Origin of the sequence: Micromonospora arborensis (assembly GCF_003205615.1) — a bacterium.
In the GTDB taxonomy this organism is placed as follows: domain Bacteria; phylum Actinomycetota; class Actinomycetes; order Mycobacteriales; family Micromonosporaceae; genus Micromonospora; species Micromonospora arborensis.
In genome coordinates, this window is sequence record NZ_PYBV01000002.1 from 56,864 (window position 1) to 114,534 (window position 57,671).

Below are 57,671 nucleotides of genomic sequence, written 5' to 3' on the forward strand. Positions count from 1 at the left end.
CCGACGAGGAGGTCCGCGAGGCCGCGAAGACCGAACCGGCGCTGCGGGACGCGGCCGCCCTTCGTGGCCAGGTCCCGCTGATCAGCAACGACAAGGCTCGCAATGTCCTCGGCTGGCGGCCTCGCCCGGTGGAGACGACCATCACCGACACCGCCGACAGCCTGATCAAGTTCGGCCTCGTCACCGGCTGAGGGCCCTGCCGGCCGCGTGATCGCGCTCGATCCAGGATCGAGTGGCCTCCCAGTGCCAGGGACACCACTACAACATGGATCGAGCGCGATCATGCCGGAGGCGGCCCCGCAGGCAGGACGTCAGCGGCGCAGGGTCAGGATCAGGTCGGCGACCAGGGCTGTCCAGCCGGTCTGGTGCCAGGCACCCAGGCCGGCCCCGTTGTCGCCGTGGAAGTACTCGGGGAACGCGATCAGGTCCCGCCAGTCCGGATGGGTCTGGAACATCTGAGCGGCACCGTAGATCGGCCGTCGACCCCAGTCGTCCTGGGTGAAGAGTGAGATCAGCCGAGCGGAGAGGTCGTCGGCGATCTCGTCCAGCGAACGCTTCACCCCGGAGCGGGTCGGATACTCCACCTGAAGGTCGTCGCCGAAGAACGCCGCGTAGTCCCGCAACGCACTGATCAGCAGGAAGTTCGTCGGCATCCAGATCGGACCCCGCCAGTTGGAGTTGCCGCCGAACAGTCCGCTCGTCGACTCGGCCGGCTCGTAGCCGACGGAGAACTCCTGCCCGCCGAGGGTGACGGAGAACGGCTTGTCGAGGTGCGCGCGGGACAACGTCCGCAGGCCGAAGTCGGAGAGGAACTCGTCGGGGTCCACCATCCGGGCGAGCAGTCGGACCACCTGCTCCGGGCCGACCATGGACAGCAGCCGCTGCTGCCGGCCGTCGGGGCCCAGCCGGCGGGTGCCGATCACCTGGGCGTACTCCGGGCGGTTGGTGAGGAACCAGCGCAACCGCGCGCCCAACTCCGGCAGGCGGTGCAGGGTCTTCGCGGTGAGCCGGGTGGTCGCGGCCAACGGCAGCAGACCAACGACGGAACGGACCTTCAGCGGCACCTTCGTGCCGTCGGCGAGACGCAGCACGTCGTAGAAGAAGGCGTCCTCGTCGTCCCACAACCCCTGCTCGTACGCGGCGGCGGCGATGTAGGCGAAATGCTCGAAGAACTTGGTGGCGGTGTCCACCCAGGTCCGGTCGTGCTCGGCGAGCACGATCGCCATGTCCAGCATGTTCAGCGCGTACATGGCCATCCAGCCGGTGCCGTCGGACTGCTCCAGCACACCAGCCACCGGCAGCGCCGCCGAGCGGTCGAACGGCCCGACGTTGTCCAGCCCGAGGAAACCGCCCTCGAAGACGTTGTTGCCGCCGGTGTCCTTGCGGTTGACCCACCAGGTGAAGTTGAGCAGCAACTTGTGCATCACCCGAGCCAGGAACTCGTAGTCCCGGCCGCCGTCGATCTCGAACACCTTCAGCGCCGCCCACGCGTGCACCGGCGGGTTCACGTCGCCGAACGCCCACTCGTACGCCGGGATCTGCCCGTTGGGGTGCAGGTACCACTCGCGCAGCAGGAGCAGGAGCTGCTCCTTGGCGAAGCCGGGGTCGACCCGGGCGATGCTCACGCAGTGGAAGGCCAGGTCCCAGGCCGCGTACCAGGGATATTCCCAGGGGTCGGGCATGGAGATGACGTCGAAGCTGGTCATGTGCCACCAGGCGCTGTTGCGCCCGTGCCGGCGCCCGGCCGGCGGTGGTGTCGAGCCCGGGTCGCCTTCGAGCCAGCGCTTGACGTCGAAGTGGTAGAACTGCTTGCCCCACATCAACCCGGCGATGGCCTGCCGTGCCACCAGCGCCTCGTCCTGGGTGGCGGCCGGCGGGATCACCCCGGCGAAGAACCGGTTCGCCTCGGCCCGCCGCGCCCACACCACCGCCTCGAAGCCGTCGCTGAGGTCCGCCGGTGGCGGTGGCGCGGCGGCCGGCGGTGACGCGGTACGGGTCAGCCGCAGCCGGATCTGGCGCTGCCCACCGGCCGGTACGTCGAGCACGTAGTGCAGCGCGCCCTTGGTGCCCTCCCGCGCCGGGTTGACCGTGGCCGCGCCGTTGACCACGTGGTCGTTGATGCCGTCCTTCGGGTAGGGCGAGCGGCCGGGCAGGCCCCAGAGCCGCTCGGCGTTGGTGTCGTTGTCACAGAGCAGCGGCACCGGCCCGCCGTCGCCCTCCAGCAGCAGTTGGCCGAGCACCCGGTGCTCGCCGACGAGGCGGGTGCCCTGGCCGGTCAGCCGGGGGATCCGGTCGCCGCCGGGCAGGCCCCAGGCCCAGGTGTTGCGGAACCACAGGGTGGGCAGCACGTGCAGGGTCTCCGCCCGGTCGGCCCGGTTGGTGACGGTCACCACGATGCAGAGGTCGGTCGGGGACGCCTTGGCGTAGTCGACGGTCACCGCCCAGTACCGGTCGTCGTCGAAGATTCCGGTGTCCACCAGCTCGTACTCGGTGTCGTCACGGCCGCGCAGCGCGTTCACCGCGACGAGTTCGTCGTACGGGAAGGCGGCCTGCGGGTAGTGGTAGCGCCACCGCATCCAGGAGTGGGTGGGCGTGGAGTCCTCGTACCACCAGTACTCCTTGACATCCTCGCCGTGGTTGCCGCTGTCTCCGCCGAGACCGAACATCCTCTCCTTGAGGATCGGGTCCCTGCCGTTCCACAGCGCGAGAGCGAAGGCGAACGTCTGTCGTTCGTCGCAGACGCCCGCCATCCCGTCTTCATTCCACCGGTAGGCTCTGGACCGCGCGTGGTCGTGCGGGAAGTAGTCCCAGGCCGTACCGTGCTCGCTGTAGTCCTCCCGTACCGTCCCCCACGCCCGTTCGGACAGATAGGGACCCCATGCGCGCCAGTCCTGCTCCCCCGAGTCAGCCTGGGCGAGCCGGAGCCGCTCAGCGTCGGGTGGCGAGTCGTCGGAGGACGATCGGTCAGTGATCACGTGCACATCTTTGACGCCGCCGCGGTACTTGACCACAGCGGCCATTCTCGTCGTGGCGTGTTACACCTCGCCGCCGGTGGAGGAAAGTTGATTGACATTCGCTTCGGCCCGCAGGTCTGCGGCGACCTGACCAGTGCGGCAAGCCGGGAGTGGCTGGTCCCCGATGGCCTCGGCGGCTATGCGATGGGCACCGTCGGCGGACTGCGGACGCGTCGCTACCACGGTCTGTTGGTGGTCCCGGGTGAAACCCCGGCGTCCCGGCAGGTGGGACTGGTCAGTCTGGACCCGACGGTCACCCTGCCGTCCGGTGCCCGGGTGCGGCTCGGCGCGCACGAGTGGTCCTCCGGCGACGTGGACCCGCGCGGCTTCGAGCTGTTGGAGCGCTTCGACCTGGTCGACGGGCTGCCCCGGTGGCGGTGGCGGATCGGCGCGGTGGTGATCGAACGGGAGCTGGCCATGCTGCGCGGCCGTTCCTGCGTGGCGGTGGTGCACCGGCTGGTCGCCGGCGGGCCCGTCCGGCTGGAGCTCTCCGCCGCCTGCACCTGGCGCGACGCGCACGGCGAGCGGCGTGCCGACGGCCCGATCCCGCAGGTCGAGGCGGTGGCCGACGGCGCGGTGGTCGAGGGTTCGTACCGGCTGGCCGGCCCGGGTTGGACGCCCGAGGGGCAGTGGTGGCTGGGCGTGCACCACCGGGAGGAGGCGAACCGGGGTCTGCAGGCGGACGAGGATCTCTGGTACGCGGGCCGCTTCGCCGGCGAGTTGGAACGCCCCGGCGACACGGTGTCGGTGCGGGCCTGGGCCGGTCAGCTCGACCTGGAACCAGGGCCGGCGGAGGGCATCGTGGCGGCGGCCCGGCGGCGCAACCGGCACGTCGTGGCGACGGCGAAGCCGGCCGACGACGTGGAGGCCACCCTGGTGCTGGCCGCCGACGCGTTCGTGGTGCGCACCAACGACGCCGCGGCGGACGTGGTCGCCGGCTACCCGTGGTTCGGGGCCTGGTCCCGGGACACGATGATCTCCTACGAGGGGTTGTTCCTCTGCACCGGTCAGGCCGACCTGGGCAGGGCGCTGCTGCGGTCGTACGCGGCGACGCTGTCCGAGGGGATGCTGGCGAACACGGCCGACACCGGTCGGGTCGAGTACAACACGGTCGACGGCACGCTGTGGTTCCTGCACGCGGTGAGTCGGCACGTCACCGTCACCGGTGACACCGATCTCGGCGACGAGTTGCTGCCCGCGCTGCGTGCGGTGATCGACGCCCACGTGGCCGGCACCCGGTACGGGATCCGCGTCGACCCGACCGACGGGCTGCTCACCCAGGGCGCCCCCGGCACCGCGCTGACCTGGATGGACGCCCGGGTGTACGGCGTACCGGTCACCCCGCGTACCGGCAAGCCGGTCGAGGTCAACGCGTTGTGGATCAACGGGCTGGCCGGGCTCGCCGAGCTGGCGGAGTTGGCCGGGCAGGACGCGGACGAGCTGTGGCGACGCCACCGGCAGGCCACCACCTCGTTCCGGGCGCGCTTCCCAGCACCGACCGGCTGGCTGCACGACGTGCTGGACGCGCCCGCGCCGGCGTACCCCCTGGGTGGGGCCGCCCTGCACGACGACGACGCGCTGCGCCCCAACCAGTTGCTGGCCTGGTCGTTGCCGTTCGCGCCGATGGAGCCGGACGAGGCGACGCTCCGCCGCATCGCGGGCGGCCTGCTCACCCCGCTCGGACCGCGCAGCCTGGCCCTGGACGCTCCGGAGTTCGTGGGCCGGCACCGGGGTGGCCCGGCCGACCGGGACGGCGGCTACCACCAGGGCACGGTCTGGCCGTGGCTGCTCGGCCCGTACGTCGATGCCGCCCGCCGGGGCAAGATGTCGGTCGATGATGCGTTCGTCGGCATTGAGGCCCATCTGACCGAATATGGGCTAGGCTCGGTAAGTGAGACGGCCGACGGCGTCGCGCCGCACGCCGCGACCGGCTGCCCATTCCAGGCGTGGTCGGTGGCGGAGCTGCTGCGGGTGCGCCGAAAGGGCCAGTAGCGCTTTACACGACCGCAACGGTGGTGTCGCCGCTGGTTATCTCGATCCCGGCAAGATTGGCCCCGATCCAGACGCGACGGCGACATCGACTTCCGGTGTCGGTCGGCGCGCGCCCGGGGACAACTCAAAGGGGGCCGCATGTCACCCGATGCCCACGTGATCGACATCCACCCCGCCCGGCAGCTGCGGGTGCTGATGCTCTCCTGGGAGTACCCGCCGGTGCTCGTCGGCGGCCTCGGCCGACACGTGCACGCCCTCTCCGTCGCCCTCGCCGCCGCCGGCCACGAGGTCACCGTCGTCACCCGCCACAGCGACGGCGCACCCCACGAGGAGTACGCCGAGGGCGTCCGCATCCTGCGCGCCCCCGAGGACCCGGTCGCCTTCCCCCTCGCCACCAGCTCCCTGCTGGCCTGGACCATGGCCTTCAACCACACCCTCACCCGCACCGCCCTGCGCGCCACCGAAGCCGGCACCTACGACGTCATCCACGCCCACGACTGGCTCGTCGCGCACACCGCCATCACCCTGGCCGAGCACCTGGACCTGCCCCTGGTCACCACCATGCACGCCACCGAGGCGGGTCGGCACCAGGGCTGGCTGCCGGAGGAGATGAACCGCACCATCCACGGCGTCGAGCACTGGCTCAGCAGTTCCTCCGTTCGAGTGATCGCCTGCTCCGGCTACATGCGGGACCAGGTGACCGCACTGTTCGACGTACCGACCGCCCAGGTCGACGTGGTGCCCAACGGGGTCGACGGACGGGCCTGGCGGGCCCGGCCGCGGGCGGTCGCGTCGGCCCGAGCGCGGTTCGCCGGGGACGGCCCGCTGGTCGGGTACGCCGGACGGCTGGTCTACGAGAAGGGCGTCCAGCACCTCGTGCACGCGGTGCCCCGGCTGCGTGAGCGGCACCCGGGGCTCCGGGTGGTGATCGCCGGCGACGGCCCGTACCGCTCCGAGTTGGAGGCCCAGGCCCGGCGGCTGGCACTCGGCTCGACCGTCCGGTTCACCGGCTTCCTCGACTCCACCCAACTGCCGGCGATGCTCGGCGCCACCGACGCGACAGTGGTGCCCAGCCTCTACGAGCCGTTCGGCATGGTGGCGCTGGAGGCGGCGGCCGCCGGAGCGCCCCTCGCCGTGGCCCGCACCGGCGGCCTCGCCGAGATCGTCGAGCCCGGGGTGACCGGGGTGACGTTCCCGCACAGCGACCCGGACGCGCTCGCCGGCGCGGTCGGACAACTACTCGGCGACGAGGTCTTCGCCCGCAGGGTGGCCCGCCGGGCCCGCACCATGGTCGGCGAACAGTACGGGTGGGCCACCATCGCGGCCCGCACCGCTGCCAGCTACACCGCCGCACGTCGGGAGCACGGCCCGCTGCAGGCCCGACGCGCCGCCGCCCAACTGGCCGGTGGACGTGCCCGGATCGCCATCCCGGAGGGGAATCTGCTGGCCCCCGCCGACCACGCCGCCTGCTGACCGGGTCGGACGACCGATAGGTGACTTCCGATCCGCTGGTTAGGGTGTAGCCCGGACAGCGGCTGAGGAGGAGCGTGCCTAGGTGCTGATCGCCGGTCGATACCGGCTGCTCGACCTGGTGGGCCGCGGGGGCATGGGTCGGGTGTGGCGGGCCCGCGACGAGATGCTGCACCGCGAGGTCGCGGTGAAGGAGATCGTGCCGCCGAGTTGGCTGGCCGATCCGGAACGGGCCGAGCTGCGCTCACGCACCCTGCGCGAGGCGCGCGCCGCGGCCCGTCTCAACCATCCCGCCGTGGTCCGGCTCTACGACGTCATCCCGGTCGACGGCAGCCCGTGGATCGTGATGGAGTACGTGCCGTCGCGCACCCTGCAGGACGTGGTGGACGACGAAGGGCCACTGGAGCCGGACCGCGCGGCCCGGATCGGCCTGGCCGTGCTCGACGCGCTGCAGGCCGCGCACACCGCCGGGGTGCTGCACCGCGACATCAAACCGCAGAACGTGCTCGTGGCGCACGACGGGCGGGTGATGCTCACCGACTTCGGGCTCGCCACCTTCGACGGCGGCGACGGCACGATGACCCGCCCCGGCATGGTCCTCGGCTCCCCGCAGTACGTCGCCCCCGAGCGCGCCGCCGAGGGGGTCTCCACGGTGGCCGCCGACCTGTGGTCGCTCGGGGCAACCCTGCACGCCGCCGTGGAGGGCCGTTCCCCGTACGCCCGCAGCACTGCGATGGCCACCCTGAGCGCGCTGGCCGCCGGGCCGCCGGATCCGGCCCCGCACGCCGGGCCACTCGCGCCGGTGCTCGCCGGGCTGCTGCGCCGCGACCCGCACGACCGCCTCGACCACGAGACGGCCCGCCGGTTGCTCACCACGGCCGCGACCGGCCGCACCGCGCCGCCGCCGACGACCGGCCACTTCGATTCGCCGTCGGCGACCGACCACCTCGACGCGGCGGCGGCCGACCGGCCCACCATGGCCGACGACCAGGACCTCACCATCCCGCTGCCCGAGCCCAGCCAGGCCGCCGAACCGGGCGAACCGGCGCCGGCGCTCCCGCGACCGGGCGCACCGCGCCCGCCACGGCGGACGGCGCTGGTCGCCGTGGCGCTACTGGTGGCCGCCGTCGCCGGCGTGGGCACCGCGCTGGCCGTCACCGCCGACCAGCCCACCGGCACCACCTCCCGGCCCACCGGGTCGCCGCCGTACGGCCCGCCATACGGCGGCGGCCCGGATGGCCCGTTCGGTCCGGGCCCCGACCGGCCCCGCCCCCCGCCGGGTGGGCGCGGAGTGCCCCCGCCACCGTTCCCCTGCGTCCGCCCGGACATCGTCGGTGTGCCGGTGTCGGCCGGTACGCCGGTCCTCGGCGAAAAGCTCCACCCGCCGCCCGGCTGGGTCTGGCACGCCGACACCTCCGGCTTCCGGGTCTCCGTTCCGGCGACCTGGCGATACTCCCGCGACGGCACCGCGGCCTGCTTCCAGGACCCGGCGACCGGCCGGGCCTTCAGCGTCGCCGAGGGACGCCCGGCCGATCCCCTGGTCCGGCTGCGGACCGCCCGTGACGCGACAGCCGGGGCCGGGGCTCTGCCTGGGTACGACGAGATCCTGCTCGCCGCGAGCGACCGCGGTGCGGACTGGGAGTGCCGCTGGAGGGCACCGGACGGGCCCTGGCTGCACGCCCGGCAACACGTCGTCGGGGCCGGCCGCTGGACGCTGGGTTGGATCACCGACGACGCGGACTGGGCCTCCGCCGGCACCGACTGGGCGAAAGTGCGAGATAGTTTCCGAGCACCCCACTGACCTGCACCGTATGGCCATGATCCAGGCCACCGTCCGGCGTGGATCGAGGCCGCTCAGTGGATGAGAATGCCGGTATCCGTGGCTATCGTGTAACCCGGGGTGACCGAGGGGGAGCGACCGTGCATCAGTTGCTGATCGCGGGTCGGTACCGGCTACTCGACCTGGTCGGCACCGGCGGGATGGGCCGGGTGTGGCTTGCCCGCGACGAGATGCTGCACCGCGACGTCGCGGTGAAGGAGGTCGTGCCGCCGTCCTTCCTGGCCGAGGCCGAGCGCGAGGAGTTGCGGCTGCGGACGTTGCGCGAGGCACGCACCGCTGCCCGACTCAACCACCCCAACGTGGTCCGCATCTACGACGTGGTGCACGACCGGGAGAACCCCTGGATCGTGATGGAGTACGTGCAGTCCCGATCGGTGCAGCAGATCATCAGCGCCGAGGGGCCACTGAGCCCGCAGCGCACCGCCCGGATCGGGCTGGCGGTGCTCGCCGCGTTGCGGGCCGCGCACACGGCCGGGGTGCTGCACCGCGATGTGAAGCCGCACAACGTGCTGGTCGCCGACGACGGGCGCGTGGTGCTCACCGACTTCGGGCTGGCCACCTTCGACGGCGGCGAAGGTGCGATGACCGGGCCCGGGATGGTGCTCGGTTCCCCGCAGTTCGTCGCGCCGGAACGGGCCCGCGAAGGGGTGTCCGATCCGCGTACCGACATGTGGTCGCTGGGCGCGACGCTCTTCGCGACGGTCGAGGGCCAGTCGCCGTACGCCCGGTCGAGCGCGATGGCGACACTGAGCGCGCTGGCAACCGAACCACCGGACCCGATGCGCCGTGCCGGTCCGTTGCGTCCCGCCCTGAGCGGCCTGCTGGAGCGCGACCCCAGGCGGCGGTTGACCGCCACCGAAGTGAAGCCGCTGCTGCGAAACGCCGCGGCGGACGACAACCAGACCGCCGGTCCGGCCCGGTCCTCGGCAGTGGCCGCGGTACGCAGCGCGGGCCGTGCCGTCGTGCCCGACCGGGTCGACCCGCTCGACCCGCTCGACCCGCTCGGGCCGGTCGGGCCGGTCGGGCCGGTCGGGCCGCTCGATCCGGTCGGGCCCGCGCACCTAGTCGGCCCCGCGCACCCGTCCGGTGGCCCGGCGGACTCCGGCGGCCCGGCGGACCCCGGTGGCTCGGCGGACCCCGGTGGCTCGGCGTATCCCGACCCGGCACACCCCGGCAGCCCCGCACACCCCGGTGGCTCGGCGTATCCCGAGGGCCCGGCACACCCCGGCGGCCCCGCACACCCTGGCGGCCCAGCGGCGGCCCGGCGGCCAGCGGGCCGCCTCCGCAAACGGCGGCAGCGCCTGATCGCCCTGGTGGCGACGGCCACCGCCCTGCTCGTCGCCACAGGTGTCAGGTTGGCGGTCGTCGACCGGAACAATGAGCGGACGCCACCATCCGGTTCCGGCGGCGGGGCACCGTCCCCCCGGCCGGCCGCGTTCGCCTGCGCGAAGCCACCGCCACCGACGGCCACCCCGGTGGCAAAGGTGCCCCGGCCGGCTGACGCGCGATACCGACTGCGCGACGGCTGGACCTGGCACGACGACCCGGCCGGGTTTCGGATCGCCGTGCCGGTGGGCTGGACGCGCTGGACCGAGGGGGCCGTGACCTGCTTCCGGGAGCCCGACGGCGCCCGGGTGCTCAGTGTCGAGGCGGGGCCGGCGCGGCCCGACCCGGTGGCGTACTGGCAGGCCGAGGAGGTACGACTCACCACCGGCGACCCACTGCTGACCGACTACCGCAAGGTGGACATCTCCGCGATGGACATCTTCGAGGGTGGCGCGGTCTGGGAGTGCGGCTGGGAGAACGCCGCCGGCGAGCAGGTTCACAGCTTCCGGTTGCTGGCCAACACCTCGGCCCGGCGTTCCTTCATCGTCTCGTGGTTGACAAAAGAGTTCGACTGGCAGGTCAACGCGGCATACTTGCCGATGATTCGGCAGAGCTTCACCCCCGCCATGTGACCGTGTCCGATGTGGACCATCCGGGTGATGCCCCTGCGGCGCCGACGCTGACTACAGTGGCGTAGTTTTGGGCGCTCAAGATCCCTGGGGAGGGTGAGCCGAGATGATGGGACCGCAACACGCGCTGTCCGGCGCGGCGGTGTGGCTGGCTGGCTCCTGGGCACTGGAGCAGTTCGCCGACTACCACCAGTCGCCGCTCGCGTTGGCGGTGGGCACCGCGGTGTGCGCCGGCGGCGCGCTCTTTCCCGACCTCGACATGTCGGGCAAGGTGACCAAGAACCAGGGTGGGGCGACCGTGGCCCGTACCTTCGGGGTCTTCTCGCTGTTTGCCGCCGAGGTGATGGAGAAGATCTCACTTGGGGTCTACTACGCCACGAAGCTCAGCAAGGACCCGCGCCGCAACAACGGGCACCGGACGCTGACGCACACGCTTCCGTTCACCGTGCTGGTCGGCTGGGGCACCACCGCGCTCTGCGCCGCGTACGGCAAGTGGGCGGTGATCACCATCCTGTTCTTCATGTTCGGCCTGGCGCTGCGCGGGCTGTTCGACGAGTGGGCCGAGCGGGCCGGGTGGGTGATCATCACTCTCGCGTCGGCCGGAGCGGCCTGGTTCACCTTCGCCAACCTCCCGGGCGGGCGAGGCTATCCCCTGATCGGCACCGCGCTGGGCGTGGGCTGCTTCGTGCACATCCTCGGCGACATGATCACCCGAGCTGGCGTGCCGATCCTCTGGCCGATCCCGATCAAGCGGCGCATGTGGATGATGATCGGTCTGCCGAACCGCATCGCCCTGCGCGTCGGCAGCAAGGCCGAGGTGGTCGGGATGCGAATCGCCCTGACCATCGTCTCGGTACTCGCGACCGTAGGCCTGATCGCGCCCTCGGTGCTGAGCCGGTTCGACATCGACATATGACAGACGCGGCGCCAGAACGACCGCCAGCCGCCGATACGCGGGTGCCGGAGTTCTGGCGTTCGCTGGGGCTGCCCGGTCTGGCCGACGTCCACGTGCACTTCCTGCCGCCGCGCCTGCTCCGCCGTGTGTGGGCCTACTTCGACGCGGCGGGGCCACTGGTCGGCACCGAATGGCCGATCCGCTACCGGTGGAGCGACGCCGACCGGGTCGCTCACCTGCGTCGGCTCGGGGTGCGGGCGTTCAGCGCGTTGGCGTACGCGCACAGGCCGGGAATGGCGGCCGACCTCAACCGCTGGACACTGGAGTTCGCCCGCGACACCCCCGGTTGCCTGGCCTCGGCCACGTTCTTCCCCGAGCCGAATGCCCCCGGGTACGTCGCGGCGGCGCTCGCGGGTGGCGCCAAGCTGTTCAAGGTGCACCTGCAGGTCGGGGGCTTCGCGCCGACCGACCCGATGCTGGACCAGGTCTGGGGGATGCTGGCCGATGCGGCGGTGCCGGTGGTGGTGCACGCCGGACACGCCCCGGTGGGCACCCCGCACACCGGTCCCGGCCCGTTCGCCGACCTGCTCGCCCGCCACCCCCGGCTGACCGCGGTGGTGGCGCACCTCGGCGCACCGGACTACCGCGCCTTCCTCGACCTGGCGGAGGCGTACGAGCAGGTCCGGCTGGACACCACGATGGCATTCACGCCGTTCTTCGACCAGTTCGTGCCCTTCCCCGCCGACGAGTTGCCCCGGCTGCGCGAGTTGGGGCTGGCCGGCAAAGTGCTGCTGGGCAGCGACTTCCCGAACATCCCGTACCCGTACGCCGACCAACTGACCGGGCTGGCCCGACTGGACCTGGGCGACGACTGGCTCCGCGCGGTCTGCTGGGGCAACGCCGCCGCCCTGTTCGACCTGCCCTGAACCCGTCCGGCAGACGACCCGCCCCACCCACCGCCGCGCCCTGCCCACTTCCGCATCCTGCCCACGCCGCGCCCTCCTAAGGTCGCTGCCTGCCAAGATCGTGCCCGATCCTGGAAGTAGTTGCCTCCACCGCAACCCGAAGCAACTACATCCAGGATCAAGCACGATCTTGCGGATTGCCCCGACTCCGGAAGGGCCGACGAGACCCGATGCCCGACGGTCACGGGGGCCGGCACGGGGCCCGGTCGGGGGGGCCGGCACGGGGTCCGGTCGGGGGGGGCCGGCACGGGGTCCGGTCGGGGGGGCCGGCACGGGGTCCGGTCGGGGGGTCCGGCCGGGGTCCGGCCGGGGGGGCCCAGGCAGGGCCGACGCAGACCGGCCGACGCGGGGGCATGGCGGCCACCCGACGGGCTGGACTTCTTTTCGACATCACCTATTGACGTCGCCGTAACAGGTGGCCTAGCGTCTGTCGAACCGCTTCGTCGAAGCGTTTCGACGATCATGCGGGAGCGATCCCACGCAGGCCAGAGGAGGTGCGCGGTGGCCACCATGCATGACGTCGCCCGCCTCGCACGAGTCTCGGTCAGCACCGTCTCGTACGTACTCACCGGCACCCGGCCGATCTCGCAGGCCACCCGGGACAAGGTGCTCGCCGCGATGGCCGAGCTCGACTACCAGCCCAACGCGATGGCCCGGGGCCTGGCCAGTCGGCGCAGCCGAATCCTCGGCCTGCTGATGCCGATGGACGAGCGTGGCCTCGGCGCCACCGAAACCGCGTTCGTCACCGGCGCCGCCGCGGCGGCCAGCGCCGCCGGCTACCACCTGGTGCTCTCGCCGGTCGGCGGCGGCGACCTCGACGACCTGCGGCGGCTGGCCAGCCAGCGGATGCTCGACGGTGTCGTGCTGATGGAGGTTCAGCTGGCCGACGAACGGGTCACCGTCCTGCAGGAGGCCGGCGTGCCACTGGTGCTGATCGGCCGCACCGGCGACACCAGCACGCTCTCCTACGTCGACATCGACTTCGACCAGACCGTCCGGGATGCTGTCGCGCACCTGGTCGGTCTCGGGCACCGGCGGATCGTCTACGTCAACCACTCGGCCGCCACCCTGGCCAGCGGTTACGGGCCCGCGCTGCGTACCCGTGATGCTTTTGTCGCGGCGATGACCGGGCACGGTCTCGAGCCGGTGATGATCCCGGCCGAGGACAGCGCCGCCGGCGGGCGGGCGGCCCTGGCCGCCGCTTTCGCGCGGGCCCCGGAGCTGACCGCCGTGCTGGCCATGAACGAGACCGCGATCTTCGGCATCCTCGGCGAGTTGACCGGCCGTGGGTTGTCGGTGCCCGACGACGTCTCGGTCGTCTCGATGGTCACCTCGACGCAGGTGGCCGAACTGGCGACCCCGGCGCTGACCGCGATGACGTCACCCGGTTCGGCCCTCGGTCGGATCGCCATCGAGGCGCTACTGCGCCACCTGGATGGCCCTGGCGACCAACGTCACCAGCAACTGCTGCCGTGTGCGTTGGAGATCCGGGGATCGACCGCCGCGCCCCGGCGGCCGACATTGGTCACCTCTCGCCCATCGTCGATCGACGGGGGCTGACCAGCGACAACGGCCCGCCGCCGCGCGGCAACGCGACGACGGGCCCAGTGCAGTACCGGCTAGATACTCAACGAGGAGGATAGCAATGCAGCGATTCCGCCGGCTCGTCGCCGCGCTCGCCCTGGCGGCGACCGCGACGACCACCGTGGCCGCCTGCGGTGGTGGTGACAACGGGGACGACAGCGACGCCAAGGTGCTCAAGCTCTGGCACTACGAGAGCGAAACCAGCGCCATGGGGGTCGGCTGGAACCGGGCGATCGAGATCTTCAAGACTGAGCACCCGGGCGTCGAGGTGCGCTTCGAGCGCAAGGCGTTCGAGCAGATCCAGCAGAACGCCGGCATGATCATCAACTCGGCCGAGGGCCCGGACATCATGGAGTACAACAAGGGCAACGCCACCGCCGGCCTGCTCTCCTCCCAGGGTCTGCTCTCCGACCTGAGCGCCGAGGCCGACAAGCGCGGCTGGGCCGGCAAGCTCAGCCCCAGCCTGCAGACCACCGCCCGGTACAGCGACAAGGGCGTGATGGGCTCGGGCAAGTGGTTCGGCGTGCCGAACTACGGCGAGTACGTGACGGTCTACTACAACAAGGACCTCTTCGAGCGTAACGGCGTCAAGGTTCCGACCACGATGGCCGACATGACCGCCGCGATGGACACCTTCGTCAGCAAGGGCATCACCCCGCTGGGCATGGCCGGCGCGGAGTACCCGGCCGGTCAACTCTTCTACCAGTTGGCCCTGTCCAAGGCGGACCGGCAGTTCGTCGACAACTACCAGCTCTACAAGAACCCGGTGGACTTCAAGGCCGACCCGCTGAAGTACGGCGCGGCGACCTTCGCCGACTGGGTGAAGAAGGGCTACGTCGCCAAGGACTCGGCCAGCCTGAAGGCCGAGGACATGGGCACCGCGTTCATCGGCGGCAAGGTTCCGATGATCGTCTCGGGTAGCTGGTGGTACGGCCGGTTCAAGACCGAGATGAAGGCCAACTGGGACACCTTCCTCTTCCCCGGCAACACCCTGCAGGCCGGCTCCTCCGGCAACCTCTGGGTGGTCCCGGAGAACAGCAAGGCCAAGAGCCTGGCGTACGACTTCATCGACATCACCCTGCGTCCGGAGATCCAGGACCTGATCGGCAACAACGGTGGCGTTCCGGTCGCCGCTGACGCGTCGAAGATCAGCGACCCGAAGGACCGCAAGCTGATCGAGGACTTCAACACGGTCAGCAAGTCCGACGGGCTCGCCTTCTACCCGGACTGGCCGGTCCCCGGCTACTACGACGTGCTGGTGGGCGGCTTCCAGGGCCTGATCAACGGCTCCAAGTCACCCGACCAGGTCCTCGACTCGATCGCCAAGCCGTACGCGGATGGCGTCAAGGAGATCACCGGCAAGTGACACGGCGAGCGGCGGGCGCGATCGGCACGACCGGCGCGCCCGCCCGCCCCGCCGGGAAGGATCTTCCATGGCAGTCTCCGAGACGGTCGCCGCCACACCGCCGGCCGTGACCCCCACCCCGCCCGTGCCCAGCCGCCGACGTCGCGGCCGCAACGCGGCGTACTGGCTCTACCTGCTCCCCGGAGCGGTGCTGTTCATCCTGGTCATCGGCGCACCGCTGATCGGCACCCTCTACCTGTCGCTGACCAAGTGGTCCGGCATCGGTGACCCCAGGTGGGTCGGCCTGGACAACTACCAGCAGTTGTTGCACGACGACGTGTTCTGGGCGTCGTTCCGCAACACCGTCTGGATGCTCGTCGCAATGGTGGTGGTGCCCACCCTGCTCGGGCTGCTGCTCGCCGCAGTGCTCTTCGACGTCATCGGCCGCCGGTTCAAGCCCCGCACCGCCGCCGCGCTGCGGGCCGCGTTCTACCTTCCGCAGGTGCTGCCCGTCGTGGTGGCCGGCATCGTCTGGGGCTGGATCCTGCGCCCCGACGGCGCGTTCAACAGCCTCCTCGACGCGGTCGGTCTCGGCGCGCTACGCCACGACTGGCTCGGCGACCCGGACACTGCCCTGCCGGCCGTGATGGCGGTGATGATCTGGGTGCAGATCGGCTACCCGGTGGTCGTCTTCATGGCGGCGCTGCAGCGGGTCGACCCCGAGTTGTACGAGGCGGCCGAGGTCGACGGCGCGAACTGGGTCCACCGGTTCCGGGCGATCACTCTCCCGCAGATCCGGCCGGAAACCTTCGTGGTGGCCCTGACCTGCACCATCGCCGCACTGAAGGTGTTCGGGCCGATCTTCGCCCTGACCCGGGGCGGCCCGGAGAACTCCACGAACGTGCCGTCCTACTTCGCCTACTACACGTTCTTCAAGAAGCTGCAGGTCGGCTACGGTTCCGCGATCTCCACCGTGCTGACTCTGATCATCGTTGTGGTGGCCGTGCTCTTCATCTGGCTGCAGGCTCGCAGCGAGCGCCGGGACCGGGGGTTCTGAGATGGCCGTCATCACTCCGACCGCCGCGCCGGTGACGCCACGCCGGCCCGTACCCGATCGGCACCACCGTGGCGTCAGCCGCTGGGTCGTGCTCGCCCTGGTCGTCGTCGGCGCGCTGGTCATGTTGGTGCCGTTCGCGTTCATGCTGCTCAACGCGTTCAAGTCGCCCGGTGACTACTCGTCGGCTGGCCCGCTGAGCTGGCCGACGGAGTTCTACACCTTGGGTCTGCGGACGTACTGGACCGAGGTGAACTTCCCGCTCAAGCTCTGGAACTCGGCGCTCATCGCCGGCTCCGTTGCCGTGCTCGGCGTCGCCGTGTCGCTGCTCAACGCGTACGCCCTGGGTATCGGTCGGGTCCGCGGCCGGCTCTGGATCGTCGGTCTCTTCCTGCTGGCCAACATGCTGCCGCAGGAGGCGCTGATCTACCCGCTGTACTACGTGGCGAAGCAGGTCGGTCTCTACAACACCCAGCTCTCGGTGATCATCATCTTCACCGTGATCCAGAGCGCGTTCGGCACCTACCTGCTCGCCTCGGTGATGAGCACGTTCCCGCGTTCACTGCTGGAGGCCGCGGCGCTGGACGGCGCCGGCAAGTGGACGGTGTTGTGGCGGGTGGTCTTCCCGAACCTGCGGCCCACCCTCGCGGTGCTGCTCATCTTCTTCTTCATCTGGACCTGGAACGAGTTCCTCATCCCGCTGGTCATGCTGATCGACAACCAGACGCAGACCATTCCGGTCGCGCTGGCGTCGCTGCAGGGCGACCGGTTGATGGATGCTCCGACCACCAACGCCGGCGCGTTGATCAGTCTGGTGCCGGCCATCCTCTTCTTCCTCATCTTCCAGCGCACCCTGGCGCGCGGCATCACGGCAGGAGCCGAGAAGTGAAGTTCACCGACGGGTACTGGCAGCTACGCCCCGGCGTCAGCGTCCTGCGGCCCGGCATCGTGGAATCGGTCGAGCCGGACGATCGCGGCTTCACCGTCTTCGCGCCGACCGGTCAGATCACCGGACGCGGCGGCACCCTCAACCGGCCCCTCGTCACCGTCCGGTTCTTCTCCCCCGCCCCCGGCGTCATCGGGGTGACCATCGCCCACCACACCGGCGGGCTGCCCCGCGAGCCGCACTTCGGGCTGAACACCGACGAGACGCACCCGGTCACCGTCGACGTCACCGGCATCAGCGCGACGCTGACCACCGGCGAGCTGACCGCGCGGGTCGCGCTCGTCGACGGGTGGCGGGTCGACTTCCTGCACGGCGACCGACTGGTCACCGCGTCCACCGAGCGCAGCATCGGCGTCGTCACCGACGCCGAGGGCCGTCCGCACGTGCACGAGCGGCTCGCCCTGGGTGTCGGTGAGACGGTGTACGGGTTGGGCGAGCGCTTCGGCCCGTTCGTCAAGAACGGGCAGACGGTCGACATCTGGAACGCCGACGGCGGCACCGCCAGCGAGCAGGCGTACAAGAACGTGCCGTTCTACCTCAGCAGCGCCGGCTACGGGGTGTTCGTGGACCACCCCGAGCACGTGTCGTTCGAGGTCGGCTCCGAGGTCGTCACGCAGACCCAGTTCAGCGTCGAAGGGCAGTCGCTCACCTACTACGTCATCGACGGGCCGAACCCGAAGGACGTGCTGCGCCGCTACACCGCGCTCACCGGCCGGCCGGCCCGGATCCCCGCCTGGTCGTACGGGCTGTGGCTGTCCACCTCGTTCACCACCTCGTACGACGAGAAGACGGTGACCGAGTTCGTCGACGGGATGGCCGAGCGCGGGCTGCCGCTGTCGGTGTTCCACTTCGACTGCTTCTGGATGCGGCAGTTCCACTGGGTCGACTTCGTCTGGGACCCGGCGACCTTCGGAGACCCGGAGGGGATGCTGCGCCGGCTGCACGAGCGTGACCTGAAGGTGTGCGTCTGGATCAACCCGTACATCGCGCAGCGCTCGTACCTGTTCGAGGAGGGCCGCGAGGCCGGCTACCTGGTCCGCAAGCCGGACGGGTCGGTCTGGCAGTGGGACAAGTGGCAGGCCGGCATGGCGCTTGTCGACTTCACCAACCCGGATGCGGTCCGCTGGTTCACCGGCAAGCTCAAGGCGTTGCTCGACATGGGCGTCGACTGCTTCAAGACCGACTTCGGCGAGCGCATCCCGACCGACGTGGTGTGGCACGACGGCTCGGACCCGCAGCGGATGCACAACTACTACTCCTACCTGTACAACAAGGCTGTCTTCGAGTTGCTGGAGGCGGAGCGCGGGAAGGGCGAGGCGGTGCTGTTCGCCCGCTCGGCCACCGCCGGGGGGCAGCAGTTCCCGGTGCACTGGGGCGGCGACTGCGAGTCGACCTTCGTCGCGATGGCCGAGTCGCTGCGCGGCGGCTTGTCGCTGGCCGCGTCCGGCTTCGGCTACTGGAGCCACGACATCGGTGGCTTCGAGGGCACCCCCGACCCGGCCGTGTTCAAGCGGTGGGTCGCCTTCGGGTTGCTCTCGTCGCACTCCCGGCTGCACGGTTCCGGCTCGTACCGGGTGCCGTGGGCGTTCGACGACGAGGCCGTCGACGTGCTGCGGCACTTCACCCGACTCAAGCTCGGCCTGATGCCGTACCTGGCGGCCGCCGCGCAGGAGGCCCACCGCGACGGTACGCCGGTGATGCGGCCGATGTTCCTGGAGTTCCCGGACGACCCGGCGACGGCGTACCTGGACCGGCAGTACATGCTCGGCCCCGACGTGCTGGTCGCTCCGGTGCTCAACGCCGACGGCGACGTCACCTACTACGTGCCCGCCGGCACCTGGACGCACCTGGTCACCGGCGCTCAGGTCACCGGCCCGGCGTGGGTCACCGAGAAGCACGGGTTCGACAGCCTGCCGGTGCTGGCCCGGCCCGGTGCGGTCATCCCGTTCGGCTCCCGCAACGACCGACCGGACTACGAGTGGGCCGACGATGTGCGGCTGCGGCTGTACGCACCGGCCGAGGGGCAGCGGATCCGGGTACGGGTACCGTCACCCGGGGACGGGCCGGGCGCCGAGTTCGACGTGCGCTACGAGGATGGGACTGCCAGTGCCGAATTGGTCGCTGGCACCTCGACGGGCCACATCTGCGAGATCCAGGGGATTGAACGATGACGCAACACCACTTCCCGGAAAGCTTCGTCTGGGGGTCGGCGACGGCGGCGTACCAGATCGAGGGTGCGGTCACCGAGGACGGGCGCGGACCGTCCATCTGGGACACCTACAGCCACACACCCGGTCGGACGCTGAACGGCGACACCGGCGACGTGGCCGCCGACCACTACCACCGGTGGGCTGAAGACCTCGGGCACATCACCGACCTCGGGCTCAGCGCGTACCGATTCTCGATCGCCTGGCCGCGGGTGCAGCCGGGCGGCTCGGGCCGGTTCAACCAGGCTGGCATCGACTTCTATTCGCGGCTGGTGGACGGGCTGCTGGAGCGGGGCGTCCGCCCGGTGGCCACCATGTACCACTGGGACCTGCCGCAGGAGTTGGAAGATGCCGGCGGCTGGGCGGCGCGGGAGACCGCGCTGCGCTTCCAGGAGTACGCGGCGGGCATCGTCGGCGCGCTGGGCGACCGGGTGCACACCTGGACGACGCTCAACGAGCCGTGGTGTTCGGCGTACCTGGGTTACGCCTCCGGTGTGCACGCGCCGGGTCGGACGGAGCCGGCGGCGGCGCTGGCCGCGGTGCACCACCTCAACCTGGCGCACGGGCTGGCCGGCCGGGTGGTCCGGGAGCTGGCCCCGACCGCCGAACTGTCGGTGACGCTGAACCTGCACGTCATCCGCCCAGCGTCGGACTCGGAGGCGGACCGGGACGCGGTACGGCGGATCGACGCGTTGGCCAACCGCGCGTTCCTCGGCCCGATGCTGGACGGCGAATACCCGGCCGATCTGCTGGCCGACACCGCGTCCGTCACCGACTGGTCGTTCGTCCGGGAGGGCGACGAGAAGCTGATCGCGGTGCCGCTGGACGTGCTGGGGGTCAACTACTACTCGAGCACCCTGGTCCGGGCCTGGGACGGGGTGTCGCCCCGCTCGGACGCCGACGGGCACGGCGCTTCGACCTCGACGCCCTGGGTCGCCGCCGACAACGTCGACTTCCTGCCGCAGCCCGGCCCGTACACGGCGATGGGTTGGAACATCGACCCGCCGGCCCTGACCGAGCTGCTGCTGCGCCTGCGGCGCGAGTACCCGAGCCAGCCAATGATGATCACCGAGAACGGCGCGGCGTTCGACGACGTGGTGTCGGCCGACGGTCGGATCCACGACGACCGACGGATCGACTATCTGCGCCGGCACATCGGCGCGATGGCCGACGCCCGGGCCCAGGGCGCCGACGTGCGCGGCTACTTCGTCTGGTCGCTGCTGGACAACTTCGAGTGGGGCTACGGCTACGACCGCCGCTTCGGGATCATCCGGGTCGACTACGACACCCAGGTCCGCACCTGGAAGGACAGCGCCCACTGGTACCAGCGGCTCGCCGCCACCGGCGAGCTGGACCAGACACCGGACTGACTCGACCCCACGGCGTTGGTGGGCCCAGGACCGTGTCCTGGGCCCACCGTCGCCAGTGTCAGTTCTCGTTACGTCGCAGTCTCAGTCGGGCCAGCAGTAGCAGGCCCACGCCGAGGCCGACTCCGGTGGACCCTATCCCGAGCATCGGCCAGGACGAGGTGCCGGTGACCGGCAACGGGTGCTTGGTCGGGTAGCCCGTCGGGCTCACCGGCGGCTGGGTCGTCGGTGCGGAGGTCGGCCCGGTAGGTGTGGGTGTCGGCCCCGTCGGTGTTGGCGTCGGCCCCGTCGGTGTGGGTGTCGGCGTCGACGGTGTGGGCGTCGGCGTCGACGCTGTCGGCGTCGGCGTCGGTTGGGAGCAGTTCAACAGCGCTGAGAACGGGAAGTCATGGATCTCCCCGCCGTCGTGCGTCAGGGTCCGGCTGATGATGCTTCCCTCGATGTTGCTGTTCGTCGCGGCATTCAGGGCGGCGTTGGGCGCGTAGATCGTGCCCTCCAGCGTCGCGCTGTCGTCGGTAAGCGTGATCGAGGTGGCAGTCGGGAAGTTGAACAGGATGTATCTGGCCTGTTCTCCGCCGATTCCGGCGAAGTTCGGCGCCCGCCAGACGAACTCGTCGGCGACGTCACTGGTGTCCACGTTGACCAGCAGCGGCGTGTCGGCAGTGGGCTGGTCGGCAAAGGTGAGCACCGAAATGTTGGCAAGGTCGCTGGCCGACAGATCGAGCACGTTCGTGACACCCGGGGCGAGGTTGACCACCGCGTTGCTGCCCGGAGGAACAGGCCGGGGCAACGGCGCACCCTCCGGGGTGGTCAGCACAACGTTTTGCTGACAGGTGGCCAAACTGGTGGCGGTCGCGCGGAAACCGTCGAACGCGCCGGCAAAATCCAGCGGCGAGGAGGGCCCGACACTCGCCACAGGTTGTCGGGTTACGAGTTCGACCCGGGGTGCTGCCTCGTAGTCGTCCGCCGGCAGGACCCTGGTGTTGACCGCTGCGTCGTTGTTGTCGGTGTCGCGGACAAATGTTCCGGTCAGGTTGCCGATCTTCACGTAGCCGTTCTGCAACACCTGTAGCCGCGACCCAGGGACGCTGGCGGCGAAGTCGACCCGGCCGCCCACCAGGAGGGCCGTCGGATTACTGTCCGGCGGCACGACGAAAGACCCGGCATTGTTCCCGGCGACCTGATAGTTGCCGAAGCTGAGGTTGCCTCCGACCGCGATGGTCCCCTCGTTCTCGGCGCCGACCAGCCGCGCGTCTCCGGCGGTCATGACCAGGAAGCCCTGCGTTCCGGCCACCGGATCGACCGGTTGCCGGGGCTGAGCCTCGGAGGTGGTCGCCAGCAGCGCCAGTATGCCGACGGTCGCCCCTCCCACCAGGGGCAGAAGCAGCCGTCGATTGCCCACCCTGGTACGCGTTCTCACTTGCACTGTCTCACTAAAGGTCACGAATCGGTAACGAGCCGCCTCGCAGCAGGGGACGCGCGGTCCACAGAATCACCCCAAACGGTGATCTGGGGGCGCAATCGCCCGCACTTGGCCGCGCACCGCCACCGACCGTCTCGACTGAGGCTGCCGGCGCCGTGTCACTTTCCGTGGGTACGGCGTCATTGCGCCATGACGGCTCGGCCGGCACGCTCAGGGCATGGTCGAGCGCGTCACCGTCGTCGCCTTTGCGGGCATGCAATCCCTCGACGTCACCGGCCCATGGGAGGTCCTGGCGGGGGCGAACCGGTACCGGGCGACACGTGGTGAGCGCCCCGCGTACGACCTGAGGCTGGCGGGCGCGGAGGCCGAGGTGGTTTCCGAGAGCGGCCTGGTCATGATGGCCACCGCGCTCGGAGAGCCGGTCCGGGCCGGCACCCTCGTCGTCCCCGGCGGCCGTGCGGCGGCGGCCGAGGATGGGCACGCTGACCTCGTCGACTGGCTGCGGGAATGCCGTCCCACGCGGTTGTTGTCGGTCTGTTCCGGAGCGTTCCTCTGCGCACGCGCCGGGTTGCTCAGCGGTCGCCGGGTTGCCACCCACTGGTCCGTCTCCAGGGACCTCGATCGGCGATTCTCCGATCTCACCGTCGACCACGACGCTCTCTACGTGCACGACGGCCCGGTCTGGACGTCGGGTGGCGTCACGGCAGGAATCGACCTGGCGCTGGCAGTCGTGGCTGCCGACCACGGAGCACGAGTCGCCCAGGAGATCGCCCGCTGGCTCGTGATGTTCCTGCACCGGCCCGGACAGCAGGCCCAGTTCTCCGGCCCCGTGTGGTTGGAACGCGCCAGCGAGAAGCGGGTAGCCGCCGTTCAGCGTGCCATCGAGGCCGACCCGACGGCGACACACCGCGTCGATGACCTCGCCGCGCAGTTTGCCCTGTCGCCTCGACACTTCCAGCGTCTCTTCGCACGTGAGACAGGACTCTCCGTCGGGCGCTACCGCACCGAGCTTCGCCTGGAGACCGCCAAACGCCTTCTGGTGCAGTCCGACCTCGCCCTCGACGTGGTGGCGACCAGGTCGGGATTCGGGTCCGCCGAGTCGCTTCGACGTGTCTTCGGCGAACGACTCGGCACGACCCCGGGCGCGTTCCGCGCACGCTTCTCGATGCTCTGATCGCCTTCGACGGCCATCGCTGTCAACCGAAAGGACCTCTGGTGACCCACGTCGTCATACCTCTGTACGAGCGTTTCACCGCGCTGGACGTCATCGGCGTCTACCAGCCACTGGCCCTCACCCCGGGCATCGAGGTGGTCCTCGTCGCCGAACGCCCCGGTCCCGTCCGGGACGACTGCGGGATGGTCTCCCTGGTGGCCGAGATTGCGCTCGAAGACGTGGAAGCGACGGACGTTCTCGTCGTCCCGGGAGGACCAGGGACCGTTCAGGCTCTCGCCGGGCCGCTGCCGGGCTGGATCAGACGGATCCACGAGACGACGACGTTCACGACCTCCGTGTGCTCCGGATCGATCCTGCTGGGGGCCGCCGGGCTGCTTCGGGGTCGACGGGGCACCAGCCACTACCGGGCCGCGCAGGAGTTGGTCCGCTTCGGTGCCGAGCCGACGGACCAACGAGTCGTCGAAGAGCCGGACGCCCGCATCATCACGGCGGCCGGTGTGTCGAGCGGCATCGACATGGGACTGAGACTCGTCGAACTCCTCACCGACCGGACGACCGCAGAGGCCATCCAACTGTGGATGGAGTACGACCCACAACCGCCATTCGACAGCGGCCACCCGTCCCGCGCGACCCCCGAGGTGCTCGCCCGAGCGGCGGCGTACGACAGCGCGGCCAGGGTGGCGCACCCGGGGCCCCCTCCACCCCGGTGACCTTCGCGATGACATGTGTCCACGACGGAGGGGCGGACGCCCACGGCCGTGGCCGCCGCGCCGTGGCTCGCGATCGACGAGGTTGCGTGGCCAGGTCGCCGGCGTGCCTGGATGCGCTCGGCGACAGCCGAGCGCATCCAGGCGGTGGTCGGCCACTCGCTCAGTGGTCGTCCAGCACTGCCCATTCCACCGAATGGGGCAGCGCCCGGTCGTCAGTCAGAGGCCACCGTCGGCAGACTGTCGATGTAGCGAGACGGGAGAGTCGTGAGCGGGGCGTCCGCGTATCCGCTCTCGACGATTTCGTCCCACGTGTGGAAAGGCTTCTTGGCGCCACCGACGATCAGGTAGACGCCACCCTGCGGGTTCATCACCATCGTGCCGTCGCGGGGAACGTCGGAAACGCCGTCGAGGTACCGGGCCGGCAGAACAACACGCTGTGGGCCGTACCCGGTGTCGGTGATCTCCTGCGGATACGCGAACCAGACCTTCGCACCACCGGCGAACACAAAGACACCACCCTGCGGGTTCGCCACCACGGTGCCGTCGCGAGGAACGTCGGAAACACCGTCGAGGTACCGGGCCGGCAGAACAACACGCTGCGGGCCGTACCCGGTGTCGGTGATCTCCTGCGGATACGCGAACCACACCTTCGCACCACCGGCGAACACAAAGACACCACCCTGCGGATTCGCCACCACGGTGCCGTCACGCGGGGCAGTCGGCAGCAGCCCGAACGTGCCATTCGGAACGGCAGTCCAGGAAGTCGGATACCCCGTGGCGCCGATCTCGTCGACACTGTCGAACCAGATGGGCGCTCCGCCTGCCACGACCGAGATCGTCCCCCGCGGCTCGCGGTACACCGAACCTTCGGCGAGCGGGAAGTCGACGATGGTGCCTCGCACCCAGTCCTTCAGGTCGTCGACGCGGAGGTCGATGGCACCCGGCCGGGTCTCGGTCTCGCCAATGCATCCGGCCTGCCATGACGAACTGTTGATCGCCACCAGCTCGGGGCCGCCACCATGCTCCCGGAAGGCCGGCCCGCCAGCGTCGCCCTTGCAGATACTCGCGTTCGCGGGAACACGACCCTTGATTTCGAAGGTCGTCGCGGTCTGGTCGTTCCACCAGCCCACCGTGAACTGTGCGGTGTGCATCCGGTCGGGCATCCACTCGGTTGCGGTGCGGCCGTAGCCCGCTACCCGGAGCACCTGCCCGTATCGGGGGCTGGTCGAGGCGATTCTGATCGGCATGATGTCGTCGTTGACCGGACTCACCAGCCGGGCAAGAACCACGTTCCGCCCTGGATGTGGCACCAGTCTATCGACCGCGACGACCGAACCCGGGGAGGAACTCAGGCTCGCGCGCCCGACGGTTGCCGTCGTCGGACGCGGCGGTGGGCCGGAAGCCAGGTCAGACGATCCGAAACAACTCTTGGCGGTGATCACCCATTGCGGCGCGACGAGAGCGCCGGAACAGGACGCACTTCCAGCCTGGCCTGGTTCCCCGATGGCCAGTTTGGTAACGAATCGGTACGTGCCGTCAGCGGCCGCGACGCCGACAGCCGACTGGGCCGGCAACCCCGACGAGGTCAAACCCGCCGCCACCAGAACCAGCGTCAGACCCGCCCGCCAACCCACTCTGACAAATCTCATGCATGGCCTCCGCTTTGCCACCTGGCACGATCCGGGATCTGGCTGCCCGAGTGGGCAGCCAGGCGCGCATAGGCAGGCGACAACGGCGATGTCACATCAACCCCCGTGGAAGCGAAACCGCGCAGCCACAGGCTAGTGGGAGAGAGTCCGCCACACAAGATCGAATAGGTAAGCCGCGATGGATGTGATCCGCGCGGCCGACCGCACCGCGCGGCGGGCGCTAGACGCCCACCCGCTGCGGCGGCACGGTGAGGCCGTAGAGCGCCATCAACTCCGGGGTGTCGACCCTGCTGCCGTCGGCCACCGAGTCGCAGGCGATGTCCACGATCTGGTCCTTGTGCGCCAGCAGGTACGGCCGGGCGCCCACGTCGGCGCTGGCCAGGGTGGCGATGCCGGGCCAGTGCCGGCGGCCGAAGAGCATCGGGTAGCCGCGCAGCCCGTCGTAGGTGGCGCAGACCAGCACGTCCGGGTACGGCAGGGCGGCCACCCGGCGGACCGCCGTGGCGGTCAGGCCCGGCATGTCGACCGGGACCACCACCACCGCCTCGATTCCGTCGTCGTCCATGGCGGCCAGACCGGCCCGGATCGACGAGCCGACCCCGGTGCCCCATGCCTTGTTGATCACTACGGTGGCCTTGCCCAGGTCGGCGGTTTCCCGGACCTGCTCGGCGGCCGCACCCAGCACGACCACGATCTGCTCGCAGCCCGCCGTGGTCATCGTGTCGATCATCTGGTTGACCAGAGGCTTCTCGCCCTGGTGCAGCAGCGCCTCGGGACCACCGATCCGTCGTCCCCCGCCCGCCGCGATGATCATTCCTGCGATCCGGTTCAGCTGCGCCCCCTCAAGCATGGGACCGACCGTGACCGATCCGTCCCTTCCTACGGACACTGCAACGAGAACGGCTGGCCGAGGGTGGCGGGGCTAATAGGAGAAATAGTGCAACTGTTACACGCCCGGCATCTCCCGGCACGGACACGATGCCGGTCAGACAGCGTCGGCGTAGCAGTCGACGATGGACAAATCCAACGGGAACCGGACCGGCGTCGCACCGAACAGCAGCGCGGACGCCCGCTCACCGGAGCGGGTGACAGCGTCGGCGACCGCATCCGCCTGCTCGGCAGGCGCGTGCACGATCACCTCGTCGTGCTGAAAGAAGACCAGCTCGGCGTCGCTGCCGGACAACTCCGTGCGCAACGTCGCCAGCAGTGTGGAGGCCCACTCGGCGGCGGTGGCCTGAATGACGAAGTTGCGCGTGAAGCGCCCCCGGGACCGCGCGGCCCGGGCCCGCGGGCTGTGCGGGTCGGCCGCCCCATCCGGATCGGACGGCACCTCGTCAGGATCACCGAACCCCACCGAACCGGGCGGGCACGTCCGCCCCAGCCACGACCGCACCAACCCGCCCGCCTCACCGGTACGCGCCGCCGCCTCGACGTAGTTGAACGCCGTCGGGTAACTGCGCTTCAACACCGCCAACGCGGGCACCGCAGCGCCACCGGTCTGCCCGTACATCGCGCCGAGCAGGGCCACCTTGGCCCGAGCCCGGTCACCGCCGAACGAGTCGCGCGCCAATGCGGCGTAGAGATCACCGGCCCCGCCCGCCGCCGCCAGCCGTGCGTCGTCGGAGACAGCGGCGAGCACCCGTGGCTCCAACTGGCCGGCGTCGGCGACCACCAACCGCCAGCCTGGATCGGCCATCACCGCGCGCCGGATCACCTTCGGGATCTGCAACGCGCCACCACCCCGGGTGGCCCAGCGGCCGGAGACCACCCCACCCGGCACGTACTCCGGTTGGAACCGGCCGCCCTGCACCCACTGCTCGCGCCACGACCAGCCGTGCGCCGTCCAGATCCGGTAGAGCTCCTTGTATTCCAGCACCAGCGGCACCGCCGGGTGATCCACCCCGCGCAGCACCCAGGCCCGGGTGTTGGGTAGCTCCACCCCGACCCGGGCAAATGCCTTCAACAGCTCCGCCGGGGAGTCCGCGTGCAGACGACGTACGCCGAACGCGTCGGCGATCTGGGCCGCCAGGTCGGCGAGTCGACGTGGCGGCCCACCGACCGGGGACGCCTCACCGAGCAGTTCGGTGAGGATCTCGTCGTGCACGTCGGCACGCCAGGGCAGCCCGGTGGCGCCCATCTCCACCGCGATCAGCGTGCCGGCCGACTCGGCAGCCACCAGCAACCGGAACCGGCCCGGGTGCTCGGTCTCGGCGATGCGGGCGAGTTGGTCGGCGTACACCTGGGTCAGTGCGTCGATGCCGGGGCCCGGCGGGCCGGGCAGCGTGTCGAAGAGCGCGCCCTGGCCGTGCCCGGGGGGCGCGGCGGCGCGCGACGGTGGGTCGGGCGGCACCGCGGCGCCGGTCAACCGGGCCCAGGCGGCGGCCAGCGAGCGGGGCTCGCCCCAGCGGCCGGCGTGCCCGAGCAGCAGCGCCTCGGTCAACTCCACGTCGTGGCACCTGTCGACCCGGACGCCGGCGCGCAGGAGCCCCGGGTAGACAGACGTGGCGGTCGACCAGACCCAGCGCGGGTGCTCGGCGGCCTCCCGCGCGGCGACCGCGGCGACCAGGTCGGCGACCACCTCGGTGGGGCCAACCGGTCGACCGGCGGCGTCCAGTGGGCGCAGCGCTCCCCCGCCCCGCTCATCAGCCACCACCGCCACCAGCACGAACGCGATTCTGCCCCTCCCCTCCGACAGGAAGTGAGGGGCACCTTACGTTTGCCGGGTCGGTGGGGTGTCGGAACGGACCGGTAGCGTGACCTGGTGCCTCCGCAGATCCCGCATTCCGCTCCTGGCACTCCGGACACCCGCGGTCCGATGCGATACCTCTGGTGGTTGATCCGCTGCCAGCCCTGGCGGGTGCTGCGCGGCAGCCTGCTCGGGACGACCTGGATGATCGGCCTGTCGGCACGGCCCTACCTGATCGCGCGTGCGGTCGACGACGGGCTGCGCGCACGCGACACCCGGGCCCTGGCGTTCTGGGTCGCGGCGATCATCGTCGCCGGACTGGCCCTGTCGTACGTCGGCACCATGCGGCACCGCACGATGACCTTCATCCGGGAGGACGCCAAGGCCCGCACGGCGGAGGTGCTGCTGCGCCACCTGTCCCGGATCGGCGCCGCGCTACCGCGCCGGATCGGCGCGGGCGAGGTGGCCACCGTCGGCGGTTCCGACATCAACTGGACGGCGGAGGTGTTGACGCTGACCGGGCCGGGCGTCGGCGCGATCATCGCGTACGCGGTCATCGCCGTGGTGCTCTGGTCGATCTCCCCGCTGCTCGCGCTCTGCGTGCTGGTGGGAGTGCCGGTGGTCGGGCTGGTCGTCGGGCCGCTGCTGCGCCGCCTCGAACGCGCGGAGTCCGTCTACCGCCAGCAGCAGGGCGCGCTCACGGCCCGATCCGGCGACATCGTGGCCGGGCTGCGCGTGCTCGCCGGGGTGGGCGGTCGGGACCTCTTCGCCCGGCGGTACGCGGCCAGATCCCAGGACCTGCGCGCCGAGGGCTACCGGGTCGGCGCGGTCAACAGCTGGATCGACGCGGCGAGCGTCGCCATCCCCGGGTTGTTCCTGGCGGCGGTGGTCTGGCTGACGGCCCGGATGGCGGTGACCGGTGACGTCACGATCGGTGAGTTGGTCGCCGTCTACGGCTACGTGGCGACCCTGATCGTGCCGGTCTGGTTCCTGCTCGAAGGCAGTTACCAACTGATCCGGGGTCGGGTCGCCGCCCAGCGGATCGCCGACCTGATCAACGTGAGCCCCGACGATGTCGGCGGTCCGGGCCGACGGTGGCCGGGCCCCGTCCCCGACGCCCGCCGGCCGGGCGCCCTGGACGCGCCAGCCGGCCCCGCCGACCTGCACGACCCGGTGACCGGGCTGACCGTACGCGCCGGCCAACTGACCGGGGTGGCGGCAGACGACCCGGCCGCGGGCGTGGCCCTGGCCGACCGGCTCGGACGGTACGTGGTCAGCGGGACGACCTGGGGCGGAGTGCCGCTGACCGGGGTCGCCCTGGACGAGGTTCGCTCCCGGATCGTCGTCGCCGACCACGACTCGTACCTCTTCGCCGGGACCCTGCGGGACATCCTCCGACCGACCGGCGGCGACGCCGGAGGCGATGAGCACGACCGGATTCGCGCGGCGCTGCGGGTCGCCTCGGCCGAGGACGTCGTCGACGCCCTGCCGGCCGGGCTGGACACTCCGATCGACGCCCGGGCCCGGGCCCTCTCCGGCGGTCAACGCCAACGGGTCCGCCTGGCCCGGGCACTCCGCACCGAGCCGGAGGTGCTGATCCTCATCGACCCGACGTCGGCGGTGGACGCGCACACCGAGGCCCGGATCGCCGAGCGGCTGCATGCCGCGCGGGCCGGACGGACCACCGTGGTGATCACCACGTCGCCACTGCTGCTCGGCCGGGCCGACCTGGTCGCGCACCTGAGCGCCGGCCGGATCACCTCCACCGGCACCCACGAGGGAATGCTCGACTACGAACCGGGCTACCGGCGCCTGGTGGCCCGGGGCAGCGAGGATCCGGACATCGAGCGGCCCGCCGACACCGAGGAGGCGTACCGGTGACCCGGCTGCCCGTGGCCGACCGCCGCACCGTACGCCGGGCGTTGCGGGACATGATCAGCCGGCACCGCCGCGCGGTCGGGATCGTGCTCGCGCTGCACAGCGCCGCCGCAGTCGTCGGGCTGGCCCCACCGTGGCTGCTGGGCACCATCGTCGATGAGGTCACCGCGGGCGCGGGCGTGGCCACGGTGGACCGGCTGGCGCTGGCCATCGCCGGCTGCGTCCTGCTCAGTGCGGTGCTCTCCCGGTACGCCCAGTACGCCGGTCACCGCTTCGGTGAACGGGCCGTCGCCGAACTACGCGAGGAGTTCGTCTCCCGGACCCTCGGCCTGCCAGTCTCGGTCGTCGAACGCGCCGGCTCCGGGGACCTGGCCACCCGCAGTTCGGTCGACGTGGCGACGGTCGGCACCACCGTCCGGGACGTGGTGCCCACCATCGTCATCGCCGTGGTGCAGTTGACGTTGCTGTTCGGGGCGGTCTTCCTCCTGCACCCGCTGCTCGGGCTGGCTGCGCTGGCCGGGCTTCCGTCGATCGTGGCGGTCACCCGCTGGTACCTGCGGCGGGCCACGCCCGCGTACCTCACCGAGGGCGCGGCGTCAGCCGAGTTGACGGAGACGCTGACCACCACCGCCGAGGGTGCCCGCACCGTGGAGGCGCTGTGGCTGACCGACGACCGGATCCGGCACGGCACCGCCCACATCACCCGGGTCTGGTCGGCCCGCCGGGCAACCCTCGCACTGCGTACGGTGTTCTTCTCGGTCGTCGAGGCCAGTTACCCGCTGCCGGTCGCCCTGGTCCTGCTCGTCGGCGGCTACCTGTTCTCCAGGGACATCGTCTCGCTCGGCGCGGTGGTCGCCGCCGCGCTCTACCTGCAACAGGCGATCGAGCCGATGGACCGGTTGCTGCAGTGGACGGAGCAGGCGCAGCGGGGCTTGGCGTCGTACGCCCGGGTGCTCGGCGTCGGCATGGTCCCGCCGGAGCCGCCCGGCCGGACGGCAACGTCACAGGGAGAGCGACTCGTCGTCCGTGGCGCGCGGTTCTCCTACTCCGGTGGCCCGGACGTGCTGCACGGCATCGACCTGGAGGTGCAGCCCGGTGAGCGACTGGCCGTCGTCGGGCCGTCGGGTGCCGGCAAGTCCACCCTGGCCCGGCTGCTGGCCGGGATCGACGCGCCACGGCAGGGCGTCGTCAGCATCGGTGGTTGCCCGGTCACCGACCTCGACCCCGCCGAGCGACGCCGCCGGATCGCCCTGGTCACTCAGGAGCACCACGTCTTCATCGGCTCGGTGCGCGACAACCTCTCCTTCGCCGCGCCCGACGCCTCCGACGAGCAGATGCGCTCCGCGCTGGTCAGCGTGGGGGCCGACTGGTTCGCGGGGCTGCCCGACGACCTGGACACCCAACTCGGCGACGGTGCCCGGCAACTCGGCGCGGCCGAGGCACAACAACTCGCGCTGGCCCGGCTGGTGCTCGCCGACCCGCACACACTGATCCTGGACGAGGCGACGGCCGCCCTCGATCCGACCACCGCCCGTCGTACCGAGCGGGCGCTGGCCGCCGTGCTCGCCGGGCGGACCGTCATCGCGATCGCGCACCGGCTCAACACCGCACACGACGCCGACCGGGTCGCCGTGCTGGCGGACGGTCGGATCACCGAGATCGGCAGCCACGACGAGCTGGTCGCCGCCGGCGGGGCGTACGCGGCACTGTGGCGCTCCTGGCACACCCACGCCGACGAGCGGTGAGTTGGGCCCCTACTTCACGGCGCCGGAGGTGAGGCCGGCCTGGATCTGGCGTTGGAAGACCGCGTACACGATGATCATCGGAAGGATCGCGATGGTCAGCGCGGCGAACAACCCGGACCAGTCGGCCTCGTAGCCGGCGTTGACCGAGATGTCGGCGATGCCCTGGGTGAGCACCCACTTGTCCTTGGCGTTGGAGAGCAGCACCAACGGAAGCTGGTACTGCGCCCACTGACCGATGATGTTGAAGATCGCCACGCTGATCAGGCCCGGCTTCGCCATCGGCATCATCACCTGGAAGAACAGCCGGGTGTGCCCACAGCCGTCGATCATCCCCGCCTCGGCCACCGACGACGGCAGCGTCTTGAAGAACGCGGCCAGGAAGAACACCGTGAACGGCAACGAGTACGCGCTGTAGACCAGCACCACGCCGGTGTGCGTGTCCAGCAGGCCCAGGTTCTTCACCACGAAGAAGAGCGGCACCAGGGCCAGGAAGACCGGGAAGGCCAAGCCCGAGACGAAGAGGAAGTAGACCGCCCGGTTGCCCCAGAACTTGTAACGGGCCAGCACGTACGCGGCCATCGAGCCGAGCAGCATGGTGAGGAACGTGCTGCACGACACCACGATCACGCTGTTCAGGAAGTACCGGCCGATGTTCGCCTTGGTCCAGGCCCGCCCGAAGTTCTCCCAGCGCAGCTCTGCCGGGAGCGTCCACGGGCTGCTGAAGATCTCGCTGGTGTTCTTGAACGCGGCGAGGAAGGTCCAGAGGATCGGCACGATCACGATCACCGCCCAGACGGCGAGCGCGACGTGCCCCAGGCCGGCGAAGAGCCGTACCTCCGAGCGGGGGCCCTTGCTCCCCCGCCCACCGGCGGCGTTCGGGTCGCCGGTGGTGGGCGGTAGCGCCGCCGGTGTCGGCGGCAGCGTCGACTGCGGGTTCATCAGTACTCCACGCTTTCCCGCTTGGTGAGCCGCAGCGTCAGCGCCGCGAAGGTGATGGTGAGGAAGAACAGCGCCACGCCCATCGCCGAGGCGTAACCGTACTTCGAGTAGACGAACGCGTTGCGGTAGATCTCCATCGCCAGGACGGTGGTGGCGCCGTCCGGGCCGCCACCGTCCACCGAGAGCACGGCCACGATGGCGAAGCAGTCGAACGCGGCGATGCCCAGATAGACCCAGGCCACCTGGAGGGTGTCCCAGAGCAGTGGCAGGGTGACCCGGAAGAACAGAGTGACCTTGGATGCGCCGTCCATCTCGGCGGCCTCGTAGATCTCGCCCGGTATGGAGGCCATCCCGGCCGAGAAGAGCACCACGTAGAAGCCGACGGCCTGCCAGACCAGCACCGCGATGATCGACCAGAGGGCCAGGTTCGGCTTGACCAGGAAGAGCACCGGGTCCAGGCCGAACTTCATCAACACGCCGTTGATCAGGCCGGACTCGTTCGGCCGGTACACCATCTGGAACAGCACCGCGATGATGGCCACCGCCAGGACCTGGGGGAAGAAGAACACCACCCGGTAGAACTTCGCCCCCCAGACACCCTGACGTTGCCCACCGCTACTCTTGCCGCCCACGTTGAGCTGGAAGGCGAAGAACAGCGCGATGGCGATGGTGATCAGCGGCAGGGCAAGCAGGAGTACGCCGTGGTGCTGGACCGCCTTCCAGAAGGCGCCGTCGTCGAGCAACCTCCGGTAGTTGTCGAAGCCCACGAACTGCGGGGCCGACAGCCCCCGCCAGTTGGTCATCGAGATCCAGAACGCCTGCGCGTACGGCCAGATCACGAAGGTCACGTACAGCGCGACCGGGGCGATCAGGAACCCGATCACGAATGGATACTTGCCGTGCCGCATGACCCCTACGCTCCGATCAGCGCTTGAACTTGGTGACGGAGGAATCCTTCTTGATGGCGTCAGCGCGCTTCTGGATCCGCTCCACGAAGGCGTCGGCGTTGATCCGGCCGAACATCAGCTCGTTGGTGGCGGTCCGCGCCTCCGTGTCGAGCTCCTTGTACCAGTTGTCGAAGAGCATGTTGAACACGTCCTTGCCGGCCGCCTTCAACGCAGCCTGCGCGCTGGCGACACCCGGCGGGAACTGGAAGCCCTCGCTGCCGGCCGGCACCACCGTGGCCGCACCGACGGTCTCGGTGAAGCCCCGGGCGCCCGCCTTGGAGAGCATCTGGCGCATGTACTCCATCCCGCCACGCGGGTTCTTGCTCTTGGACGAGACGAAGTATCCCTCGCCACCGGCCGCCCGGATAGCGGTCGCCGGCAGCTTGTCCGACGCGGTGAGACCGGGCACCGGCATGAGCTGGTAGGTGAAGCCCGCCGGCGTGTCCTTCTTCTGCTCGTTCTCCAGCCAGTCGCCGGACGGGTAGAAGGCGAGCTTGCCCTGGTTCTGCCGCAGCTGCACGTCGGTGTGCTTGAGCCCCTCGAAGCTCTTGTCCGAGTACTTCGCGCCGATCTCGGCCCACGCCTCCGCAGCCTGCTTGACAGCGTCCTGCTTCCAGGCGCCGTCCTCCAGGTTGTCGATGTTCTTCAGGACATCGGTGCCGCCGATCTTCGCGGCCTGCGTGAGGATCACGTTCCACTGGTAGTAGGCCGCGTTCGACCCGGCATAGCCGTACGGCGTGATGCCCTTGGCCTTGATCTGCTCGCACAACGCCTTGAACTGCTCCCAGGTGGTGGGCGCCGTCCAACCGTTGTCCTTGAAGAGCTTGCCGGAGTACCAGATGCCGTAGACCGTCGAGACGTAGTACAGGACGAACGGCTTGCGCCCCCCGTCGGCGGTGTTGAACATGCCCTGCTCGACAACACCCGGGATGACGGTGTCGCGGACCTTCTTGCTCGGGTCGTCGACCGACGGGGCGTCCCACAGCTCGGTGAGGTCCTGCAGCTGGCCGTCGTTGACGAGCGCACCGAAGTCGAGGAACTTCTCGCCCGAGTTGTTGACGAACTCCGGCGGGTTGCCGCCGGCGAACCGCGGCTGGAGCACCGTGGAGACCGCCTGGGTCGCCTGGTGCTTGACCTCGGACTTGGGGAACGCCGTCTTGTACAGCGGCTCGTGCACGTCGGTGGCGTACTTCTCGCCGTAGCCGCCGTTGAAGATGATCACCTCGATCGGGGCGTCCTCCTTGACGCCCAGCGGGTTCTTCTCGCTCTTGGTGCCGCCGGCAACCTGCTCGTTCTCCTTGTCGCTGCCGCTGGTGGCGCAGGCGCTGAGCAGGCCGATGGCCGGAGTGGCGAGCATGCCCACGGCGGCGGCGCGACGCAGCACCGTGCGACGGTCGAGTGCGGCCGGCTGTTCGGGGGTATTCGACATCGTCGTCTCTCCTTGTGGAATTCGGGTCAGGCAGTGCGCCGGAGACGCCCGGCGTACCGCGACTCGAGGGCGATGTTGTGCTCGTCCCCGCCGGGGACGTTGGCGGAGAGGTAGATAGGGGGTACCTCCCCGGCCTGGTGGAACCGTCGTACGACCTCCGCGGTCAGCAGCTGCGCCAGCAGCGCCGTGGTGACCGAGGAGACCGCACAGACCGCGCCGCCGCCCTCGAGCGGCAGCAGTGCATCGCCGTACGGCGCGCCGTTGTCCAGCACGACGTCGGCGAGGTCGGCGAGCCGATGCCCGGACGGGTGCCGTGGAGCGACCCGTGCGGTGTGCTCGACCGAGGTGACCGCGATCAACGGGTGACCGCGCTCGGTGACCAGCGCCGCCAGCTCGACCACCGAGCCGTTGATGCCGGATTGGGACGCCACCACGAACACGTCGCGCGGCTGAGGTGCCGCGAGCGCGTAGATCTGGTGGGCGATGGAGGGATCGCGTTCCAGCTTCGGATCGGCGAGCACGTCACGCGGGGCGTCACCGTGCATGACCAGGTCCCGTACCGAGAGCCGGTTGGTGGGGACCAGCCCGCCGGCCCGGGCAACCAGCTCGGCGGCGAACGCCTCGGAGTGCCCGGCGCCGAACGCCTGGAGCACGCCGCCGTCGCGCAGGCTGTCGGCGATGAGATCAGCGGCCCGGCTGATCCCGTCGGCCTCCGAGTCGAGCAGTCGGTCGAGCACCGGGCGGACCGCGTCCGCGTACCCCTGAGCGCTGATCATGACAGGACTCCCTCAGAAGCTGTCGGGAAACCTCGCGTCGGCTGCGGCGGTCCCAGCCGACGACCGGCCGCGTTGGAGGTCGGTCCGGATACAACACCGGTATCCGGACCGACCTCCGCCTTGCCGGATCGCCGGCTGGACTCCGCCTCGCTCGCCCCGGGGTTTCCCGACAGCCTCTTGGCTGCCTTGTGCCCGTCGACGGCCTGCGCGGTACGCCGGAAGGCCGCGTGGGCGCGGTCGTGCGTGCGTTGGGCGACGGCGATGTAGAGCAGGTCGAGCACCACCAGTTGGGGGTGCCGGGCGGAGAGCGCGTCCGGCCGGAAAGTCGTCGCCTGGCTGGCCGTGAGCAGCACGATGTCGGCCAGCTCGGCCAGCGGTGAGCGGGGGAAGCCGGTGAGCGCGAGCGTGGTGGCGCCCCGGCTGCCCGCCTCGGCGAGCATCTCGATCGTCTCCCGGGTCTGCCCGGTGTGCGAGATGCCGAGCGCCACGTCTCCGCTGCGCAGCAACGCGGCGCTGGCCAGCCCTTCGTGCACGTCGTTCCAGGCCCACGCGGCCACGCCGATGCGGTGCAGGCTGAACTGCATCTCCTCGCCGACCAGCGCGCTGCCGCTGGCACCGAAGATGTTCACCCGGCTGGCGCCGGCGATCGCCACGGCGGCCCGCTCCACCTCGGTGAGGTCGAGCAGGGTGGCGGTGTCGTGCATGGCCCTGGTGTCGGCGGCCATGATCTGGTCGAGCACCCGGGCGAGCGGGTCGCTCGGCTGGATCTCGCGTCCGATGTCGACCGTCCAGCCGGCCGAGCGCGCCCGACCGGTCTCGGAGGCAATGCCCAACCGCAGGTCGGCGTACCCCTCGAAGCCCATCGCCCGGCAGAAGCGGGTGATGGTCGCCGGCGAGGTGCCGCTGCGCTCGGCCAACTCCACGATGGTGGATCGGGCAGCCGCCTCCGGGTCGCTCAGCACGTGCTCGGCGACCCGGCGCAGCGCGCCGGTCAACTCGCCGAGCCCGCTGCGGACGCGGGCCAGGACCCCGTCAGAGGCTGAGCTCCTTCGATCGATCGCGTCGGCGTCGACCACCGCGGTCCCCGCGGCGGTGTCCACCTCGTGATCAACCATGGGTCGCCTCACCTTTCCGAAAAGACTGTTAACTGTTAGTGGTAAAAGTTCTTACTGAACGCCCCTCCGTGTCAAGACTGTGGGCGAAGTTTTCAAACTGTTACCTGGCGCACAGCCCCCCGCACCCACCGGAACTTGCCCCGTAAGACCCTGCCGACCAGCATGAACAGGCCCGAACGCCGTACCAAGCAAGGAGGCCCGTGCCGATGTCCGACACCCTCGTGGTCGGTCTCGACGTCGGCGGCACGTCCACCCGGGCGACCGCCCTGACCCTCACCGGGCAACGCCTCGGCACCGGCCGTGCCGGCGGTGGCAACCCCACCAGTCACGGCGCCGAACGCGCCGCCGCCGAACTGCTGACCGCGCTACGCGAGGCGCTCACCGACCTCGACCCGGCACGGGTCGTCGCCGGCACCATCGGGCTGGCCGGGGCGGGTCGACTGCTCGCCGACCCCGCCGGACGGGCCGCCTTCGACCGGGCCTGGCACGACGCCGGCCTACGCTGCCCGTACGCGGTACACGGCGACGCACTTGTCGCCTACGCCTCCGGCAGCGCCGCCCCAGACGGAACCATCCTCGTCGCCGGCACCGGGGCGATCACCGCGCAGGTCCACGACCTGCGACTCGACCGGATCGCCGACGGTCACGGCTGGCTCCTCGGCGACACCGGCTCAGGTTTCTGGCTCGGTCGCGAGGCGGTACGCCGCCTGCTCGCCGACCTGGACATCGGACGCACACCCGGCGCGCTGGCCACAGCGGTCCTCACCGAACTGCTCGGCAGCGCCGAGATCGCCGCCCGCCCCCGGGCCACCGTCGACGCCACCATCCAGGCCGTGACCCGACGGCCACCGATCGAGCTGGCCCGACTGGCACCGCTGGTCGTGACCGCCGCCAGCGAGGGCGAACCCGTTGCCGTCGCACTGATCGCCGAGGCCGCGACCCACCTGGCCGAGAGCGTGAGCCGAATCCGCCCCGCCGAGGCGGTGACACCCGTCGTACTCGGCGGCGGACTGCTCACCGCGGACACCCCGCTGGCCACCGCCGTCCGAACCGAGATCGCCCGGCACTGGCCGAACGCGCCCCTGCGTACCGCCGGTGACGGGGCCGCCGCCGCAGCCTGGCTCGCCGCCCGCGACCTCCCCGAGGTCACCGACCCGGCGGCCCTACACGCCCGCCTGTTCCCGACCACCCCCTAATGGGAGCTGCCGGGTCGCCACCGCACCGCCGCCACCGCGCCCGCCGGCCCGGCCCGCGCCATGATCACGCTCGATCGTGGAAGTAGTCCCCACCTCGTGCTGGGAAGGCACTAATTCCTGGATCAAGCACGATCATGGCAGGCAGCCCGACGTGGCGCAGCGGGCGGCGACGTGGCGCAGCGGGCGGCGGCCCGGTGACCGACAGCGCGAACAGCCTTCGTGCCGGCTTCGACGCCGCCACCGCCCCTCAGCTGAGCGCCTCGTACAACGCCTGCATCGAGCGGATGGCGGACCGGACCTCCTGCAGGATGGCGGAGGTCGGTGCCGGTGGGACCCAGGGGTTCACGTCGCTGTCGAAGCCCACCGTCTCCACGTCGCAGCCGAACCGCAGGCTAAGGAGCCGAACCGCGTCACAGTGTTGGAACGGAACGAAGATGTCGGTGGTGACCAACAACAGTCGCATCCCGACCGGTGCTGGCTGTAGGAGTTCCGCCCAGCCGATCAGCGTGTCCGCCGTGTTGGCTCGCTGACCCGGCCGGTTCGACGGCGCGGCCAGCACGTGCACCGGGGGCTGAACGTCCCGATGGGACCGCACCCACCAGGACTGACCGGTCTCGGTCGTACCGGAACGCTGCTCGGTGGCTGGCGCCGCGCCGAAGGCGTGCCGCAGTGCCTCGTCGACCGCATCGCCCTCGGTCGCCACGTCGCCCAGCCCGAGCTGGGCGGCGAACACGTTCTGCTCGGGAATCGGCCGCAGGCTGCCCAACCCCGCGACCGAGGTGGCACGCACACCCTGGCGCAGGATCGTGGCCGCCAGGTGGGCCCGCGCCATCATGGTGCGGACGCCGCCGCCGAGCACCAGGACGTGGTCGAACCGTCGGTTCCGCGGCACCACCCGACCGGCCAGCCCCAACGACCTCGCGGCCGATCTGATGCGCGCGTCGGTCGGGGCCGTGAAGGTCTCCCCCACGACCTGGTGGCGCTCCAACTGCCCCTTCCGATAGTCCCATCGGGTGGCGGAGAACTCCTCCAGCGCCCGTAGTCGATCGGCGAGCGAGCCGGCCAGCCGCTGCCCACCACCGAACTCGCCCAGCAGGGCGGTCATGGCCGGCGAGTCGACCCAGAAGGCGATCCGCTCGACGAGCCTGGCCCGGTCAGGCGGCCCCAGCTCCGCGCCGGCCGCCGTCCGCTCGCCGATCCCCGGGCCGATGGTGGGCAGTGGCACCGAGGAGAAGACCGTCGCCGTCACGCGGCCAGGGTCCCGGCCAGCGCCTGATGCAGCCGCTGCATCGACAGGATGCCGGACCGGATCTCCTGCAGGTAGCGGTCGGGGTTGGTGGCGCCGGGCGCGAGTGGCACGGTGGTCCGCGCCGGATCGAAGCCGATGGTGTCGATCCCGCACCCGTACCGTGCTGCCAGCATGCGGATCGCGTCGCTGTGTTGGAACGGCACGTAGATCGGCGAGGTGACGACCAGGATCCGGTCGGTCGGTTGGAGGCTGGACCGCTGGGCCCAGAACTCGTATGTGTCGGGGGTGTTGGCGCGGCGCTGCTCCGGTGCGCTGGAGGGCGCGGCGAGCACGTGCACCGCCGGGCAGTCGGCGGCCCGGTACGTGCGGACCTGCCAGGACCGGTGCGTCACGGGCCCGTCGGACGACTCGCACCGCACCGGCTCCGTGAGCCCGAACGCGCTGCGCACGCCAACGCCCATCGCGTCCATCTCGAACCGACTGTCGGCCAGCCCGGGCAGCGCGGTCTCCGCCTCGGTCAACGGTCGGAAACTGCCGAGCGCCGCCACGTCACCAACCGCGACGACACCCTCGCGGACGAGCCGGGCGGCGAACTCGGTGCGTTGCAGACACGCCCGCCCGAGGCCACCCAGGACCAGCAGGTGGTCGTAGGTGGCATGGGGCGGATCGGTCGGCTCGACGAGACGCAGGGCGGTGGCCACAGCGAGCACGAGCGCCGTCCGGGCCGGGTCGAAGGTCGGCGCCGCCACCTGGTCACGTTCCACATTGCCCTGCTTGCGGAAATTCCAGTGCTGGTCGGAGAACGCGTCGAGCCAGGCAAGAATCTCGCTGACGTCGCCTGCCGGCAGGGTGCCGCCGTATTCCTCGACCAAAGCGCGCATCGGCGGCGATGAGATCCAGCCGAGGATTTCCTCGGCCGCCGCCTGTGGACGGAATTTTGGCTCGCAAGTCGGAAGGGCGACAGCAGCGAAGCCGACCATGCTTCTCCTTCACGGAACTCGTGGCGTGCCGGTCCGAGGAGCCTGACCGCGTCTCGCATTCTAGACGAGAGTGGCCCGCGTCGGTCGATGGCAAAGCCGCGCCGGGAACGTGCATCATGGCCGGTCAGACTGGATTCAGTGGAGCGCCGATTCTGCTCGCCGGCCGGCCCCGGGAGTCCGGAGACGCGCGTCGACATCGCCTGGCACGCCGTCCCGAACCAGGCACCGGTGGAGTCGACGGAGCATGCCGCGGGGCTCGCTCCGTCGATCAGTAACGATGGATCACCCGTTCATAGGATCGACAGGCGCGCGGACCTGACCGAATCTCAGTCAGTGCCGAACGCTTCCTTTTCCACTCCGGAACAGATCGCGGCGGAACTCGCCAAGCTGAATTATCTGGCCGAGCCCGGACTGGCGGCTGCGATCTTCCTCGCGAAGAAGCTGAAATTGCCGCTGTTCCTCGAAGGCGATCCCGGCGTAGGGAAGACGGCGCTGGCCAGGAAGGTCGGCCTGCTACTGGGCGTCGAGCCGATCCGTTTGCAGTGTTACAGCGGCATCGACCGATCGCAGGCCCTCTATGAGTGGGATTTCGCCCGGCAACTGCTGCATCTGCGCGGCACACCCGACACCAAGTCGATCTACTGCGAGGAATTCCTGATCGCTCGGCCGATTCTGCAGGCCGTGGAGAAAAATCCGTCGGTGCTGCTCATCGACGAGATCGACCGTGCCGATGACGAGTTCGAGGCGTTCCTGCTCGAAGTTCTCGAAGGTGACACCCTCAGCATTCCCGACTATCGGACGATCGTCATCAAGGAGCCCCCTTTCGTCATCCTCACGTCCAACGGCACTCGGGAAGTACACGGGGCTCTCAAACGGCGGTGTGTCTACCACTGGATCAGCCATCCGACCCGAGAGAACGAGGCGGAGATCATCCGGTTGAACGTTCCGGAGGTGGCGAACACCCCGCTGGCCGGGCAGATCGCGGCCGCCATGGCCCAGTTACGGCAACTGCCGCTGGTCCGGCCCCCCGGGGTCGCCGAGTCGATCGCCTTCGCCCGCGCCGCGCTCGCACTCGGCCGCAACACCGTCGCCGAAGCCGCCGACGACGCGCTCGGGGTGCTGGTCAAGCAGCACGAGGACGAGGACGCCGTCCGAAGCGTCCTCCGGTCGGCCCGGTGACCTCCGGCCCCGACCCGGTCACGGATCTGGTCGGGTTCGTCCACCGACTACGCGCCGACGGGGTCCGCGTCGAGGTGGCGCGGGTGGCCACCTCGCTGCGCGCGCTCGGCGCGTTCGAGCGGCTCGACCACGAGGACATCTACTGGGCGACCCGGCTGACCCTGTGCTCACGGCACGAGGACCTGCCGGCCTTCGACGCCGCGTTCGCCGCGTGGTTCGGCGTCGCGGCACCGACGGCCACGTCCGCCTCCGCACTGCCGGGTCCGGCGGAGAACGGTGAACCGACGGACGACCCCGAGGACGAGGGCGAGGACCTCGACACCGAGGGGACGACTTCCCGAGCCGGGTTCGCCGAACGGTTGGCGACGGTCTCGCCGTGGACGCTGAACGACCTCGAGCGCGCCGAGGTCGCGTCATTCATCGAGGCATTCACCAGGTCGGTGCCGCTGCGCCGGACGATGCGCCGCACCACCGGCGGGCGGCGGAACGTCGACGTGTCACGCACGGCGCGAACGATGATGCGCAACGCGGGTGAGCCGACCCGTCTGTGGTACCGCCGACAGGCCCACGCTCGACGCCGTCTGGTCCTGCTGGTGGACGTCAGCCATTCGATGCGCGACCACCGGGGCCTGCTGCTCCGGTTCGGCTACGCCGCGGTCGCCGTCGCCCCCATGACGACCGAGGTGTTCACGTTCGGCACCCGGCTCGACCGCATCACCCGGCAGTTGCGGTCACCCGATCCGCAGGCGGTGATGCACGCGCTGGCCGCCCGCCGCTCGGACTGGGACGCGGGGACCCGGCTCGGGGCCACGATCACCTCCTTCAGTCAGATCTGGGGCGGACACCGCATGGTGCGGTCGGCGAATCTGGTGATCGTCTCCGACGGGTGGGAGTTGGCCGACCCAACGCCACTGGTCGCACAGGTCAGTCGACTGTCCCGACTGGCGCACCGGGTGATCTGGGCCAACCCGCAGGCGGGGGCGCCCGGGTTCACGCCGACCGCCCCGGCGCTGCTGGGCAGCCTGCCGTACGCCCACCTGGTCGCCACACCGGACGCGGCGGCCCTGCGCTCACTCGCCGGCCTGCTTGGTTGCCCTGCCTGTGGGCCACGCTGCCAGCGTCACCGCGAACTCAGGAAGTGGAGTGTTCCGACGTGACCCACGCCCTCGACTGCACCGTGCGTCGCGCACTGGCCCGCGACACCATGCTCGGGCTCGCGCACGACGCCGAACAGGCGATGATCATCGTGCGGAAGGAGGACCACGTCGCGGGAATGCTCGACAACGAGCAGGAGCTGCTCCAGACCGCCGTCGATCGCTACCTGATCCAGTCGAAGACCCGTCGCCGCTGGCCGACCGGGGAGGTCGACCACGACTGGTCGTTCCGCAGCAGCGGCCACGCGAACGCCGCCACCATTCTCCGGTTCTGCGACCACCTCGGCCGCCCCCTGCCCTCGGCACCGGCCATCGAAGGGTTGTACGAGGCCGCGCTCGCCGAACTCCGCCCGACCGACGGGTCGGTGCGGGACCCGTCGGCCGAGGTCACCATCACCTACCGGCTCGTGCGCAGCCTCCGGGCGGCGGGGCGGCCCGCGGAAGCCCTGGCGCTGTCGGCGACCCTGGACCGCGAGTTCTTCAACGGCAGCGGCGCGGAAACCCGTGCCGGGGACGTCGACTTCGAGACCGGCGCCTGCCTGCTCGCACTGGGCCAGGCCGGGCAGGTCCACTCTGCCCTGGGGGAGTTGACGCAGACCTACTGGGAGTCGACCGAGGCCCGGCACTACTCGACCCGACATCGCCACGGCTTCATCCTGGCGCTGGCCGACCAGGCGACCGACCACACCCAGGACGCCGTCACGCGGATGGCGCAGGCGCTGGAGCACCTGGTCGAGTACCGCATCGCCGACACCCGACACGACGTGTACGAGCTGTCGCTGACCCTGACCCTGGCGGAGCTGTCGGCCCTGTCGGCGGACGGCAACGAGCGGGCGGTCGTGCTCGCCGAGCGGGCGCTGGGGATCGCCGAACGGGTGCGGGGCCGGTGGGGCGTGATCTCCCGGGCACGCACGCCGCTGTCGGCCGCGTTCCGACGGGTGTACGGCGACGTCGCGCTGCTGGCGTCGCGACTACGCGGGCCCGAGGCCGCCGAGATCGGGCTGCGGGTGTGCCTCGCGGCCAAGCAGACCGGGTTGGCCGCGCAGATGCGGGCCGAGGCGTCCCTGTTGCCCACCCAGCTTCAAGGGTTGGTCGACGAGGTGCTCCGAGCCGAACAGGTCACGCCGCTCGATCCGAGCGCGGATGCCGAGGCGGTACGCCGGCAACGCGATGAACAGGAGCAGAGGCTCGCCGAACTGCACCGGCGGATCGAGAAGCGGGTCAACCCGATCCTCGCGGAGCTGACGCTGCCCACGCCGACGAACCTGACCGCCCTGCTGCGGGCGGTCGGCGACCGGCACGCGCTGGACTTCGCCGCCCTGCCGGACACGCTGGCCGAGGAGGCCAACTGGTTCCGCACGTTGACCTCACCGGGCGGCGGTGTGTTCTTCGAGCCGTTCGACCCGGGTGACGATCTGGCCCGGTACGTCGACGGCCGGCGCGGCCGGAACCCCGGCGCCGAGCTGGACCTCCACCTCGGCGCCCCGGACTGGCACCGGCTGGGCGTCGACATCCTCCCCGGCGAACTGCGCCACCGGCTCGCCGCCGCCGTGGACGAACCGCTGGAGTTGGTGGTGTCGGCACATCGGGAACTGTGTCTGCTGCCCTGGGCGGCGCTGATGGTGGACACCAGCGGAACGCGCCTGGTGAGCCGGGCCGTCCTCACCCAGACGCCGGTGCTGACCTGCCTGTCGGACGCACCGCCGCCCCCGGTGTCCGGCCCGGCGCTGGTCCGGCTGGTGTCGCGGGCGGAGCAGGGCGCCTCGATCGAGCAGGAACGGCTGGCCTGGGGCCTGGGCAAGCCCGAGGACGGGAGGGTCCCGCTGAGCCTCCGCACACTCGACGGGCAGTCGCTCGACCTGCGCCACTCCCCCCGCATCAGCGCGGCCCTTCGGAACAGGGCCGACTATGGGTTGATCCACATCACGACGCACGGCAGCGGCCACGGCCTCGAGCAACACCTGTTACTCCCGGAGGAGATCGCCACCGCGGGCCGGTTGTCCGCAGGGTACGCGTTGGCTCTGCACTGGCCGGAGTCGACGCTGATGGTCTCCTGCCAGGTCGGCGCGGTCACCAATGTGGAGGACACCGAGCCGGTCGGTCTGGTGGTGGCCGTGCTGACCGGTGGTGGGCGATGCGTCGCGGCGGCGATCGAGGAGGTGGCGAATCTCCCGGCCGGCCGGATGGCCGCTCGCCTCGTGGAGCTCATCCGGCGGCCCGGGGTCCGGCTGGACCACGCGCTCCGCCTCGCCCAACTGTCCTTCACACACGAGCCGGTGGCCAACTGGGCGCTGTTCAACGCGTACGTCAGATAGGGCGTTCCCGGCTCACCGGCCGTCCCACGACGGCCGACACCCGCTCGGCCCGGCCCGGCTCATCGGCGTACTTGTCGAGGATGAACCATCGTGCGCGCCAGGCGCGGTACCCCGGTGTGGCGTCGAAGGCCACCCGGCACGCCTCGACACCGTCGAAGAAGTTGGGCATGATCGCACCGCCGAATCCGCGGAACGTGCTGCGTTGCGTCTCCCGCCCGTGCCGGTCGACGATCGTCTCCGTCAACCAGGCGGACATGGCCTCCACCGCGGCATCGTCGAGCACCTCGTGCGACAGGCACGGTGCGAACGTCAGCGAACTGGGCAGCCGCCGGCCCGGCATCAGCAACGCGGCGGCCAACCGGATCTGGACGACCGCGAGCTTGAGGTCGTCCCGCAACTCTCGCGGCTCGCCCTTGCTGTTCGTGACCGGTCGCTCCACGTACCCGTACGCCTTGTCGAAGCGGGCGCACAGACTTTTTCGGCTGTCGTCCCAGGAGTCGTCGTCACCGAGTGGGAAGTAGCCGAGCCGCTGCATCTCCGGGTACAACCCCAGCACGAGCAACACGGCCCGCGCGGTCATGATCCCCGGGTTGACGAAGCTCAGGTGCTGGGCGAGGCGCTCCTTCGTCGGCTCGTCGACGAACTTGTGCTTCGCGACGCGCTCGGCCGCGACGAGGGCCTCCTCACCCCGGGTAACTCCCTCCTGAAGGTCACTGAAGATCAGCTGAACGCGCTTCTCACGGCTCGGCCGGTCCGCGTCCTCGTTGCCGGTCGCGAACTCCTCGGCCCACCGATCGATCACCCGCTCGGCGATCCGGCAGGCGGTGCCGGTCTCGGCCAACTCCAGCTGGAGCAGGATCTCGTCGAAGTGGAGTTCGATCGAGGCGAGCTGGGGGGAGGTCCGCTCCCGGTGGTAGGTGAGGTGGTCGGCGTGACGGTTGCGCGCTTCCGCGTGGACGACCCGCGCGCGGCCGAAGGACTCCATTGTGTCTTCTTTCGACTCCGCCAGCGCCAGCGCACGGAACGCCCCCAGGGCCCGAGGGGCGAACTCCGGCCAGGGCAGCTTCCGGGCGGCGTTGGTGACGCGCAGGACGCGCTCGTGGTTCACCCGCGCGGCCACCTGCGCGTCGCCGCCGACCTCCTTGAACCGGTTCGGGATGCGGTTCAGGGCGGCCCACGTCGCCTCGTACAACAACCAGCCCATCAGCGGCAGCAGCTCGGCGACGTCGTCGGGCGGCAACTGGGGCGTCGGATCGCGCTGGTACGCGGCGACATCGGCCTCGATGGCGCTGACGAGGTCGTCGTCGCAAGGAATCTCGCGTCGGCGAAGGGCAAGGCACAGCTCTTCGAGACGCGCGGCGCTCATGACGTTCACGGATGCTCCTCTGGTCGTCGGCAATGCTCGGGGTGGGTCAGCGCAGCTCATGTCGTGCTCTCCTGACCCGCCAGCCGAGCCAGGCACCGAACGCCGCCGCCGCGGCGATGGCCGACGCGACGCGGCTGACCGGGGCGGACGGCAGCTGCGCGGTCTGCCACCGGACCAGCCAGGTCCCGACGAACCAGGTCACCGACGCGGCGAACCCGGCGGCCGCGATGCCGACCCAGATCCGCCCCCAGATCTGGGACGTCGAGCGGAGCGCCGCGGCCAGCAGCAGGAACAGCCCCCCGGCGGCCACCGAGACGATGAGCGGAGCCTGCAGCGAGGCGTACATCGGCCAGTCGTGATTGAGTGACTGCGACGCCGCCAACAGCAGGCCGACTGCCGCGATCACCGAGGTGTGCAACGCGCTCAGGAACTCGCTGCGTTCACTGATGTCACGGAGCCGCTGCTCAAGGTCGGCCGAGCCGATCTGAGCCATCGGGTGGGCGTACGCCACCGTGTTCCGCCCCAGGTCCGCCGCATCGTTGATCTCGGTGATCAGCCGAGCCACGTACTCCTGGTCTCTGCCAATCGGGCCGGCCAGGCCCTCGACCCAGGCGTGCTCGTCCCGCACCGGCATGTCCTCGGCCCAGTACTCCAACCAGATCCGGGCCTCGTGGGCCGCCGCCTCGACGGTCCGGCACATGATGCGGAGGCGGGCCGCACCGGCCGCGACCAGCGCCGTCTCCCGTTGGAGGTGTCGAAGCATCCGTTCCCGGGCCTGGCTCGGTTCCGGGTCGGTCTGCTCACGGCGCTCGAAACGCGACGCCAGGTCGTAGAGCCTGGCCGGTCGGTCCTGCGAACGGCGCTCTTCGAACCGGCGGGCCTCGTGGCGGACCTTGGCCAGCTGCCAGAAGTAGCCGGGCAGCGGCCGAAGGTCTCCCTCGATCGGCCATACCCAGTCGTCGCTGACCGCCCCCTTGGCGGTGGGTGCCAGCAGCACGACGACCCGTTCCAGTCCGTCGTCGGCGGGGGCGGGAACCTCCCACAGGTAGAAGCCGGGAAGCGGCTCGGTGGGAGTTTCCGTCCGGACCTCCGCCCCGCCCGGCAGCGCGGCCGTCACGGCGGTGGCGAGCTGATCCACCTCAGCGTCGCCGTCGTACAGGGCATAGAACAGCCGCACCCAGCCGACGCAGTCCTCGTCCGTCACCGAACCCGCGGCCTGTCGCCAATCCCGGTCGAGCTCCGGCCAGTCCGCCGAGCCGTCCTCCGGTGCCAGGCAGACCAGGAAGGCGTCCAGGCGGGGCGAGGCGAAGCGCAGCGCCTGCCAGACTCCCTCCCGTGGGGCAGAGAGAAGTTGCGTGGTCCGGATGCCGCCGGGGCGCACGAGCGGCAGGCTACCGCTCTCCTCCATGCCCAGCGTCCTACACGCGGCGGTGATCCGCTCGGCGACGTCGGTGTGCCAAAGGCCGTCGAAGTAGGTGTAGACGTGCAGCGCGTACGCGTGCAGCCTTAGCGACGCGGATCGGCGGCCGGTGGTGTCTTCCCCGCCTTCGCCTGCTCCAGGCGCTCGGTCAGACGCTCGGAGTGCTCTCTGATCCATTCCGACTGCCTCGTCTTCTGCACCTCGGGGAGTTCCTCTGTCTTGTTGTGCAGAGATTGGAGAGCCTCGATCACCTGCCGACAGCGCTGGATCTCGGCCAGGTCACCCCGATCGAGGGCCGCGCCCATCAGCGACATGTAGTGAACGAACTTTTCCCATTTCTCCGGCGTCAGAGTGGACTCGCCGACGTCATTCACCGCGTCGATGGCGTATTGAAGGATCTCCGTCGGACCAGGCGCACCGAAGTCATTCATCAACATTCACGATAGCGGATTACCTATCCGCCGAAGTCGTCCGTCGGAGGCGCACCGATAACCCAACGGTCGTCGACCGGTACCCGGTTCGGTCACGCAATGCGGGACGTTCGGCCTCCGGCGATTCCGGCAGACTGCGGCCAGCAACCAGGCCGGCACCTGTTCACCCAGGTCACCGTGCATTCGGCCAGGTGCTGCGCGGATTGTCCGGCCGGGTCGAACGGGAGCCCCGGGCCGTCCGCCACCGTGATCGAGGGCGCAGCAAACCCTTGCACGCACATTGTCGGCTAACCGACACCCTATCCCGGCGTCTCCTCCGGGAAAGAAGACCGTCGGTCAGAAAGAGCAGTTGACGAGATCGCATTCCGGGCCCAGCCGGATACCGAAACGCGCTTCGACACCGGCTCGAATGTGGGCCGCGAACTTCATGACCTCCGACGTGGTGGCACCACCCCGATTGGTCACCGCCAGCGCGTGCCGACTCGACAGGGCCACCGTGCCGTCTCCCCACTCGAGACCGTAGCCGCGGGAAAATCCGGCCCGCTCGATCAACCAGGCCGCCGGCAACTTGGTGCCCTTGACGTCCGGATACCGGGGACACTCCCGAGCACTCTCCGGCACCTCGGCGAGGACGGGGTTGATGAAGAACGATCCGACACTCCAGGTGTCGTGATCCTCAGGGTCGAGAACCATGGCCCGGCTGCGTCGCAGGACGAGCACCGCCTCGCGTACGTCGGCCGGGGACGCCGTGCCGCCGACCTCGATGCCCAGTCTCTTAGCGAGTTCGGCGTACTCGATCGGCCGCGACTGGCCGCTGCGGCGCAGGCGGTAGGTCACCTCCACCACGACCCACCGGTCGCTGTGCTTGAAGACGGACTGTCGGTGGCTGCCGAACCCGCAGCGGTCCGGGGTCCATCGCTCGACGCGGCCGGTCTGCCGGTCGTAGACGGTGAGCGAGTCGAGCACGTCCGAGGTCACGGTGCCGAACGCACCGACGTTCTGCACAGGTGTGCCCCCGACCAGACCGGGGATGCCGGACAGGGCCTCCAGGCCGGACAGCCCCGCCTCGACGGCGGCCTTGACCACGTTGTCCCACTCGACGCCGGCGGCGACGGTCAGCAACTCTCCGTCGATGCCGAACTCCGAGGTCGCCATCCTGACGACGGTCCCGTCCCAACCGACGTCACCCACCACCAGGTTCGACCCGCCTCCCATGACCAGTAGCGGATCACCGGCGGCGGTGGCCTGGCGCAGCAGTTCGACCGCTTCGGGGGTGGTCTCCGGGACGTACAGGCGCCCGATCGGACCACCGACCCGCATCGTGGTCAGGTCAGCGAACGTGATTGTCACCGTGCCAGCCTACTGATCGGCGTGCCGAAGCTCACGGCCTCCTCGCGGGCGGGCCGTCCGTCAGGACCCGGACGTCGACCGGAGGCGTCGGGCCGCGATCTGGACGGCACTCTCGCACATCGCGTGGCGGTCGGCCGTCGGAATCCGCCGGAGACTGAGGCCCGCGAGAATGTTCACCGGCCACGACGTGATGCTCTCCGGCTTGCTGCCGTTCACCTCGAGAAACAACTCCACGTCGTACTCGTTCGAGGTCCGCGTGAGGTAGTCCTGGACCACGGCGAGGAGGGCGTCGGCGAGCGCCTGCGCCACCGCGTGTCCGTCGCTGACGTCGATTGTTCTTCCGGCGGCCGTCAAGATCCGGTCCTGCAACATCTTGGCGTCCATGGCCGCCATTCGGTACAGGTCGTCGGAGGACATTGGACTGCCGGTTTCCTCGATCACAGCTGGCACATCCCGTCGAACCGGCCCCCGAGATCGCAATGCCACGGCGTTCCGAGTGAGTGCTCGTGGAATCGGTGCGGGTGACGCATGGTGATGGTCTTCCCGTGGGTGAGAACGGCAGTATTGAACCGTCACTTTCCCGTCCAGGCAATAGCACCGTCGGAATTCCGTCACGTGCCGGTCCGCGGGACGGCGTCCGATCAGAACGGTCCGCGAAGCACGGCGAGTGTCGCGTCGTCGTGCCGTTTGACCGGGCCGCGCCCCACTCGCGCCAGCAGGTCGGGACGCTCGGTCTCGTACCGCCGGACAGCGTCGATGACGGCGCGCGGACCAGACCGCTCGGCGATCTCGAACACGTCGGTCCACCCGAGCTGGAAGAACTCGGTCAGTCGCGAGATCCCGTCGGTGCACAGCAACAGCCGGCGCAGCCCGGCACGCGCCACGCTGCCGGTCACGGCCTCGGCCGCCGCCGCCGGATCGGTCGACGCCACCCAGAAGCCTCCCGGCCGGTTGCGGAGTCGACCCACCGTGTGCCGGTCATAGGCTGGCAGAGTGTCGGTGCGGTCGTCACGGACGACGGTGAGGCCGTTCCCGTTCTCGAAGACCACCGACGAGTCGCACAACACCAGATAGTCCACCTGCTCACCCCGGGCACGCACGATGGCGACGGTGGACGATGGACTGTGCGGGTTCGACAGGTCGCAGCGGCCCGCGTGGCAGCCGCGCGCCTCCTCGATGGCGGTGGCCAGGATCAGCTCCAGCGACACCGTCGGCCCGGCCGTCAACGCGCGAGCCAGACAGTCGCCCAATTCCCGCACCAGCCAGGCGGGACCGTGCACACAGCCGGTGTCGAGGTCGGGCAGTTCGGTGACCCCGTCCAGCACGATCGCGTAGTCGGCCGTCGTGACCACGTGGTCCTCGTTCGGCCGGTCCGAGCCGGGCGCGGTGGCGAAAGCGAAGTCCAAGACAGTCCTCACCGGGGGCTGCGCGGCCGGCTGCCCCGCTCGTGGCGAGGGGAGAGGACGGCAGCCCGCTCAGCCGACCAAAGTCTCCGCGATGGCCTCGCGGAACACCTCTGAGCGGTGCTCGTAGTTGCGGAACCGACCATAGCTGGGCGCTGCCGGCGACAACAGCACGACGCCGCCGGCCGGGGTGATCTTCCGGGCGTGCCGCACGGCGGCCGTCAGGTCGTCGACGATCTCGCAACGCACCCCGGGCAGCCCGTCCAGCGTCTGGACGATCCGGGGGCCGCTGTCCGGAATGCCGATCACGGCGATCTCCCGCTCCGCCAGATGGTCGCGCAGCGGGCCGTAGTCCACGCCCCGGTCGTTGCCACCCACGATCACCGTCAGCGGTCGCCCGTCGTACGCGTCGATCGCGTGCATCGCCGCGTACGGGCTGGTGGCCAGGGTGTCGTCGACGAACGTGAGGCCGGACGGGTCGACAATCTCGGTGAGCCGGTGCGCCAGCCCCTGGAACTCGGCGACCGCCACGGCCAGGGTGTCCTTGCGGGCGACGACGTCGACGCCGAGCGCGTCGAGCACGGCCAGCACCACGCACAGGTTGCTCTCGTTGTGCCGGCCGACCAGCGGCAGCACCGCGCGCGGGAAGAGCGGGTGGCCCCCCAGATGGAACCAGGGCGTCCCGTCCGGCCCGACGTCGACGTGGGTGGTGTCGGGCAGACCTGCCCGCACCACCGGGCGGTCACCCAGCTCCGCGATGAGCCGCGGGTCCGTGCCGTTGACCACCACGGTCGCCGGATCGTGGGCGATCAGGTTGAGCTTGTCCCGGTAGTACTCCCGCTCACCGCCATGCGCGTCCAGATGTTCGGGGAACAGGGCGGTGACCACGGCGACATGCGGCGAGTCGGTAAGGTCACTGCACTGGTAACTCGACAGTTCCAGCACGTAGAGGTCCGCCTCCGGCAGCTCCAGCGTCGGTACGCCGATGTTGCCGCCGAACAGGTTCGGTCGCTCGACCGCGTTCAGCAGGTGGCTGGTCAGACTCGACGTGGTGCTCTTGCCCTTGCTGCCGGTGACCCCGACGGTGCGGGCCGCGTGGTCGGCCATCCAGAGCGCGGTGCCCTGCGTGACGGGGATACCGCGTCTGCGCAGTTCGACCATCCAGGGATGCGTCTGCGGCACCCCCGGGGAGCGGATCACCACGTCCGCCGCGACCAGCCGAGCGAGCCCGTCGGCACCGGTCACCAGCGGCGCGGCCTGGGCGATCGGCCCCTCCCACGGCAGCGACAGGAAGTTCGTCCGGTCGTCCACGGCGACCAGGCTGGCCGGGCCGTGCGCGGCGACGGCGGTGACGGCGGCCACGCCCTCACGGCCCGTACCCCAGACGGCCACGGAGCGTCCGCGCAGGTCAGCCAGGTGCACCTGTGATCTCCTTGCTCGCAACCGGACAAGCTCGGACTAGTATGACCTGTGCCTAACGGACAACTGCGGCGGATGGACGCCTTCACCTTCCCGTCCTACTCGATCGACTTCGCCACCGGCGAGGTGTTGTTCGACTACGCGCTGACCGGCCCGGACGGTGAGCAACGGTTCACCGAGGCGATCGCCCTTCCACTGCCGGCGGAGCCGCCCTCGGACGAGACGGTGGCGACCCTGGGCCGGGTGTTGGAGGTGCTGCACCTCGTCGCCGGGGTCAGCTACTACAAGGCCGCCGCGCCGCCCCGACTCGTGCTGCCGGCGCCGCTGGGGGCGGCCACCGTCGACTACGTCACGGCCGTCTACACCAAGGGCCTCGCCGAGTACGCGTACCGCAACCAACTGCCGCACGTGCTGGCGCTGCGCCCGGAGGTTCCGGTGGGTTCGCCGGAGCCACCACGGGTGTACGACGACTCCGACCGTCGTCCGCTCTCGGCGGTCGGTGGGGGCAAGGACTCGATCGTCAGCCTGGAGGCGCTGCGCCGCGCCGAGTTGGACCCGGTGCCGTTCTCGGTCAACCCGAACCACGTGATCGTCTCGGTCAACGAGGCGTCCGGGCTGACCCCGCTGGCCGCCCGACGCCGGCTCGACCCGGTGCTGTTCGACCTGAACGCGGCTGGCGCGCTCAACGGGCACATCCCGGTCACCGCCATCAACTCACTGATCGCCGTGGCCACCGCGGTGCTGCACGGGCTGGGTCCGGTGGTGATGTCCAACGAGCGCTCGGCCTCCGACCCCAACCTGGTCTGGAACGGTCACGAGATCAACCACCAGTGGTCCAAGGGCGTCGAGGCGGAAGGGCTGCTGCGGACGGCGCTGGCCGAGCACGCGGGCCTGACCGAACCGTACTTCTCACTTCTGCGCTCGCTGTCCGAGCTGCACATCGCCCGGCTGTTCGCCGAGATCACCCGGTACGACGACGTGGTGACCAGCTGCAACGCCGCGTTCAAGCTGCACGACGCGAGCGAGCGTTGGTGCCGCGACTGCCCGAAGTGCCGGTTCGTCTTCCTGGCCATGGCGCCGTTCATGCCGCGGGAGCGGGTCACCCACATCTTCGGCGGCGACCTGCTCGCCGACCCGGAGCAGATCCCCGGCTATCGCGAGCTGCTGGGCGTGGACGGGCACAAGCCGTTCGAGTGCGTGGGCGAGGTCGAGGAGTCGGTAGTGGCCCTCGGCCTGCTCGCCGAGCAGGACCAGTGGCGCGACGCCCCGGTGATCCAAGCCCTGGTCGAAGCCGTCCCGGAGACAGCCTGGTCCGCCGTGGCCAAGTCCGACGTCTTCACCCCCGGTGGCCCCAACCACATCCCACCCACCTACGCCAAAGCCCTAACCCCCCTCACCTAACAGCCCCCTCCCACCCTGCCCACCCCCACCACCCTGCGCCCCCCACCCCACCCATCCGGGTGATCAAGAGGTTTGCGTCATCGGGAGCGAGATTTCTGACGCAAACCTCTTGATCAACATGGGGAAGGCAGGGGGTGGGGTTGGGGGCCGGGGGTGGGGTTCAGGGGGTGCGGACTGCTTCTAGGGCTAGCAGGGCTACGTGTAGGGACAGGGATGCCTCTACCGAGTCGAGGTCGACGTCGAGGATGCGGGCGATGCGGGCCAGGCGTTCGTAGAACGCGGGTCGGGACAGGTGGGCGGCGGCGGCGCCAGCGGTCTTGTTGCGCCCCTGCTCCAGGTACGCACGCAGGGTGTCGAGCAACTGCTCCCGGGGGTGCCGGGCGTCGTACTCCAGCAGGGCACCGAGTTCGCGCTCCACGAACGTCTGCAACCGGGGCTCGTCGCGCAGCAGGTGCAGCAGCCCGGCCAGGCCGACGTGCGGCAGCCGGAAGATCGGCAGGTCCCGTCGGTCCCGTCGGGCCGCCTCGGCGATCTGCCGCGCCTCGACCAGTGACCGTCGCGCCTCCCGCAGGTTGCTCACGCCAGAGCCGGCGGCCACGATGACCCCACCCGGGCCACCGCCGGCACCCCGGAACGGGTCAGCACCGCCTGCCACCCGACCGGCATCTGCACCGCGCGCCGACCGAGACGCCTCCGCACCGAACGGCCCCCGAGACGCCTCCGCACCGAACGGCCCCCGAGACGCCTCCGCACCGGACGACGCCCGCGACGCCTCCGCACCGAACCCCGACCGGGACGCCTCCACACCGGACGTCGACCGGACCGCCTCCGCGCCGGAAACCGACCGGGACGTTTCGGCGCCGGACGGTGCACGGCCGGTGCCGCCGTCGAGGCGTACCCGACGAAGGGCGCTGGCGAACGCGGACAGCGCGCGGTCCTCGGCGGCCGGGTCGGTCAGGGCCAGCAGCGCGCCGACCGAGTGGTCGTCGACCGCGCTGGTCAGCGCGGTCAGCTTCGCCTCCCGCAGCGCCTGACCGACCGCCTCGGACAGGTCCCGTAGTCGGGCCTGTCCCGCGTCCGGGCCGCTCTCGCCGGCCGGGTCCTCAGCCCGGTGTCGGACCATCACGCCGACGAGGTGCCGGCGGTCGAGCACCACGCCGAGCGCCCTGGCCCGCAGCGCGACCTCGTCCACCGGCCGGGAGTGGTCGAGGAGTGCGGTGAGCAGGGTGCGGTGGATCTGCCGTTCCAGCCCGTCGTCGTCGCGACGGACCAGTCGACCCAGCGCGAGGGCGGACGCGGCCCGCTCGATCAGGATGGTGAGCCGGGTGGGCGGGCCGGCGATCGGCTCGGTGGCCTGGGCACTGGGCACGTCCCCGCTGGCGGGCCAGCGCAGCAGCAGCCGACCCCAGTCCTGTCCCCGCGCACCGACGGCGGTCACCAGCCAGCCGCTGTCCGGGTCGTACGCGGTGCGCCCGACCGGCCGGATCCGCCGGGAGTGCTGCTCCCAGCCGTCGAGCAGCATTTCGGCGCTCTCCCCCGCCGGGTCGTACCCCAGCACCTGCCGGGACAGGTTCTCCAGCACCACCGGGCAACCGGACAGCCCGGCGGTCTGCCGGATCACCTCGGCGGCGTCGGCGCCCTCGACGGACAGATCGTTGAAGCGCTGGTGGATCTCCTCGGTGGCGCGCAGCTCGGTGAGCTGCGCGTCGATGATCAGCGCGTGCACCGCCTCGGTGATCGGAACGAACGGGGTGGCCCGGCGCAGCTCCACCAAGGGCAGCCCGCGGCGCTCGGCGGCGGCGACCATCACCCGGGGCACGCCGCTGACGTAGCGGCGGCCCAGCTCGACGACGAGCCCGGAGACGCCGACGTCGGCCAGGTCCCCGATGAACGCGCGCAGCCCCGCGTCGTCCCCGGGCAGGCCGATGCCGGTGGTGAGCACCAGTTCGCCACCGCCGAGCAGGGTGGCGATGTCCGGCACCTCGGCGACGTGCACCCAGCGGACCGGCCGGTCCAGCCCGGCGTCCCCGGCGACGATGCGCGGTGCGCCGTGGCGGACCGGGTCCAGGGCGAGGACCTCACGCACGGTAGGGAACACGGCCGACACGCTACCCTCCGTGACGCCGGATCTCGACATTCGCCGGGCGACGTCACGGAGGGTCAGCGCGGCTTCGCTCAGTCGACGCCGAACTCCATCGCGGCGCGGTCGAGCGCCTCGTCGTCTGCGGAGGAGACGCCCCGGGAGGCGATGGCCTCCGCGCCGCCCTGCGGCATGGCACCGATCAGACCGGTGGAGGCCGCCTGTGCGGCGCCGACCATCCGCTGGGGGGTTGCCCCACCGACCATGCCGAGGTTGGCGTACTGCTCCAGCTTCGCCCGGGAGTCGGCGATGTCGAGGTTGCGCATGGTGAGCTGGCCGATCCGGTCCGACGGGCCGAACGCCGAGTCTTCGGTACGTTCCATCGACAGCTTGTCCGGGTGGTAGCTGAACGCCGGGCCGGTGGTGTCCAGGATCGAGTAGTCCTCGCCCCGGCGCAGCCGCAGTGTCACCTCGCCGGTGACGGCCGTGCCGACCCAACGTTGCAACGACTCGCGCAGCATCAGCGCCTGCGGGTCCAGCCAGCGCCCCTCGTACATCAGCCGGCCCAGACGGCGGCCCTCGCTGTGGTAGTTGGCCAGGGTGTCCTCGTTGTGGATGGCGTTGACCAGCCGCTCGTACGCGGCGTGCAGCAGCGCCATCCCGGGTGCCTCGTAGATGCCCCGGCTCTTGGCCTCGATGATCCGGTTCTCGATCTGGTCCGACATGCCCAGGCCGTGCCGGCCGCCGATCGCGTTGGCCTCCAGCACCAGGTCGACGGGGCTGCCGAACTCCTTGCCGTTGATCGTGACCGGACGACCCTGGTCGAAACCGATCGTGACGTCCTCGGCGGGGATCTCCACCGACGGGTCCCAGAACCGGACTCCCATGATCGGGTTGACCGTCTCGATACCGGTGTCGAGGTGTTCGAGGGTCTTCGCCTCGTGCGTGGCACCCCAGATGTTGGCGTCGGTGGAGTACGCCTTCTCGGTGCTGTCCCGGTACGGCAGACCGCGTTCGAGCAGCCACTCCGACATCTCCTTGCGCCCACCGAGTTCGGTGACGAAGTCGGTGTCGAGCCACGGCTTGTAGATGCGCAGCATCGGGTTGGCCAGCAGGCCGTACCGGTAGAACCGCTCGATGTCGTTGCCCTTGAAGGTGGAGCCGTCGCCCCAGATCTGGACGTCGTCGGAGATCATCGCCCGCACCAGCAGGGTCCCGGTGACGGCCCGGCCCAACGGGGTGGTGTTGAAGTACGCCCGCCCGCCCGAGCGGATGTGGAAGGCCCCGCAGGTCAACGCTGCCAGGCCCTCCTCGACCAGGGCGGCGCGACAGTCGACCAGGCGGGCCAGCTCGGCGCCGTAGCTGAGCGCGCGGCCGGGCACCGAGGCGATGTCGAGCTCGTCGTACTGGCCGATGTCGGCGGTGTAGGCGCAGGGAATTGCGCCCTTGTCGCGCATCCACGCGACCGCGACCGAGGTGTCGAGGCCGCCGGAGAAGGCGATGCCGACACGTTCACCGCTGGGCAGAGAGGTAAGAACCTTGGACACGGGGAAAATTATGCAACAGAGCGCATGAGCATGCAAGCCGGCCCGAACTAATCGAGCGGATCGTCGCGGCCCAACT

General features: G+C 70.5%; 43 protein-coding genes and 1 pseudogene (2 of these 44 running past the window's edge). 22 read left to right on the plus strand and 22 right to left on the minus strand.

What is annotated here, in order from left to right; translation table 11 throughout:
* On the plus strand, positions 1 to 191 hold the 3' portion of the coding sequence (locus C7C45_RS01350; protein WP_110561849.1) for an NAD-dependent epimerase/dehydratase family protein. 862 nt of this gene lie to the left of the window's left edge; only the last 191 of its 1,053 coding nucleotides appear in the window; the start codon falls outside the window, past its left edge; the stop codon is at positions 189 to 191.
* A gap of 120 nt (positions 192 to 311) precedes the next feature.
* Here C7C45_RS01350 and C7C45_RS01355 read toward each other — a convergent pair whose 3' ends face one another.
* On the minus strand, positions 312 to 3,020 hold the full coding sequence (locus C7C45_RS01355; protein WP_110561770.1) for an MGH1-like glycoside hydrolase domain-containing protein: 2,709 nt from the start codon (positions 3,018 to 3,020) through the stop codon (positions 312 to 314).
* Between the two features lie 42 nt (positions 3,021 to 3,062).
* Between C7C45_RS01355 and C7C45_RS01360 the strand changes: the two genes are divergently transcribed.
* The 12 genes from C7C45_RS01360 (at position 3,063) to C7C45_RS01415 (ending at position 20,637) form a co-directional block, all read left to right on the plus strand.
* Positions 3,063 to 5,006, plus strand: coding sequence for an amylo-alpha-1,6-glucosidase (locus tag C7C45_RS01360; protein WP_110561850.1), 1,944 nt, complete (start codon positions 3,063 to 3,065; stop codon positions 5,004 to 5,006).
* A 138-nt stretch (positions 5,007 to 5,144) separates the two neighbouring features.
* Positions 5,145 to 6,479, plus strand: coding sequence for a glycosyltransferase family 4 protein (locus C7C45_RS01365; RefSeq protein WP_208641029.1), 1,335 nt, complete (start codon positions 5,145 to 5,147; stop codon positions 6,477 to 6,479).
* Positions 6,480 to 6,612: 133 nt separating this feature from the next.
* Positions 6,613 to 8,277, plus strand: coding sequence for a serine/threonine-protein kinase (locus C7C45_RS01370; protein WP_425271103.1), 1,665 nt, complete (start codon positions 6,613 to 6,615; stop codon positions 8,275 to 8,277).
* Positions 8,278 to 8,396: 119 nt separating this feature from the next.
* Complete coding sequence (locus tag C7C45_RS34695) at positions 8,397 to 10,274, plus strand: serine/threonine-protein kinase (RefSeq protein WP_244200181.1); 1,878 nt, start codon at positions 8,397 to 8,399, stop codon at positions 10,272 to 10,274.
* 103 nt (positions 10,275 to 10,377) lie between these two features.
* Positions 10,378 to 11,187 (plus strand): metal-dependent hydrolase, encoded by an 810-nt coding sequence (locus tag C7C45_RS01380; protein WP_110561772.1) that lies wholly within the window; start codon positions 10,378 to 10,380, stop codon positions 11,185 to 11,187.
* Positions 11,184 to 12,092 (plus strand): amidohydrolase family protein, encoded by a 909-nt coding sequence (locus tag C7C45_RS01385; RefSeq protein ID WP_110561773.1) that lies wholly within the window; start codon positions 11,184 to 11,186, stop codon positions 12,090 to 12,092. Before C7C45_RS01380 ends, C7C45_RS01385 begins: the two co-directional genes overlap by 4 nt.
* A gap of 549 nt (positions 12,093 to 12,641) precedes the next feature.
* Positions 12,642 to 13,691: a LacI family DNA-binding transcriptional regulator gene (locus C7C45_RS01390; RefSeq protein WP_244200189.1), complete on the plus strand. Its 1,050-nt coding sequence runs from the start codon at positions 12,642 to 12,644 to the stop codon at positions 13,689 to 13,691.
* Positions 13,692 to 13,776: 85 nt separating this feature from the next.
* Complete coding sequence (locus tag C7C45_RS01395; protein WP_110561775.1) at positions 13,777 to 15,081, plus strand: ABC transporter substrate-binding protein; 1,305 nt, start codon at positions 13,777 to 13,779, stop codon at positions 15,079 to 15,081.
* A 67-nt stretch (positions 15,082 to 15,148) separates the two neighbouring features.
* Positions 15,149 to 16,117 (plus strand): carbohydrate ABC transporter permease, encoded by a 969-nt coding sequence (locus C7C45_RS01400; RefSeq protein ID WP_110561776.1) that lies wholly within the window; start codon positions 15,149 to 15,151, stop codon positions 16,115 to 16,117.
* Between the two features lies 1 nt (position 16,118).
* Positions 16,119 to 17,003, plus strand: a complete 885-nt coding sequence (locus C7C45_RS01405; RefSeq protein WP_110561777.1) for a carbohydrate ABC transporter permease — start codon at positions 16,119 to 16,121, stop codon at positions 17,001 to 17,003.
* The gene (gene yicI, locus C7C45_RS01410; protein WP_110561778.1) at positions 17,000 to 19,231 is read left to right on the plus strand and encodes an alpha-xylosidase; all 2,232 of its coding nucleotides are present in this window, start codon (positions 17,000 to 17,002) and stop codon (positions 19,229 to 19,231) included. Before C7C45_RS01405 ends, yicI begins: the two co-directional genes overlap by 4 nt.
* Complete coding sequence (locus C7C45_RS01415; RefSeq protein WP_110561779.1) at positions 19,228 to 20,637, plus strand: GH1 family beta-glucosidase; 1,410 nt, start codon at positions 19,228 to 19,230, stop codon at positions 20,635 to 20,637. Before yicI ends, C7C45_RS01415 begins: the two co-directional genes overlap by 4 nt.
* Before the next feature lie 58 nt (positions 20,638 to 20,695).
* Here C7C45_RS01415 and C7C45_RS01420 read toward each other — a convergent pair whose 3' ends face one another.
* Complete coding sequence (locus C7C45_RS01420) at positions 20,696 to 22,054, minus strand: collagen-binding domain-containing protein (RefSeq protein ID WP_425271101.1); 1,359 nt, start codon at positions 22,052 to 22,054, stop codon at positions 20,696 to 20,698.
* A 220-nt stretch (positions 22,055 to 22,274) separates the two neighbouring features.
* Here C7C45_RS01420 and C7C45_RS01425 point away from each other — a divergent pair, with 220 nt between their 5' ends.
* Together C7C45_RS01425 and C7C45_RS01430 are read left to right on the plus strand one after the other, a co-directional pair.
* Positions 22,275 to 23,231 (plus strand): GlxA family transcriptional regulator, encoded by a 957-nt coding sequence (locus C7C45_RS01425; RefSeq protein WP_110561780.1) that lies wholly within the window; start codon positions 22,275 to 22,277, stop codon positions 23,229 to 23,231.
* Between the two features lie 41 nt (positions 23,232 to 23,272).
* Complete coding sequence (locus C7C45_RS01430) at positions 23,273 to 23,941, plus strand: DJ-1/PfpI family protein (RefSeq protein WP_110561781.1); 669 nt, start codon at positions 23,273 to 23,275, stop codon at positions 23,939 to 23,941.
* A 212-nt stretch (positions 23,942 to 24,153) separates the two neighbouring features.
* On the opposite strand, the gene C7C45_RS01440 is transcribed toward C7C45_RS01430, so the two are convergent.
* The 3 genes from C7C45_RS01440 to C7C45_RS01450 all read right to left on the minus strand — a co-directional run bounded on the left by C7C45_RS01440 (position 24,154) and on the right by C7C45_RS01450 (position 28,285).
* Positions 24,154 to 25,590, minus strand: a complete 1,437-nt coding sequence (locus C7C45_RS01440; protein WP_110561782.1) for a S1 family peptidase — start codon at positions 25,588 to 25,590, stop codon at positions 24,154 to 24,156.
* A gap of 220 nt (positions 25,591 to 25,810) precedes the next feature.
* Complete coding sequence (locus C7C45_RS01445; protein WP_110561783.1) at positions 25,811 to 26,404, minus strand: nucleotidyltransferase family protein; 594 nt, start codon at positions 26,402 to 26,404, stop codon at positions 25,811 to 25,813.
* A 171-nt stretch (positions 26,405 to 26,575) separates the two neighbouring features.
* The gene (locus C7C45_RS01450) at positions 26,576 to 28,285 is read right to left on the minus strand and encodes a bifunctional 3'-5' exonuclease/DNA polymerase (RefSeq protein ID WP_110561784.1); all 1,710 of its coding nucleotides are present in this window, start codon (positions 28,283 to 28,285) and stop codon (positions 26,576 to 26,578) included.
* A 120-nt stretch (positions 28,286 to 28,405) separates the two neighbouring features.
* Between C7C45_RS01450 and C7C45_RS01455 the strand changes: the two genes are divergently transcribed.
* Both C7C45_RS01455 and C7C45_RS01460 read left to right on the plus strand, forming a co-directional pair.
* Positions 28,406 to 30,157 carry an ABC transporter ATP-binding protein gene (locus tag C7C45_RS01455; protein ID WP_244200182.1) on the plus strand — a complete coding sequence of 584 codons (1,752 nt, stop codon included), beginning with the start codon at positions 28,406 to 28,408 and terminating at the stop codon, positions 30,155 to 30,157.
* Positions 30,158 to 30,207: 50 nt separating this feature from the next.
* The gene (locus tag C7C45_RS01460) at positions 30,208 to 31,899 is read left to right on the plus strand and encodes an ABC transporter ATP-binding protein (protein ID WP_244200191.1); all 1,692 of its coding nucleotides are present in this window, start codon (positions 30,208 to 30,210) and stop codon (positions 31,897 to 31,899) included.
* A gap of 9 nt (positions 31,900 to 31,908) precedes the next feature.
* Here C7C45_RS01460 and C7C45_RS01465 read toward each other — a convergent pair whose 3' ends face one another.
* The 5 genes and pseudogenes from C7C45_RS01465 to C7C45_RS01485 all read right to left on the minus strand — a co-directional run.
* Positions 31,909 to 32,838 carry a carbohydrate ABC transporter permease gene (locus C7C45_RS01465; protein ID WP_110561787.1) on the minus strand — a complete coding sequence of 310 codons (930 nt, stop codon included), beginning with the start codon at positions 32,836 to 32,838 and terminating at the stop codon, positions 31,909 to 31,911.
* Entirely contained in the window at positions 32,838 to 33,746 is a 909-nt protein-coding gene (locus C7C45_RS01470) for a carbohydrate ABC transporter permease (protein WP_110561788.1), read from the minus strand. Before C7C45_RS01470 ends, C7C45_RS01465 begins: the two co-directional genes overlap by 1 nt.
* Positions 33,747 to 33,762: 16 nt before the next feature.
* A complete protein-coding gene (gene ngcE, locus C7C45_RS01475; protein ID WP_110561789.1) occupies positions 33,763 to 35,214 on the minus strand; it encodes an N-acetylglucosamine/diacetylchitobiose ABC transporter substrate-binding protein in 1,452 nt (483 codons plus the stop codon).
* Between the two features lie 26 nt (positions 35,215 to 35,240).
* Positions 35,241 to 35,990 (minus strand): sugar isomerase domain-containing protein, encoded by a 750-nt coding sequence (locus C7C45_RS01480; protein ID WP_110561790.1) that lies wholly within the window; start codon positions 35,988 to 35,990, stop codon positions 35,241 to 35,243.
* A 176-nt stretch (positions 35,991 to 36,166) separates the two neighbouring features.
* Positions 36,167 to 37,105 (minus strand): annotated as a pseudogene (locus tag C7C45_RS01485) (MurR/RpiR family transcriptional regulator); the annotation flags it as partial.
* 206 nt (positions 37,106 to 37,311) lie between these two features.
* Here C7C45_RS01485 and C7C45_RS01490 point away from each other — a divergent pair.
* Positions 37,312 to 38,301 (plus strand): N-acetylglucosamine kinase, encoded by a 990-nt coding sequence (locus C7C45_RS01490; RefSeq protein WP_110561791.1) that lies wholly within the window; start codon positions 37,312 to 37,314, stop codon positions 38,299 to 38,301.
* A 247-nt stretch (positions 38,302 to 38,548) separates the two neighbouring features.
* Here the strand turns inward: C7C45_RS01490 and C7C45_RS01495 are convergent, their stop codons facing one another.
* Both C7C45_RS01495 and C7C45_RS01500 read right to left on the minus strand, forming a co-directional pair.
* Positions 38,549 to 39,550: a hypothetical protein gene (locus C7C45_RS01495; protein WP_110561792.1), complete on the minus strand. Its 1,002-nt coding sequence runs from the start codon at positions 39,548 to 39,550 to the stop codon at positions 38,549 to 38,551.
* The gene (locus C7C45_RS01500; protein ID WP_146247224.1) at positions 39,547 to 40,431 is read right to left on the minus strand and encodes a hypothetical protein; all 885 of its coding nucleotides are present in this window, start codon (positions 40,429 to 40,431) and stop codon (positions 39,547 to 39,549) included. Before C7C45_RS01500 ends, C7C45_RS01495 begins: the two co-directional genes overlap by 4 nt.
* A 237-nt stretch (positions 40,432 to 40,668) precedes the next feature.
* Here C7C45_RS01500 and C7C45_RS01505 point away from each other — a divergent pair, with 237 nt between their 5' ends.
* Genes C7C45_RS01505 through C7C45_RS01515 form a run of 3 tightly spaced genes read left to right on the plus strand, consistent with a single transcriptional unit; the run spans position 40,669 to position 45,178 of the window.
* Positions 40,669 to 41,709 (plus strand): AAA family ATPase, encoded by a 1,041-nt coding sequence (locus tag C7C45_RS01505; protein WP_244200183.1) that lies wholly within the window; start codon positions 40,669 to 40,671, stop codon positions 41,707 to 41,709.
* Positions 41,706 to 42,866 carry a vWA domain-containing protein gene (locus C7C45_RS01510; RefSeq protein WP_110561795.1) on the plus strand — a complete coding sequence of 387 codons (1,161 nt, stop codon included), beginning with the start codon at positions 41,706 to 41,708 and terminating at the stop codon, positions 42,864 to 42,866. Before C7C45_RS01505 ends, C7C45_RS01510 begins: the two co-directional genes overlap by 4 nt.
* A complete protein-coding gene (locus tag C7C45_RS01515) occupies positions 42,863 to 45,178 on the plus strand; it encodes a CHAT domain-containing protein (RefSeq protein WP_110561796.1) in 2,316 nt (771 codons plus the stop codon). Before C7C45_RS01510 ends, C7C45_RS01515 begins: the two co-directional genes overlap by 4 nt.
* Here the strand turns inward: C7C45_RS01515 and C7C45_RS01520 are convergent.
* The 7 genes from C7C45_RS01520 to murD all read right to left on the minus strand — a co-directional run bounded on the left by C7C45_RS01520 (position 45,171) and on the right by murD (position 52,570).
* The gene (locus C7C45_RS01520) at positions 45,171 to 46,553 is read right to left on the minus strand and encodes a hypothetical protein (protein ID WP_110561797.1); all 1,383 of its coding nucleotides are present in this window, start codon (positions 46,551 to 46,553) and stop codon (positions 45,171 to 45,173) included. The two genes, C7C45_RS01515 and C7C45_RS01520, sit on opposite strands and share 8 nt — an antisense overlap.
* Before the next feature lie 37 nt (positions 46,554 to 46,590).
* Positions 46,591 to 48,141, minus strand: a complete 1,551-nt coding sequence (locus C7C45_RS01525) for a CATRA conflict system CASPASE/TPR repeat-associated protein (protein ID WP_244200184.1) — start codon at positions 48,139 to 48,141, stop codon at positions 46,591 to 46,593.
* A complete protein-coding gene (locus C7C45_RS01530) occupies positions 48,051 to 48,395 on the minus strand; it encodes a CATRA system-associated protein (protein ID WP_146247225.1) in 345 nt (114 codons plus the stop codon). The genes C7C45_RS01525 and C7C45_RS01530 overlap by 91 nt, the downstream gene beginning before the upstream one ends.
* 336 nt (positions 48,396 to 48,731) lie before the next feature.
* Positions 48,732 to 49,745 (minus strand): UDP-N-acetylmuramate dehydrogenase, encoded by a 1,014-nt coding sequence (locus tag C7C45_RS01535; RefSeq protein WP_110561800.1) that lies wholly within the window; start codon positions 49,743 to 49,745, stop codon positions 48,732 to 48,734.
* Between the two features lie 60 nt (positions 49,746 to 49,805).
* Positions 49,806 to 50,186, minus strand: a complete 381-nt coding sequence (locus C7C45_RS01540) for a hypothetical protein (protein WP_110561801.1) — start codon at positions 50,184 to 50,186, stop codon at positions 49,806 to 49,808.
* 200 nt (positions 50,187 to 50,386) lie between these two features.
* Positions 50,387 to 51,163: a protein phosphatase 2C domain-containing protein gene (locus C7C45_RS01545; RefSeq protein ID WP_208641030.1), complete on the minus strand. Its 777-nt coding sequence runs from the start codon at positions 51,161 to 51,163 to the stop codon at positions 50,387 to 50,389.
* Between the two features lie 57 nt (positions 51,164 to 51,220).
* The gene (gene murD / locus C7C45_RS01550) at positions 51,221 to 52,570 is read right to left on the minus strand and encodes a UDP-N-acetylmuramoyl-L-alanine--D-glutamate ligase (RefSeq protein WP_110561803.1); all 1,350 of its coding nucleotides are present in this window, start codon (positions 52,568 to 52,570) and stop codon (positions 51,221 to 51,223) included.
* A 48-nt stretch (positions 52,571 to 52,618) separates the two neighbouring features.
* On the opposite strand from murD, the gene C7C45_RS01555 reads away from it, so the two are divergent.
* Entirely contained in the window at positions 52,619 to 53,968 is a 1,350-nt protein-coding gene (locus tag C7C45_RS01555) for a MurL-like N-terminal domain-containing (RefSeq protein ID WP_110561804.1), read from the plus strand.
* Between the two features lie 160 nt (positions 53,969 to 54,128).
* On the opposite strand, the gene C7C45_RS36010 is transcribed toward C7C45_RS01555, so the two are convergent.
* From C7C45_RS36010 to C7C45_RS01570, 3 genes are all read right to left on the minus strand, one after another.
* Entirely contained in the window at positions 54,129 to 56,066 is a 1,938-nt protein-coding gene (locus C7C45_RS36010) for a PucR family transcriptional regulator (RefSeq protein ID WP_167454604.1), read from the minus strand.
* A 77-nt stretch (positions 56,067 to 56,143) separates the two neighbouring features.
* Entirely contained in the window at positions 56,144 to 57,595 is a 1,452-nt protein-coding gene (gene argG / locus C7C45_RS01565) for an argininosuccinate synthase (RefSeq protein ID WP_110561806.1), read from the minus strand.
* 47 nt (positions 57,596 to 57,642) lie between these two features.
* Positions 57,643 to 57,671, minus strand: the end of a protein-coding gene (locus C7C45_RS01570; RefSeq protein ID WP_110561807.1) for a TrmH family RNA methyltransferase. Its footprint extends 784 nt past the window's final position; the window shows 29 of its 813 coding nt (coding positions 785–813); the start codon falls outside the window, past its right edge — the gene reads right to left on this strand; the stop codon is at positions 57,643 to 57,645.

Coding starts and splice junctions, on each gene's coding strand:
- C7C45_RS01355 (WP_110561770.1), bottom strand. CDS start 3,020: ATGGCCGCTGTGGTCAAGTACCGCGGCGGCGTCAAAGATGTGCACGTG.
- C7C45_RS01365 (WP_208641029.1), top strand. CDS start 5,145: ATGTCACCCGATGCCCACGTGATCGACATCCACCCCGCCCGGCAGCTG.
- C7C45_RS01370 (WP_425271103.1), top strand. CDS start 6,613: ATGGGTCGGGTGTGGCGGGCCCGCGACGAGATGCTGCACCGCGAGGTC.
- C7C45_RS01380 (WP_110561772.1), top strand. CDS start 10,378: ATGATGGGACCGCAACACGCGCTGTCCGGCGCGGCGGTGTGGCTGGCT.
- C7C45_RS01385 (WP_110561773.1), top strand. CDS start 11,184: ATGACAGACGCGGCGCCAGAACGACCGCCAGCCGCCGATACGCGGGTG.
- C7C45_RS01390 (WP_244200189.1), top strand. CDS start 12,642: ATGCATGACGTCGCCCGCCTCGCACGAGTCTCGGTCAGCACCGTCTCG.
- C7C45_RS01395 (WP_110561775.1), top strand. CDS start 13,777: ATGCAGCGATTCCGCCGGCTCGTCGCCGCGCTCGCCCTGGCGGCGACC.
- C7C45_RS01400 (WP_110561776.1), top strand. CDS start 15,149: ATGGCAGTCTCCGAGACGGTCGCCGCCACACCGCCGGCCGTGACCCCC.
- C7C45_RS01405 (WP_110561777.1), top strand. CDS start 16,119: ATGGCCGTCATCACTCCGACCGCCGCGCCGGTGACGCCACGCCGGCCC.
- C7C45_RS01415 (WP_110561779.1), top strand. CDS start 19,228: ATGACGCAACACCACTTCCCGGAAAGCTTCGTCTGGGGGTCGGCGACG.
- C7C45_RS01425 (WP_110561780.1), top strand. CDS start 22,275: ATGGTCGAGCGCGTCACCGTCGTCGCCTTTGCGGGCATGCAATCCCTC.
- C7C45_RS01440 (WP_110561782.1), bottom strand. CDS start 25,590: ATGAGATTTGTCAGAGTGGGTTGGCGGGCGGGTCTGACGCTGGTTCTG.
- C7C45_RS01445 (WP_110561783.1), bottom strand. CDS start 26,404: ATGATCATCGCGGCGGGCGGGGGACGACGGATCGGTGGTCCCGAGGCG.
- C7C45_RS01455 (WP_244200182.1), top strand. CDS start 28,406: ATGCGATACCTCTGGTGGTTGATCCGCTGCCAGCCCTGGCGGGTGCTG.
- C7C45_RS01460 (WP_244200191.1), top strand. CDS start 30,208: ATGATCAGCCGGCACCGCCGCGCGGTCGGGATCGTGCTCGCGCTGCAC.
- C7C45_RS01465 (WP_110561787.1), bottom strand. CDS start 32,838: ATGAACCCGCAGTCGACGCTGCCGCCGACACCGGCGGCGCTACCGCCC.
- C7C45_RS01470 (WP_110561788.1), bottom strand. CDS start 33,746: ATGCGGCACGGCAAGTATCCATTCGTGATCGGGTTCCTGATCGCCCCG.
- ngcE (WP_110561789.1), bottom strand. CDS start 35,214: ATGTCGAATACCCCCGAACAGCCGGCCGCACTCGACCGTCGCACGGTG.
- C7C45_RS01480 (WP_110561790.1), bottom strand. CDS start 35,990: ATGATCAGCGCTCAGGGGTACGCGGACGCGGTCCGCCCGGTGCTCGAC.
- C7C45_RS01490 (WP_110561791.1), top strand. CDS start 37,312: ATGTCCGACACCCTCGTGGTCGGTCTCGACGTCGGCGGCACGTCCACC.
- C7C45_RS01500 (WP_146247224.1), bottom strand. CDS start 40,431: ATGCGCGCTTTGGTCGAGGAATACGGCGGCACCCTGCCGGCAGGCGAC.
- C7C45_RS01525 (WP_244200184.1), bottom strand. CDS start 48,141: ATGGATCAGAGAGCACTCCGAGCGTCTGACCGAGCGCCTGGAGCAGGC.
- C7C45_RS01530 (WP_146247225.1), bottom strand. CDS start 48,395: ATGAATGACTTCGGTGCGCCTGGTCCGACGGAGATCCTTCAATACGCC.